At 46.5% G+C, this 57,671-nt stretch carries 46 protein-coding genes, 1 tRNA gene and 1 pseudogene (2 of these 48 cut by a window edge); 38 read left to right on the top strand and 10 right to left on the bottom strand.

Annotation, left to right across the window (positions count from 1 at the left end; genetic code table 11):
- From bamB to A9236_RS03765, 10 genes are all read left to right on the top strand, one after another.
- A protein-coding gene (gene bamB / locus A9236_RS03720) for an outer membrane protein assembly factor BamB (protein WP_071465498.1) crosses the window boundary here: on the top strand, positions 1-272 show its final stretch. The gene continues 886 nt to the left of window position 1, outside the view; the window shows 272 of its 1,158 coding nt (coding positions 887-1,158); its start codon lies beyond the left edge, outside the window; it ends in the stop codon at positions 270-272.
- Positions 269-1,633, top strand: a complete 1,365-nt coding sequence (gene der, locus A9236_RS03725) for a ribosome biogenesis GTPase Der (RefSeq protein WP_071465499.1) — start codon at positions 269-271, stop codon at positions 1,631-1,633. The genes bamB and der overlap by 4 nt, the downstream gene beginning before the upstream one ends.
- Positions 1,634-1,783: 150 nt before the next feature.
- Positions 1,784-2,035: an RNA chaperone Hfq gene (gene hfq / locus A9236_RS03730; protein ID WP_071465500.1), complete on the top strand. Its 252-nt coding sequence runs from the start codon at positions 1,784-1,786 to the stop codon at positions 2,033-2,035.
- Positions 2,036-2,063: 28 nt separating this feature from the next.
- Positions 2,064-3,269, top strand: coding sequence for a GTPase HflX (gene hflX / locus A9236_RS03735; RefSeq protein WP_083393487.1), 1,206 nt, complete (start codon positions 2,064-2,066; stop codon positions 3,267-3,269).
- Positions 3,259-4,746: an FtsH protease activity modulator HflK gene (gene hflK, locus A9236_RS03740; RefSeq protein ID WP_071465501.1), complete on the top strand. Its 1,488-nt coding sequence runs from the start codon at positions 3,259-3,261 to the stop codon at positions 4,744-4,746. Before hflX ends, hflK begins: the two co-directional genes overlap by 11 nt.
- Complete coding sequence (hflC, locus tag A9236_RS03745; RefSeq protein ID WP_071465502.1) at positions 4,746-5,615, top strand: protease modulator HflC; 870 nt, start codon at positions 4,746-4,748, stop codon at positions 5,613-5,615. The genes hflK and hflC overlap by 1 nt, the downstream gene beginning before the upstream one ends.
- Before the next feature lie 20 nt (positions 5,616-5,635).
- Positions 5,636-6,796, top strand: a complete 1,161-nt coding sequence (locus tag A9236_RS03750; RefSeq protein ID WP_071465503.1) for an ATP phosphoribosyltransferase regulatory subunit — start codon at positions 5,636-5,638, stop codon at positions 6,794-6,796.
- A 53-nt stretch (positions 6,797-6,849) separates the two neighbouring features.
- A complete protein-coding gene (locus A9236_RS03755) occupies positions 6,850-8,190 on the top strand; it encodes an adenylosuccinate synthase (protein WP_071465504.1) in 1,341 nt (446 codons plus the stop codon).
- 75 nt (positions 8,191-8,265) lie between these two features.
- Positions 8,266-10,482 carry a malate synthase G gene (locus tag A9236_RS03760; protein ID WP_071465505.1) on the top strand — a complete coding sequence of 739 codons (2,217 nt, stop codon included), beginning with the start codon at positions 8,266-8,268 and terminating at the stop codon, positions 10,480-10,482.
- A gap of 80 nt (positions 10,483-10,562) precedes the next feature.
- A complete protein-coding gene (locus A9236_RS03765) occupies positions 10,563-11,078 on the top strand; it encodes a hypothetical protein (RefSeq protein ID WP_071465506.1) in 516 nt (171 codons plus the stop codon).
- On the opposite strand, the gene A9236_RS03770 is transcribed toward A9236_RS03765, so the two are convergent.
- Positions 11,044-11,568 carry a hypothetical protein gene (locus A9236_RS03770; RefSeq protein ID WP_071465507.1) on the bottom strand — a complete coding sequence of 175 codons (525 nt, stop codon included), beginning with the start codon at positions 11,566-11,568 and terminating at the stop codon, positions 11,044-11,046. The two genes, A9236_RS03765 and A9236_RS03770, sit on opposite strands and share 35 nt — an antisense overlap.
- 70 nt (positions 11,569-11,638) lie before the next feature.
- On the opposite strand from A9236_RS03770, the gene A9236_RS03775 reads away from it, so the two are divergent.
- The 8 genes from A9236_RS03775 to A9236_RS03810 all read left to right on the top strand — a co-directional run bounded on the left by A9236_RS03775 (position 11,639) and on the right by A9236_RS03810 (position 18,768).
- A complete protein-coding gene (locus tag A9236_RS03775; RefSeq protein ID WP_071465930.1) occupies positions 11,639-12,910 on the top strand; it encodes an MFS transporter in 1,272 nt (423 codons plus the stop codon).
- Positions 12,888-13,574 (top strand): dienelactone hydrolase family protein, encoded by a 687-nt coding sequence (locus A9236_RS03780; protein ID WP_071465508.1) that lies wholly within the window; start codon positions 12,888-12,890, stop codon positions 13,572-13,574. The genes A9236_RS03775 and A9236_RS03780 overlap by 23 nt, the downstream gene beginning before the upstream one ends.
- A 24-nt stretch (positions 13,575-13,598) precedes the next feature.
- The gene (locus tag A9236_RS03785; protein WP_071465509.1) at positions 13,599-14,384 is read left to right on the top strand and encodes a DUF4239 domain-containing protein; all 786 of its coding nucleotides are present in this window, start codon (positions 13,599-13,601) and stop codon (positions 14,382-14,384) included.
- Positions 14,385-14,413: 29 nt separating this feature from the next.
- A complete protein-coding gene (locus tag A9236_RS03790) occupies positions 14,414-14,911 on the top strand; it encodes a hypothetical protein (protein WP_071465510.1) in 498 nt (165 codons plus the stop codon).
- Between the two features lie 8 nt (positions 14,912-14,919).
- Positions 14,920-15,645: an AzlC family ABC transporter permease gene (locus tag A9236_RS03795; RefSeq protein WP_071465511.1), complete on the top strand. Its 726-nt coding sequence runs from the start codon at positions 14,920-14,922 to the stop codon at positions 15,643-15,645.
- Positions 15,645-15,983, top strand: a complete 339-nt coding sequence (locus A9236_RS03800; protein ID WP_071465512.1) for an AzlD domain-containing protein — start codon at positions 15,645-15,647, stop codon at positions 15,981-15,983. The genes A9236_RS03795 and A9236_RS03800 overlap by 1 nt, the downstream gene beginning before the upstream one ends.
- A gap of 92 nt (positions 15,984-16,075) precedes the next feature.
- The gene (locus A9236_RS03805) at positions 16,076-16,537 is read left to right on the top strand and encodes a (2Fe-2S)-binding protein (RefSeq protein ID WP_071465513.1); all 462 of its coding nucleotides are present in this window, start codon (positions 16,076-16,078) and stop codon (positions 16,535-16,537) included.
- Positions 16,534-18,768, top strand: coding sequence for a molybdopterin cofactor-binding domain-containing protein (locus A9236_RS03810; RefSeq protein ID WP_071465514.1), 2,235 nt, complete (start codon positions 16,534-16,536; stop codon positions 18,766-18,768). Before A9236_RS03805 ends, A9236_RS03810 begins: the two co-directional genes overlap by 4 nt.
- Before the next feature lie 9 nt (positions 18,769-18,777).
- Here A9236_RS03810 and A9236_RS03815 read toward each other — a convergent pair whose 3' ends face one another.
- Complete coding sequence (locus A9236_RS03815; RefSeq protein ID WP_071465515.1) at positions 18,778-20,085, bottom strand: APC family permease; 1,308 nt, start codon at positions 20,083-20,085, stop codon at positions 18,778-18,780.
- A 69-nt stretch (positions 20,086-20,154) separates the two neighbouring features.
- Positions 20,155-20,241, bottom strand: a tRNA-Leu gene (locus tag A9236_RS03820).
- Between the two features lie 157 nt (positions 20,242-20,398).
- Here A9236_RS03820 and rnr point away from each other — a divergent pair.
- From rnr to A9236_RS03850, 6 genes and pseudogenes are all read left to right on the top strand, one after another.
- Positions 20,399-22,784, top strand: a pseudogene (gene rnr / locus A9236_RS03825) (ribonuclease R).
- 37 nt (positions 22,785-22,821) lie between these two features.
- Entirely contained in the window at positions 22,822-23,577 is a 756-nt protein-coding gene (rlmB, locus tag A9236_RS03830) for a 23S rRNA (guanosine(2251)-2'-O)-methyltransferase RlmB (protein ID WP_071465517.1), read from the top strand.
- Between the two features lie 10 nt (positions 23,578-23,587).
- Entirely contained in the window at positions 23,588-23,773 is a 186-nt protein-coding gene (locus A9236_RS03835) for a DUF2892 domain-containing protein (protein ID WP_071465518.1), read from the top strand.
- A gap of 219 nt (positions 23,774-23,992) precedes the next feature.
- A complete protein-coding gene (locus A9236_RS03840; protein ID WP_161485604.1) occupies positions 23,993-25,471 on the top strand; it encodes an efflux transporter outer membrane subunit in 1,479 nt (492 codons plus the stop codon).
- Positions 25,468-26,721: an efflux RND transporter periplasmic adaptor subunit gene (locus tag A9236_RS03845; protein ID WP_071465520.1), complete on the top strand. Its 1,254-nt coding sequence runs from the start codon at positions 25,468-25,470 to the stop codon at positions 26,719-26,721. Before A9236_RS03840 ends, A9236_RS03845 begins: the two co-directional genes overlap by 4 nt.
- Positions 26,722-26,723: 2 nt before the next feature.
- On the top strand, positions 26,724-29,867 hold the full coding sequence (locus tag A9236_RS03850) for an efflux RND transporter permease subunit (RefSeq protein ID WP_071465521.1): 3,144 nt from the start codon (positions 26,724-26,726) through the stop codon (positions 29,865-29,867).
- A gap of 94 nt (positions 29,868-29,961) precedes the next feature.
- Here A9236_RS03850 and tal read toward each other — a convergent pair whose 3' ends face one another.
- Complete coding sequence (gene tal, locus A9236_RS03855) at positions 29,962-30,939, bottom strand: transaldolase (protein ID WP_071465522.1); 978 nt, start codon at positions 30,937-30,939, stop codon at positions 29,962-29,964.
- Between the two features lie 95 nt (positions 30,940-31,034).
- On the opposite strand from tal, the gene rpiA reads away from it, so the two are divergent.
- A complete protein-coding gene (rpiA, locus tag A9236_RS03860) occupies positions 31,035-31,745 on the top strand; it encodes a ribose-5-phosphate isomerase RpiA (protein ID WP_071465931.1) in 711 nt (236 codons plus the stop codon).
- A gap of 237 nt (positions 31,746-31,982) precedes the next feature.
- Here the strand turns inward: rpiA and A9236_RS03865 are convergent, their stop codons facing one another.
- Both A9236_RS03865 and argA read right to left on the bottom strand, forming a co-directional pair.
- Positions 31,983-32,255: an oxidative damage protection protein gene (locus A9236_RS03865; RefSeq protein WP_062308940.1), complete on the bottom strand. Its 273-nt coding sequence runs from the start codon at positions 32,253-32,255 to the stop codon at positions 31,983-31,985.
- Between the two features lie 34 nt (positions 32,256-32,289).
- Positions 32,290-33,654, bottom strand: a complete 1,365-nt coding sequence (argA, locus tag A9236_RS03870) for an amino-acid N-acetyltransferase (RefSeq protein WP_071465523.1) — start codon at positions 33,652-33,654, stop codon at positions 32,290-32,292.
- Positions 33,655-33,719: 65 nt separating this feature from the next.
- Between argA and hrpA the strand changes: the two genes are divergently transcribed.
- From hrpA to A9236_RS03925, 11 genes are all read left to right on the top strand, one after another.
- Positions 33,720-37,709 (top strand): ATP-dependent RNA helicase HrpA, encoded by a 3,990-nt coding sequence (hrpA, locus tag A9236_RS03875; RefSeq protein WP_083398923.1) that lies wholly within the window; start codon positions 33,720-33,722, stop codon positions 37,707-37,709.
- A gap of 58 nt (positions 37,710-37,767) precedes the next feature.
- Positions 37,768-38,826: a cytochrome D1 domain-containing protein gene (locus tag A9236_RS03880; protein WP_083393490.1), complete on the top strand. Its 1,059-nt coding sequence runs from the start codon at positions 37,768-37,770 to the stop codon at positions 38,824-38,826.
- Between the two features lie 4 nt (positions 38,827-38,830).
- Positions 38,831-39,637 (top strand): polysaccharide deacetylase family protein, encoded by an 807-nt coding sequence (locus A9236_RS03885; RefSeq protein WP_071465525.1) that lies wholly within the window; start codon positions 38,831-38,833, stop codon positions 39,635-39,637.
- Positions 39,638-39,640: 3 nt separating this feature from the next.
- Positions 39,641-40,612 carry a sterol desaturase family protein gene (locus A9236_RS03890; protein ID WP_071465526.1) on the top strand — a complete coding sequence of 324 codons (972 nt, stop codon included), beginning with the start codon at positions 39,641-39,643 and terminating at the stop codon, positions 40,610-40,612.
- Between the two features lie 30 nt (positions 40,613-40,642).
- Positions 40,643-41,407: an EI24 domain-containing protein gene (locus tag A9236_RS03895; RefSeq protein ID WP_236638687.1), complete on the top strand. Its 765-nt coding sequence runs from the start codon at positions 40,643-40,645 to the stop codon at positions 41,405-41,407.
- Positions 41,408-41,505: 98 nt separating this feature from the next.
- Positions 41,506-42,366 (top strand): molybdopterin-binding protein, encoded by an 861-nt coding sequence (locus tag A9236_RS03900; protein ID WP_255400121.1) that lies wholly within the window; start codon positions 41,506-41,508, stop codon positions 42,364-42,366.
- Positions 42,367-42,572: 206 nt separating this feature from the next.
- Positions 42,573-43,988, top strand: coding sequence for a type I glutamate--ammonia ligase (gene glnA / locus A9236_RS03905; protein ID WP_071465528.1), 1,416 nt, complete (start codon positions 42,573-42,575; stop codon positions 43,986-43,988).
- Positions 43,989-44,014: 26 nt separating this feature from the next.
- On the top strand, positions 44,015-45,136 hold the full coding sequence (gene glnL / locus A9236_RS03910) for a nitrogen regulation protein NR(II) (protein WP_369821181.1): 1,122 nt from the start codon (positions 44,015-44,017) through the stop codon (positions 45,134-45,136).
- A complete protein-coding gene (ntrC, locus tag A9236_RS03915; protein ID WP_071465530.1) occupies positions 45,133-46,584 on the top strand; it encodes a nitrogen regulation protein NR(I) in 1,452 nt (483 codons plus the stop codon). Before glnL ends, ntrC begins: the two co-directional genes overlap by 4 nt.
- Positions 46,577-47,425 carry an exodeoxyribonuclease III gene (xth, locus tag A9236_RS03920; protein ID WP_201721716.1) on the top strand — a complete coding sequence of 283 codons (849 nt, stop codon included), beginning with the start codon at positions 46,577-46,579 and terminating at the stop codon, positions 47,423-47,425. The genes ntrC and xth overlap by 8 nt, the downstream gene beginning before the upstream one ends.
- A gap of 28 nt (positions 47,426-47,453) precedes the next feature.
- On the top strand, positions 47,454-48,059 hold the full coding sequence (locus tag A9236_RS03925; RefSeq protein WP_255400130.1) for a glutathione S-transferase: 606 nt from the start codon (positions 47,454-47,456) through the stop codon (positions 48,057-48,059).
- Between the two features lie 18 nt (positions 48,060-48,077).
- On the opposite strand, the gene A9236_RS03930 is transcribed toward A9236_RS03925, so the two are convergent.
- Genes A9236_RS03930 through A9236_RS03945 form a run of 4 tightly spaced genes read right to left on the bottom strand, consistent with a single transcriptional unit; the run spans position 48,078 to position 54,305 of the window.
- Positions 48,078-50,204 (bottom strand): M3 family metallopeptidase, encoded by a 2,127-nt coding sequence (locus tag A9236_RS03930; RefSeq protein ID WP_071467796.1) that lies wholly within the window; start codon positions 50,202-50,204, stop codon positions 48,078-48,080.
- An 18-nt stretch (positions 50,205-50,222) separates the two neighbouring features.
- Complete coding sequence (folD, locus tag A9236_RS03935) at positions 50,223-51,077, bottom strand: bifunctional methylenetetrahydrofolate dehydrogenase/methenyltetrahydrofolate cyclohydrolase FolD (RefSeq protein WP_071467797.1); 855 nt, start codon at positions 51,075-51,077, stop codon at positions 50,223-50,225.
- 24 nt (positions 51,078-51,101) lie between these two features.
- A complete protein-coding gene (locus A9236_RS03940; RefSeq protein ID WP_071467798.1) occupies positions 51,102-51,749 on the bottom strand; it encodes a response regulator transcription factor in 648 nt (215 codons plus the stop codon).
- A 36-nt stretch (positions 51,750-51,785) separates the two neighbouring features.
- Positions 51,786-54,305 carry a PAS domain-containing sensor histidine kinase gene (locus A9236_RS03945; protein ID WP_071467799.1) on the bottom strand — a complete coding sequence of 840 codons (2,520 nt, stop codon included), beginning with the start codon at positions 54,303-54,305 and terminating at the stop codon, positions 51,786-51,788.
- A gap of 213 nt (positions 54,306-54,518) precedes the next feature.
- Here A9236_RS03945 and aceE point away from each other — a divergent pair, with 213 nt between their 5' ends.
- Together aceE and aceF are read left to right on the top strand one after the other, a co-directional pair.
- Entirely contained in the window at positions 54,519-57,215 is a 2,697-nt protein-coding gene (gene aceE, locus A9236_RS03950) for a pyruvate dehydrogenase (acetyl-transferring), homodimeric type (protein ID WP_071465536.1), read from the top strand.
- A gap of 14 nt (positions 57,216-57,229) precedes the next feature.
- Positions 57,230-57,671, top strand: the start of a protein-coding gene (gene aceF / locus A9236_RS03955; protein WP_071465537.1) for a dihydrolipoyllysine-residue acetyltransferase. Its footprint extends 1,163 nt past the window's final position; only the first 442 of its 1,605 coding nucleotides appear in the window; its start codon is at positions 57,230-57,232; its stop codon lies off the right edge, out of view.

Raw genomic sequence — 57,671 nt, forward strand, 5'->3', positions numbered from 1 at the left:
ATGTCACTGCATTTGCTACCAAAGACGGCAATCAAGTTTGGGAAAATACGCAACTGACTTTCCGGGACGTAGGTGAGCCATTGGCTGTTGGCAGAGTGTTGCTCATGGGTGATGCACAAGGGTATGTTCATGCATTTTCACAGGCGAATGGCGAGATGCTCGCGCGTATTCGTCACGACAGTAGTCCAATCTCAGCCGCCCCTATTGCAGTGGGCGGCCTCATCTTGATTCAATCTCAAGGTGGAAAAATCGCGGCGTACAGTCCAAAATGAATCCAGTCATTACTATCGTCGGCCGCCCCAATGTTGGGAAGTCGACACTCTTTAATCGCTTAACGCGTTCACGCGATGCGTTGGTGGCAGACTTTTCTGGCCTAACTAGAGATCGTCACTATGGCAAAGGCCGGATTGGTGAGCGCGCTTTCATTTGCGTGGATACCGGTGGTTTTGAGCCTGTTGCTAAGACCGGCATCGTTGCTGAGATGGCCAAGCAAACTAAACAAGCGGTTGCAGAATCTGACATCGTGATTTTCTTGGTTGATGGTCGCTTGGGTATGGCGCCACAAGATCGAGTGATTGCTGATTTCCTGCGCAAGACAGGTAGACCCATCATCTTGGCTGTCAATAAAACAGAAGGTATGCAAGCGGGTGTTGTTACTGCGGACTTTCATGAGCTCGGATTAGGCGAGCCATTTCCTATTTCTTCCGCCCATGGTGATGGTGTCCGTGGTCTGATCGATGATGCATTGGATTCTTTAGGCATTGCAGAGCCTGAGGAAGATGAATTAGCCAACGATCCTAATCGCCCTATGAAGATTGCGGTTGTGGGGCGTCCAAACGTAGGCAAATCTACCTTGATCAATAAGTTGATCGGTGAAGAGCGTGTGATTGCCTTTGATATGCCAGGCACAACACGCGATGCGATTGAAGTTCCGTTTGAGCGCAATGGTAAGCCATACATACTGGTTGACACTGCAGGCTTACGTCGTCGCGGTAAAGTATTTGAAGCGATTGAGAAGTTCTCGGTTGTGAAAACTTTGCAAGCCATTGCAGATTGCAATGTCGTTATTCTGATGCTTGACGCACAGCAAGATATTTCTGAGCAAGACGCGCACATTGCCGGCTTTATTGTGGAAGCAGGGCGAGCCCTTGTTGTTGCTGTTAATAAATGGGATGGCCTTGACGCTTATGTAAAAGAGCGGGCACGTTTAGAGATTGCACAAAAGTTGCGTTTCCTTGATTTTGCAAACGTACATCCGATTTCTGCAAAAAAAGGTACAGGCCTTAAAGAGTTGTTTAAAGATGTGGATGCTGCTTATGCGGCCGCTATGGCGAAATTGCCAACCCCACGTTTAACCCGAATCTTGCAAGAGGCAATTGAGCATCAACAGCCAAAACGCGTTGGTATGGGGCGTCCTAAGTTGCGCTATGCACACCAAGGGGGCATGAACCCGCCAATCGTGGTTATTCATGGAACATCATTGAGTGGTGTTACTGATAGTTACAAGCGCTATCTGGAAGGTCGCTTTAGGGATGTCTTTAAGTTGCGCGGGACGCCTTTGCGAATTCAGATGAATACCGCCAAAAACCCCTATGTTGATGAAGATAAGGGCAAAAAGGGCAAAAAACGCTAGATTTCAGATAAGCTTTTGCACTCAGATGTTTTAGGGCTTGATTTTTATAAAATTGAGCCCAATATAGATAGTTCAGTAATTCTGATTTAATTAAATAAAAAGCAAGACTCCCAAAAAAAGTAAGCAAGCAAAAAATAAATAAGGAGCAGTATGAGTAATAACAGCCTTAACAAAATTCAATTACTACAGGATCCATTTCTTAATGCGCTACGCAAAGAGCACATTCCTGTTTCTATCTATCTTGTAAATGGTATTAAATTGCAAGGCAATATTGAGTCATTCGATCAATATGTTGTGCTCCTGCGTAATACCGTAACGCAGATGGTCTACAAACATGCAATCTCCACGATCGTTCCGGCTCGTGCGATTGACTTCCGTATAGAAGAAGGTAGCTCTGTATAAAACTGGAGTAGATGCAGCTCGTGCCGTCTTGGTTGGGGTTGATACAGGACGCGAAGATTTTGCAGATAGCATGGCCGAACTTAGCCTTTTGGCTGATAGCGCTGGCTCTATACCTGCAGCTAGTGTCATAGCCCGCAAAGGCAGAACTGATCCCGCTTTATTCATTGGTTCTGGAAAAGCAAATGAGGTAAAGCGCTTGATGGAAGAGCATGATGCAGAGCTCGCCATCTTCAATCATCCCTTATCGCCAACGCAGCAACGTAACTTAGAGCGTCATCTCGGTCGCCATGTCATGGATCGCACGGGATTGATTTTGGATATTTTTAGTCAACGGGCGCAAAGTCATATCGGTAAGACCCAGGTTGAATTGGCGCAAGTGCGTTATCGCATGTCACGTTTGGTCAGAGCTTGGAGTCACTTAGAGCGCCAACGAGGCGGTATTGGTGTGCGTGGCGGTCCTGGTGAAACACAGATGGAACTAGATCGCCGCATGTTGGCGACCAAAGCGAAGCGCCTAGAAAATGAATTAGAAAAACTTCAGCGCCAGCAAAGAACCCAGAGAAGGGCGCGCAATCGCAAGGATGTATTTTCTGTTTCCTTGGTTGGATACACCAATGCGGGTAAATCCACCCTTTTTAATGCGCTAACCAAGGCGGGCACTTATGCCGCTGACCAGCTTTTCGCCACCCTCGATACCACCTCTAGAAAAGTCCATTTGGAGGGGGTGGGGTCGATTGTGGTCTCGGATACCGTGGGGTTTATTCGTGATTTGCCTCACCAACTGGTAGAGGCCTTTAGGGCGACCCTGGATGAAACCATTCATGCGGACCTGATTTTGCATGTGGTTGATGCCTGCAGCCCTGTTGCCAGAGAGCAAAAGGCCGAAGTAGAGGCCGTTTTAGAGGAAATTGGGGCCGATAACATCCCTCGGATTGAGGTAATGAATAAGATTGATCTGATGCCCCAAACCTTTACCCGTGGGGCAGTTTTGGAGCGCGATGCCCAAGGCTTCCCCAGCCAGGTTTTCCTATCCGCCCAGACGGGCTTGGGCCTTGATTTACTGAGGTCAGCCCTGGCGGAATGCTCCCAAATGACTGATAAAATGAGGAGTGAACACAACCGTGCCAAGAAGCAGATGGCTCCGGACGAGTTTTTAGCCCCTTTACCAGAACGACCAGAATCATCCGAATTTAATCCGATTCCCAAACGAAGCTATTTTTCTAATGACGCGTAAATTTTCAGACCTGTTTTCGGTCAATGACCCAGGTTGGGGCAACAGCTCTAACAATGGTTCTAAAGATGCCAAAGATGGGCAGGGAAATGAACAAGCTCCAAAAGTAGACCCAGAACAGAATCAGCCAAATAAGCAACCCACCAAACCCGATGGTCCGCCAGACTTGGATGAGTTGTGGCGCGATTTCAATGACAGAATTGCAGGCATTTTTGGCGGTAAGAAAAAGCCCGGTGTAAATCCAGGCCCAACTGCTAACAAACCTAACAACACAGATATTCCTCCGCCATCGCAACGTGGCGGTAACGGTAATGGCGGTGGCTCCACTGGACCCAACTTCAATTTCCCCAACCCATTCGCTTCTAAGGGTGGCCCATTTGCAATAGCCTGTGTCGCATTCTTTATTTGGGTATGTAGCGGCTTTTTCATTATTCAAGAGGGTCAAGCTGGAGTTGTGCTGACCTTTGGCAAGTACGACTACACCGCTAAGCCTGGTATCAACTGGCACTTGCCATGGCCGATCCAGTCTGCCGAAACAGTCAATCTTTCTGGCGTTCGCTCAGTAGAGGTAGGGCGTCCAGTGCTGATCAAGGCTACCAATCAAAAAGATTCTTCAATGTTGACTGAAGATGAAAACATTATTGATGTGCGCTTTGCTGTTCAGTATCGCCTTAAAGATCCAACTGATTATTTATTTAATAATCGTGATCCTGATGCTGCAGTCGTTCAGGCAGCAGAAACTGCTGTCCGTGAAATTGTTGCGCGTAGCAAGATGGATACCGTTCTGTACGAAGGGCGCGAGAAGATCGGTGTTGACCTAGCGGCCTCCATTCAGAAAATCTTGGATAGTTACAAGACTGGCATTTACGTCACCAGCGTCACAGTGCAAAACGTACAACCACCAGAGCAAGTCCAAGCTGCCTTTGATGATGCTGTAAAAGCGGGTCAAGATCAGGAGCGCTTAAAAAGTGAAGGTCAGGCTTATGCCAATGACATTATTCCTCGCGCAAAAGGAACGGCAGCACGCTTAATTCAGGAGGCTGAGGGCTATAAGGCTCGTGTTGTGGCTACTGCCGAAGGTGATGCTGGCCGCTTTAAGCAAATCTTGGTGGAGTATTCCAAAGCGCCACAGGTAACGCGTGATCGCATGTACATCGACACAATGCGCGAAATGTATAACAACGTCACTAAGATTTTGGTTGACACCACCAAGAGCAATAATCTTTTGTATCTGCCCCTCGATAAGATCATCGCGCAAGTAAACGCCGAAAGCACTCAAGCTGCAACTGGACAGACATCACAGACAAATCAAGGTAATACGGCTACACCAACGGGTTCAGTAACGGTTGGTGGTGCTACCGGAGTCAATACTCCTGCACCAACAAGTGCCAATGCCACATCTGCACCGGCTGCAAGCGCTGGGGATAAAGCGCTTGATAAGCGTGATGGTTTGCGCAGCCGCGATCGGGATTCACGCTAATGAATGCTAATCGCTTAATTGCTGGGGCTATTGCCTTTATTGCACTGATCTATGTGCTCTCTTCGAGTATCTTTATTGTTGATCAGCGTAAGTTCGCAGTCGTTTTTTCTTTTGGCCAGATCGTACGCGTCATTGAAAAACCCGGCCTACAGATAAAGTACCCAGCTCCATTTGAAAGCGTACGCTTCTTTGATCGCCGCATTCTGACCATTGATAATCCAGAAGCCGAGCGTTTCATTACTGCCGAGAAAAAGAATCTCCTCGTTGATTCTTATGTGAAATGGCGCATTGTTGATCCTCGTAAATTCTTTATAAGCTTCAAGGGCGATGAACGTCTGGCCGAAGATCGCTTAACCCAATTAGTTCGCTCTGCATTGAATGAGGAATTTACTAAACGTACTGTACGTGAGTTAATTTCAGATCAGCGTGAACAGGTCATGCAGGGTATTCGAACCAAGGTTGCTGATGATGCATCTGATATTGGTGTGGAGATTGTGGATGTTCGTCTGAAGCGTGTTGACTTGCTAGCTGAAATCAGCGATTCGGTTTATCGTCGTATGGAAGCAGAGCGTAAGCGAGTCGCAAATGAGTTGCGCTCAATGGGTGCAGCAGAATCAGACAAAATTCGTGCGAATGCTGAGCGTCAGCGCGATACGATTTTGGCTGAAGCATATCGTGATGCACAAAAGATCAAGGGAGCGGGCGATGCTAAGGCAACTGCTCTCTACGCAGAAGCTTTTGGACGTGATCCTGCGTTTGCACAGTTCTATCAGAGCCTGGAGGCTTACCGGAACTCCTTCAAGGACAAGAAGGACGTGATGGTGGTGGAGCCTAATGGCGAGTTCTTCAAGTTTCTGCACAAAAAATAAGAAAGCGAATAATCCAAATCATGAATCGTTGGTTACTTCCTGAAGATATTGCAGATGTTTTGCCGGCTGAGGCTCGCAAGGTAGAGACTTTGCGTCGCGCCATCTTGGATTTGTATCAGTCTTATGGCTACGAGCTTGTAGCCCCTCCAATTCTGGAGTTTTTGGATTCCTTATTGACTGGTACTGGTTCTGATCTCAATCTTCAAACTTTCAAATTAGTGGATCAGTTATCTGGCCGTACTTTAGGTCTGCGTGCTGATATCACTCCGCAGGTGGCGCGTATCGATGCACACTTGTTAAATCGCGCGGGTGTTACCCGCCTTTGCTATGCAGGTTCTGTTGCGCATGCCCGTACACCAGTAGGCAGTTCCTCGCGTGAGCAATTGCAATTGGGCGCAGAGATTTATGGAAGCGCTAATTGGGAAGCGGACTTTGAGGCCATCACCTTATTGCTGAAAACGCTCGAGCTTGCTGGTCTGAAGAAGGTTTACCTTGATTTGTCACACGCTGGCATTTTGACTGGCATCGTAGCTGACCAGAAGTTGGATAAAGAAACCATAGAATCCTTATATGGACTTTTACAAAGCAAGGATCGTCCACGCCTAAAGCAGTGGGCTACTTGTCTGCCCGTAACAGTAGCTGATGCGCTCATTGCATTAACAGAGCTCAATGGGCCATGTGCAGAAGTATTGACGCAGGCTAAAAAAGTGTTACCTAAGCATGCCGCTATTGATCAAGCCTTGGCGGATTTAGAGCGTATTGTGTCTGCAGCAAATACCAATGGTGGTTTAGAGCTCAGTATTGATTTAGCAGATTTGCGTGGCTACCAGTATCACAGCGGTGTGATGTTTGCCGCCTACGTAGATGGTCTGCCACAGCCAATCGCTAGAGGCGGTCGCTATGATCAGGTTGGTCAAGCATTCGGACGCTCGCGTCCCGCTACTGGATTTTCATTAGACCTACTGACACTAGCCAGCCTGTCACCTTTAAATGTTCGTAAGCTCGCCATTCTTGCTCCTTGGGTTCAGGACGCTGCTTTAGAAAAGGCTATTGCTGAACTACGTAGTCGTGGCGAAGTTGTTATTCAGGTGCTTGCTGGTGAATCCGTCGAAGCTGCCGAATATGAATGTGATCGAGAGCTAGTAAAGCAGGGTAGTTCTTGGGAAGTAAAGAAGAAGTAAAGAAGTAAGCTGAACTATCAACCTATTTTGTAATTATCTTTTTGGATTTCAATATGTCTTCAAAGCAGCAAGCACCAGGTCGTAACGTAGTTGTCATTGGCACCCAATGGGGTGATGAAGGCAAAGGTAAAGTGGTTGATTGGTTGACCGATCATGCTCAAGCAGTGGTTCGCTTTCAGGGTGGACACAATGCCGGCCATACTTTGATCATTGGCGATAAGAAAACGATTTTGCGTTTGATCCCCTCTGGAATCATGCACAAAGAGGTGATCTGCTATATCGGTAATGGAGTCGTACTCTCACCAGAAGCTCTCTTTAAAGAAATCGGCGAGCTCGAAGCAGCCGGTTTAGACGTGCAATCTCGCTTGAAGATCTCAGAGGCAACCACTTTGATTCTGCCGTATCACGTAGCAATTGATCATGCGCGTGAGAAAAAACGTGGAGAAGCAAAGATTGGTACAACCGGTCGTGGTATCGGCCCAGCCTACGAAGATAAAGTAGCTCGTCGTGCGCTACGAGTACAAGATTTATTCTACCCAGAGAAGTTTGCAGCGCAATTGCGTGAGAACTTGGAATACCACAACTTCATGCTCACTCATTATTACGGTGCTGAGCCAGTGAATTATGAAAAGACACTTGCTGAGGCAATGTCTTATGCGGAACGATTGAAGCCTATGGTAGTAGATGTTTCTAGTGCTTTATATGCTGCTGAACAAGCTGGACAAAATCTCTTGTTTGAAGGTGCACAAGGAACATTGCTCGATATCGATCATGGTACCTATCCTTATGTAACATCTAGCAACTGTGTGGCGGGTAATGCTGCTGCAGGCTCCGGCGTCGGACCTGATTCATTGCAATACATCTTGGGTATTACTAAGGCCTATTGCACTCGCGTTGGTGCAGGCCCATTCCCAAGCGAGTTGTATGACCATGACAACCCAGCAAGACAGGATCCTATTGGTGTACGTCTTGCTGAAGTTGGCAAAGAGTTTGGCTCAGTAACAGGGCGTCCGCGTCGAACTGGTTGGTTGGATGCTGCTGCATTGAAGCGCTCAATCCAAATCAATGGATTGTCAGGTCTTTGCATTACCAAATTGGATGTGCTCGACGGCCTAGAAACTATTCGTTTATGTGTTGGCTATAACTTAGATGGCAAAAAATTAGACGTATTGCCGCGCGGTGCAGAGTCGGTAGCCCGTTGTGAGCCAATTTATGAAGATTTTCCAGGTTGGAAGGGCACCACTTTCGGAATTCGCGAATGGGCCAAATTGCCTGTAGAAGCCCAGAATTTCCTGCGTCGCATCGAAGAGGTGGCTGGTAAGCCGATCGCCATGGTCTCTACGGGCCCAGAGCGTGACGAGACTATTCTCCTTCAGCACCCTTTCCAGGATTGATGGAAAATATTTGAATCAGTAACACAGTAAGCAACCCATTTATTAACTTTTGTATCAGACACTAAGGTTTTCAACATGACTGCACGTACTACCTGCAATAGCCTTCAAGTAGCAACTCCTCTATATCGCTTCATCGAAGACAAAGTGCTTCCAGGAACTGGTATCAAGAGCGCTGACTTTTGGAAGGGCTTCGATGAAATCGTTAAAGACTTAACCCCTAAAAATGAAGCATTGCTTGCTAAACGCGATCGCATTCAGGTTGATCTAGATAAATGGCATCAAGCTAATCCAGGCCCAATCAAAGATATGCCAGCCTATCGTAAGTTTCTTAAGGAAATTGATTATCTTGATGATGTTCCAGGTAAGGTGGCGGGCACTACTAAGAATGTTGATGATGAATTAGCATTACAAGCAGGTCCTCAGTTAGTTGTTCCGGTTCTCAATGCTCGTTACGCGCTCAATGCTGCAAATGCACGTTGGGGCTCTTTGTATGACGCTCTCTATGGAACGGACGTTTTATCTGAAGAAGATGGCGCTACGAAAGCGGGTGCATATAACCCAATTCGCGGTGCAAAAGTCGTTGCGTTTGCGCGTAATTTCTTGGATCAAGCCGCGCCTTTGGCTAAGGGTTCACATAAAGATTCAGTAGCGTATTTGGTGGATGGCAATACATTGTCCGTGAAGCTCAAAGACGGTAGCGTCACTGGCTTGGCTGACGAAAAGCAATTTGTTGGATACCAAGGTGATGCAGCAGCGCCTAGCTCTGTGCTCTTGCGCAACAACGGTGTGCATATTGATATCGAAATTAATAAGAGTAAAACGATTGGTGCTAGCGATCCTGCAGGCATTAACGATGTAGTACTCGAAGCAGCGCTTTCTACGATTTTGGATCTAGAAGATTCTATCGCTGCAGTTGATGGTGACGACAAGGTTCTCGCTTATGAGAACTGGCTTGGTATTTTGAAGGGCACCTTGGTTGAGGAAGTAGAAAAGGGTGGCAAAACCTTTACTCGCGCGCTGAATCCAGATCGTAAATACAAGACCGGTATTGGCGCAGTAGATGCAAAAGATGGCGTAGTGACTTTGCATGGCCGTTCACTCTTGTTCCTCCGTAACGTCGGTCACTTAATGACCAACCCAGCCATTATTACCGGCGATGGCAAAGAGATTTACGAAGGTATCTTGGATGCCGTAGTAACTGTGTTGATTGCCTTGTACGACATCAATCGTCCCGCAACCCAGGCTATCGGTAACACTCGCAAAGGTTCTGTCTATATCGTGAAGCCAAAAATGCACAGCCCAGAAGAAGTGGCTTTTGCAGGCGAGCTGTTTGGTCGTGTTGAGAAATTGCTTGGTTTGCCAGCGGATACTGTAAAGCTGGGCATCATGGATGAAGAGCGTCGTATGAGCGCTAACATTAAAGCAGCGATTGCAGCAGCAGGTGCACGTGTTGCCTTTATTAATACCGGCTTCTTGGATCGTACTGGTGATGAAATGCACACCTCTATGTACGCAGGTCCAATGATCCGTAAAGGGGATATGAAAACCAGCAAATGGTTATCTGCCTATGAGCGTCGTAATGTCTTTGCAGGTTTGGATTGTGGCTTGCGTGGTCGTGCTCAAATCGGTAAGGGTATGTGGGCAATGCCAGATTTGATGAAGGCCATGCTTGAGCAAAAGATTGTTCATCCAAAAGCAGGTGCCAATACTGCTTGGGTACCGTCACCAACAGCGGCAACCTTGCATGCACTTCACTATCATCAGGTAAACGTAGCTGAGATCCAAAAGGAAATGGAAAAGCTCGATACCGCTGCTGAAGCCGAAGCCTTGATCAATGATTTACTAACGATCCCAGTGGCTGAGAAGCCAAATTGGTCCAAAGAAGAGATTCAGCAAGAGTTGGACAACAACTGCCAAGGTATCTTAGGTTATGTAGTTCGCTGGATTGACCAAGGTGTTGGTTGCTCTAAGGTGCCTGATATTCATAACGTGGGCCTGATGGAAGACCGCGCAACATTGCGTATTTCTAGTCAGCATATTGCTAATTGGTTATTGCATGGCGTGGTAACTGCAGACCAGGTAAATGAAACTTTGCTGCGTATGGCTAAGGTAGTAGACGGTCAGAATGCTGGAGATGCTTTGTATAAGCCAATGATGCCAAACTACCAAGACTCATTTGCTTATAAAGCGGCCAGTGATTTGATCTTCAAGGGTCTCGAACAGCCAAATGGCTACACAGAGCCTTTGTTGCATGCATGGCGTTTAGAGGTGAAGAAGGCTCAGGCTAAATAATTTACGTCTATCTGTAAAAAATGAAATGGATTTGTCGCAAGGCAAGTCCATTTTTAATTTACAGCCAATAGTTAATCAAATTGTTTAACATCTTTAAACTCTTTTCTCAGGCACATCAGGCCTTTCCATTTGAATTTCATGATGGCGGTAGAGATGCGGCTGGGTTTAAGGGCGGGGCAGGCGATTGTGTTGTGAGATCCATTGCAATTGCTGCCAACTTGCCTTACATGCAGGTCTATGAAGATCTACGCGAGGCTAATGAGCGTTATGCGCAGGAGCGGGATAACAGGCTTTCCCGTCATCTCACCCGCACAGGCTCATCACCTCGTAATGGCAATCACCGGAACGTCTTTCATGATTACATTCTGAAACAGGGCTTTGAGTGGGTACCAACGATGAAGGTGGGTGCTGGCTGCCAAGTCCATCTCAGACCCAATGAATTACCTAATGGCATATTGATTGTGAAGGTTTCCAAGCACCTGACTGCGGTGATTGATGGAGTCATGTATGACACCCATGATCCCTCGCGGGGAGGAAGTCGTTGTGTTTACGGTTACTACCTCAAGAATCGCCAAGATCCCTGCGGCCATATTTGAGATTCCAGGCTGCTTTATAAGCATCCGTCATGCCAATCATGACGGATGTTGTCCAAGCTAAAGAAAATAAACCTGTAAACGCTATAAAGAAGGCAAGACTTTTCCAGCCAGTAGGCAGTACGTCAGACACAAAGCCCACGGTGGTATAGCAGCTGCCCGCAAACAGCAAGGCTTGCAAACCATCATCCATTAAACCGAGTCCAAGCAGAAAGAAGCACCATAAGATGATTTCACAAATATGGACTAAAGCGATAAAGAAGAATGAGGCATAGAAGTGCATGAAGACGCGGTTGTATTGACCTAAGCCAAGATTTTTCTGGGTCTTCAGTTCAAAGCGCATGATGATGTGATTAATCAGGCTGCCATGAAAAATCAGAATAGCAATCAGACCCAACATCCCAAAGAAAATATCGGTTACCAGTGGGATAAATTGAAGCCCTAGAACAGAGGGTTGGGCTATTGAAGCTGGCAGAGTCGGAAGAATGGGCATGAGGGCTGGTCTGCAAAAATAGGTATCAAGGAGGATAATGTCATATCGACCATTTCCTGTAAAGCAGACCTTGAGCCAGCCCCAAAACCTCTTTCAATCTCCTAAACAAGAGCGCTTCTTTCTGTTTGCGCTTGCTGGTATTCAGTTCACACACATATTGGATTTTATGATCATGATGCCCTTAGGGCCTCAGTTCATTAAAGCGCTTTCGATCAACACACATCAATTTGGCTTACTACTCTCTTCCTACACTTTCGCTGCGGCAATTGCGGGAATATTTGCCACTTATTATGTAGATCGCTTTGAGAGACGACAGCTACTTCTGCGTTTATATATTTGCTTCATTATTGCAACTGTCGCTTGTGGTTTTGCACCAAACTATCACACACTATTTATCGCACGCGCATGTGCTGGTGCTTTTGGTGGAATATTAGGTTCATTAGTCCAAACCATTGTGGCGGATTCCATTCCGTTTGAGCGTCGCGGTAAAGCCTTGGGAACGGTGATGGCTGCATTCTCCGTCTCTACTGTAGCGGGCGTTCCATTGAGTCTGTTTTTGGCCAACCATATTGAGTCTTTGGGATGGCGTGCGCCGTTTATGTTTATCGGATTGATCTCGACATTGATTCTCTGGGTTGCTTATCGCAATATTCCAAAGATTTCAGGACACTTGCACCATATTCAAGAGGGCAGCCGCTTTAAGCAAATCTATGAGGTTTTGATTGCCCATCGGCATTTGCGCGCTTTCTTATTTATTGGCTTAGTAATGATCACGGGCTTCTCCGTGATTCCTTATATTGCCTTGTATCTCACTGCAAACGTGGGGGTCGCCAATTCCTATATCTCTCTCATCTATCTTTGCGGCGGTATCGCTACCTTAATGAGCTCTAGATATATTGGGCATCTAGCAGATAAGTATGGCAAGGTTAAAGTCTTCCGGGTATTGGCTATCGTGAGTTTGTTTCCCATCCTTATTACTACCAATTTAATGCCAGTTCCCTTGTGGATTGTTTTGCTTAACCAGACCGCTTTCTTTATTTTGATCTCTGGCCGCATGATTCCAACAATGGCTATTGTTAGTCAAATGGTTGAGCCAAAAATTAGAGGGACATTCATGAGTTTGGTTGGTTCGGTGCAGATGCTTGCATCTGGTATTGCCTCCGTGGTCGCTGGATTAGTTGTCACCATTGCAGCCGATGGCAAGATGGAGCATTACAACCTCGTCGGCTATGGAGCAGCAGTCTGTGGATTGCTCACATTCTGGCTGGTAGGATTTATTCATTCAGATAAAAAAGATAATGCAATTAAAAGGAGTAAAAATGATTCAGTTCAAGCGGCCTGATGGTCAGTTGGTTGATGGATATTTAGCTGAGCCAACAGATAAAGCAAATGCTCCCGGGGTAGTAGTCATCCAAGAGTGGTGGGGTCTAGATGATGAAGTGAAGTCTGTGGCGGAGCGTTTAGCAAAAGCTGGTTATCGCGCCTTAGTGCCCGATCTCTATCGCGGCAAATTGGCTTTAGAGGCTAAGGAGGCCGAGCACCTCATGGGCGACCTCAACTTTGCTGATGCTGCTAGTCAAGATATTCGCGGTGCTGTTCAGTACCTTAAGGCTACTGGAAGTAATAAAGTGGCAGTGACTGGCTTTTGTATGGGTGGTGCATTGACAGTTCTGTCGGCCTGCAATGTTCCAGAATTAGATGGCACGGTAGTTTGGTATGGCTACCCTCCATTGGAGTATGTGGATGCCAAAGCAATCACTAAGCCGATGATGGCTCATTGGGCTACGCATGATGATTTCTTCGCTGTGTCTGGAGTTGACCAATTGGATTCCAGGTTAACAGAAGCAGGGGCCCAGCACGAGTTTTATCGCTATGACGCGAAGCATGCTTTTGCTAATCCTAAATCAGACTCTCGCGGTCTGCCGCCATTGCAATATAACGAAGCTGCAGCAAAACTTGCTTGGGATAGAACAATGGAGTTCTTGAAAAACAATCTCAGTAGCTAAATCTCTCATAAATACAGGCTAACCATGTTTTTTAATTGGGTCTATAAGCGAAGCAATATTCAGATTTTGATTCTGTTGATTGCATTCTTTGTATTGTTGTTAGATGTGTTGCCTAGAATTTTGCAGTCCATCCCTATGCTATCTCCTACAGCAGATAGCACTCGATTGGGCTTGAGTTTATTTGGCTCAATCATTACTTTAAGCGGTCTTTTGATCGGCTTCTTATTAAATCAAGCCCAATCCAATTTTCGCGAAGTCCAATCTCTAGTATCGCAAGAGGCCGGTCGAATTAATAACCTTGATCGTTTATTGACGCGTTACGGTGATCCAGCAATTACGGTTATTCGGAAAGAGCTTTTTGAGTATATGAATTCTATTGTGATCGACGAGTGGCCTAAATTAGAAATGGGTGAGGGTAGTAGTAAGACCCATATGTTGTGGCGCGGAATTTCACGCAAGATCATGTCTTTAGAGCCGGCGACCAATCGTCAAACAGCAATGTATACCGATATCATTAAAAAATCTGAGGAAGTTGCTGAGAGTAGGGAGGCACGCATTGAAAAAGCAGGTATTCGTCTTCCTGGTTTATTTTGGGTGGTAATTTTGATTTGTATGTTTGCTTTGATGGGAGTGAATACTTTATTCGAGCATTCCAACTCCTTTTTCCTGGGCTTGAAAATTTTGCCAATTACGCTAGGAGCGCTGATTTCTCTTTTGGTGATTACTGATCAGCCATTCAAGGGACAAAACTCCGCACAGCCTGATGCTTTTTTTAAGATTATTGAATCCATTAAGACACGTACTGAATAATTTAACGCTAACCACTATTTTGATTTGTTATGCACCTTTTCTCCGAAAACCTTGCTGTAGAAATTTCTACCTACTACCGTAACCTCGTCTTGGGTCATGGCGCCACCCCTAAGGTATTTACTTTGGTGAATGCCGATGGTGATCAATACCTCTTTTTTGTCGATGATTTACAGATGGAGAGGGCAGATGAAGATCAATTTCTAGCCTATATCGTTCAGCAGCATGATGCAGTCACATATGCTCGGGGCACTTTAGTGATCGTAGATAAAGCGCAACAGTTCATTGAGTTTGCCGTGGTCGATAAAGATGATGAGCAGGCTATTGTCTGCTCTGCAGAGCTTACGCGTGATCTGGAAGATAAGCCGATTGGTTTAACGGAGTTCGAAAAGACTTTGGTTAGAAGAGAGTCGATTGTCTTTGGCCATCTTTACGACCGAATTCAACTTTCAGAAGAAAAAACAGAAGACTTTGCAAGTCTATGGGAAGAGATGAAGCCCAAGATCTTGCATCGAAATATGGGTCTTTAATCCCCCGCATGAATTCCCGTCAGCAAAAGTACTTTGTAGATGGTTTTAAAGAGATGTCGCGCTCCGGCGTGACAATCTTCACTTGGGGTTTTGTCACTGGCATTGCGATGGCCAAGTCGAGCTTAACCCTGCATCAAGCCTTAGCCATGAGCCTCTTAGTTTTTGCGGGCTCATCACAGCTAGCAGCACTTCCTTTGATTGCCGCAGGTCTGCCGATTTGGATGATATTGATTACCTCATTTATGGTGAACTTGCGGTTTGTTATCTTTAGTCTTGGACTGCAAGCCCATTTTTCCTATTTATCTACTTGGCGTAGAGTCTTATTGGGTTATTTCACGGCTGACTTTAGTTATCTTTTTTATATCAGGCGCTACCCTAAGCCGGAGTCTATTGAAGAGCGACATTCTGATAAAGAGCAACTACGCTTGTATTGGTTGATGGGTATGCAGTTTTCGAACTGGGCCCTCTGGCAAGTGGGTTCGATTGCAGGCATCTTACTGGCTAGTCAAATTCCCAATAGTTGGGGTCTAGAGTTTGCCGGTGCAATTGCATTGCTGGTCATTATTGTGCCCATGCTGGACCGTGCTGCCGCACGCTGGGCTGCAGTAACTGCGGCTGTAGCAGCAGTGGCGACCTATGGACTTCCATTTAGACTCAATATTGTCTTTGCCATCGTGGCAGCCTTAGTCGTGGGCATGATGACGGATAAATCTCCCAAAGGAAATACACCTTAATGCAGATTGACTGGAATATTTCTCTATTGCTAATTGGTATGGCATTCGTAACGGCCTGGTCACGTAGTTTCTTTCTGATCCTTGGGGAGCGTGTAAAGGTTTCAGACTGGGTATTGGAGGCAATTCGCTTTGCTCCATTGGCAGCGATGGTCGCTATTTTGGCGCCTGAAATCTTTCTACCAGCAAATGCTACGAGCGTGACTCAATTCGATCTCAAATTGCCGAATATTTGGGGTGGATTGGCCGCTATTATTTCTTTCTATCTCACCCGAAAAATGATTGTCACTTTAGTGGTGGGTATGGCTGTGTTTACCGCAGCCAGATTCTGGTTTCTTTAGGATTAAGGTGCGCAACCTCATCTATAAAACAAAGATTTCTAAAAGCGATTAAGCTAGCAATAATAAAATAGATTCATTAATTGGAGATAGATATGGCTTTGAAGCTATCTGTGAATGGTCAAGTAATCAGCGTAGATGCGGACCCTGAAACCCCTTTGTTATATGTGTTACGCAATGATGCCGCCATTAATTCGGCAAAGTATGGCTGTGGTTTGGGGCAATGCGGAGCTTGTGCAGTTCTCTTGGATGGCGAAGTTGTTCTATCCTGCTCCTATCCTGTTGGTAGTGTGAAAGGTAATATCTCCACACTTGAGTCTTACGAAAGCGATGTCACCCTAAATGCTTTGAACAAAGCCTTTATTGCAGAGCAGGCTGTTCAGTGCGGTTACTGTATCTCTGGAATGATGATCCGTGCAAAGCAAATTCTAGAAAAGAATCGGCATCCCAGTGTGACGCAAATAAAAGAGGGGCTACAGGGGCATTTATGTCGGTGCGGCACCCATACCAGAATTATTAAAGCAATTCAGCGTGCGGGCAAGGAGATGTCAGCATGATTAATACTTCTGATATAGCACGTAGACACTTCCTCAAGAGCGGTCTGGGTCTGGCCATTGGCTTTGCGTGGGCGCCAGAACTCTTTTCTCAATCTGCAGTAGATGCCCTACCCGGTAGTTTGAATACTAATCGAATGCTAGATAGTTGGCTCCATATTCAGCCTGACGGGAAGGTGATTGTGTTTGCCGGTAAGGTTGAGTTTGGGCAGGGCATTACCACGGCTTTGATGCAGATAGTGGCTGATGAACTTGAAATAGAGATGTCGAGAATCGTGATGATCCCGACAACAACCGGCATTTCTCCTAACGAAGGGGTTACATCTGGCAGTCAGTCTATCGAGTATGGTGGGCTTGCCTTGCGCTATGCTGCTGCTGATGCCAGAGAAATCCTGCTTGAACGAGCTGCATTACAAATGGGTATCGCTGCTGCTGATCTGCGGATCAATAACGGTGAAATTACTGCACCCACAGGGCGGACTACTAGCTATTGGGCTTTAGCCAATAGAGAGCTTTTTCAAAAGCAAGTCTCTACTAAGACTGCTTTCAAAAAATCACACACCACAATAGGCCAACCAATACGTCGAGTAGATATTCCAGCCAAGGTTTCTGGGGGTACCGCATACGTTCAGGATATAAAAATGCCTGGCATGCTACATGCAAGAGTCATCAGGCCGCCCGCACCCCGCGCGGCCATTTTAAAGTTAGATGCTGGTCAAGTAGAAAAAATGCCTGGGGTAGTTGCTGTGATTCAAAACGGTAGCTTTGTAGCAGTTGTAGCGCAGCGTGAAGAGCAGGCAATACAGGCTAGAGAGGTATTAAAGAAAAATATTTCTTGGAAACTGGCAGAGGATCTACCGCCATCTCTTTCATCTTGGTTTAGGGGGATGAAGCAAAAATCCAGTACCGATACAGTAATCGGGGTGAAGCAGGGCTCCTCAAGGGCAAGATCTAAAGTATTGAGTGCTCAATTTACAAAACCCTTTATTGCTCATGCATCGATTGGCCCTTCTTGCGCAGTTGCCCTAATGAAAGATGATGCGCTTACAGTCTGGACTCATAGTCAGGGGATGTATCCATTGCGTACTGATCTAGTTAAAACACTTGGCCTTCCTCCTGAAAAGATTATTTGTATTCATAAAGAGGGTTCCGGCATGTATGGCCAAAGTGGTGCTGATGATGTTGCCTTGGATGCAATGTTGATTGCAAAAGCGCTTCCTAACCAGCCAATTCGGGTTCAATGGATGAGGGATGACGAGTTTAAGTGGGAACCCTATGGTTCAGCAATGATCGTCAATATAGATGCTGCGCTAGATCGCGATGGCAATATCGTCGACTGGAAGCATGAATTATGGAGTAATACCCATAGTACGCGACCTGGCGAGCCAACCGGCGATAATCTTCTTGCTAGCTGGTATTTGGAGACACCTTTTAGGCCAAGTCCTGTGAAAAATATTCCACAGCCTGCCGGTGGATCTGATCGAAATGCGATTCCACTATATGTGTTCCCAAATCAAAAGGTAGTTAATCACCTTTTAGAGGAAATGCCTGTGCGAGTTTCAGCATTACGCACCTTAGGTGCATATGCGAATGTATTTGCGATTGAATCTATGATGGATGATCTTGCGAAGTCTGCAAATCAGGATCCCGCCCAATTTAGAATCAAGCATCTTCAGGACTCACGTGCTGTTGATGTGATTACCCAAGTTTCAAAGATGGCGGCTTGGGATAAAACTCCAATGAGTTACAAGAAGGGCGGTAAGCTATATGGTCGAGGCTTGGCCTTCGCAAAATATAAAAATCTTTCTGTCTATGTCGCTTGTATTGCAGACGTTATGGTAGATCCCAAAACTGGAAAAATTTCTGTAACAGATTTATACGCTTCGGCAGATGGAGGATTGGCTATTAATCCCGATGGCTTTAAGAATCAAATTGAGGGTGGGTTAGTCCAAACTACTAGCTGGACTTTGTATGAGTCAGTCCCATTTAATCAAGCCGGCATCGAGGTTAGCAGTTGGTCGGAGTATCCAGTTTTGCGCTTTGCGGATGTGCCCAATGTTTATGTGGAAATCATTCATCGAGAGAATGAGAAGTCATTGGGTGTTGGAGAAGGCTCGCAAGGACCTGGTTGTGCTGCTATTGCAAATGCCGTTGCCAATGCGCTTGGCCAAAGAATTTTTGATCTGCCGCTAACGCCTGAGAGGGTGAAGGCGGCATTAGCATCGAAAACTTAGTTAATCACCCTAATGGTTTTCGTGTCTAGTATTGTGTCTTCTGGATAGTGCCTCAAGAGCAAATGATCCAATGAGAGCGGAAGCTAGCGCAATTGCGCTTTTGGGCGCAGTCTCAATAACGTTGATAAACAGCGTGGTAAATAAGCCCAGATTGACAATGATTGCCGTCCACAAAGGCCACAGTTTTGCACCAGTTTGCTTGCGAACTTTAATATGTCCATAGGTAATGGCGGCATATACAAGTAAGAATGCCAGACTTGCCATTTTTCCAACAATATCCAATGGAAATGCTAATACCAAGGCAATCACCATAACCGCAGAAACTGACAGCGATCGAGATTGTGTTTTTAAGACGGTGGCACCCAAGGCTTTTGAAATAGAGCTGGTGGTAGCCATATCCGCTGCGATATTAGAGGCGGCAAAAATAGTAGCATTGAGTGCTGCTGCGCAAGCCAGCAATGCAGAGCTAGCTATGGAGACAAAGCCAATCTTTCCGGCTACTACTTGCGCCGCTTCCGCCAGTACATGGCCGCTAAATTCTTGAATTTTGTCTGGCGTCAGCAAAAGAATAACGGCAGTACTCACGAGAACATACGCAATCGTTACAAGCACCAGAGCAGAGAACATCGCTAGAGGAAGTTCTTTCTGGGGCTCGTGCATTGCATTTGAAGAATTTGTTACAACTCCGAAACCTTGGTAGTTGATATACAGGATGCCTGCAGCTATGGCGATGCCATTGAGAGAGCCACCGGACATTTCAAAGTTGTGAACTTGGGCTATGTGGATACCTCCTGCAGAAAATAAGAGAAGGGCAATGGTTACAAAGCCAATCGCTAGAGTTTCTGCACGCCCAACAATTTGCGTGCCGAGCAAATTGACTCCAGCACATATGACTACGATCAGGGCGCCAATTATCTTGACCTCTAGCGGGGAAAGATTTCCACCTAGCATCGTATTGGCATATTCAGAAAATCCTGCAGCATAAAGAGCGGCAGCAATTAGATAGGCAATATATTGAAAGACGTTAAGGCCGCCAGAAATCACTCCAGGCCCAAAACTCATGACGGTGAAGGTAGCCGCTCCCCCACTGCTCGGAAAAGTGGCGCCTAATTTGGCATAGGAGTAGACCGAGAAGGAGGCGGCGATGGCACCTATTAAGAAAGCTAAGGGGATATGGGTTCCAGCATGAGCGCTAGCAGTTCCCAGTAAAGAAAAGAGACCGGCACCCATCATGCCGCCAATACCAAGGGCTGTAGCGGAAAAAAGGCTAATTTCTTTGCCGTTATCGCCTGTTTTCTTTAGTAGCCCTGATTTCACTTGGTTTTCTAACTATTGAAGGGTTGTATTGGCTTCATTTGACCCCATATAAGGTCTATTGAGAGTGTTTGGTGCCCAGGAAGGGACTCGAACCCCCACAACCTTACGATCGCCAGCACCTGAAGCTGGTGCGTCTACCAATTTCGCCACCTGGGCATGCCTCTATTATAGGGGGATGGGCGTTTTTAGGCTTTTTGAACCCCATTTTGGCTTTTCCCCCTCAGACTTGGTGGTTTGATACAGTAGCCTTATTCATAACAAAAATAGATATCACTAGATATATAGATAGGGCATGTATTGCCGAAGGAATTAAATGCGTAAAGCAAAAGACTTGATGCCCCGCGAGGCTGATCGTTTAGGAACGATTCAAGGGCATCGAGATGGATTTGGATTTGTTATTCCCGATGATGGTGGCGAAGATATTTTTCTCTCTGAGAGAGAAATGTCGCGCGTCATGCACGGCGATCGAGTGAATGTCAGAGTATTAGGAACAGATCGACGCGGTCGTCCAGAGGGACAAATTGTTGATGTCGTTCTGCATGCTAATAAAGTTGTGATCGGTCGCCTCTTAAATGAGAATGGCGTTTTAATTGTGGCGCCAGAAGATAAACGCATTGGCCATGACATCTTGATTCCACCTAAGGGACAAGGTCAAGCAAAATTAGGTCAAGTGGTCAGCGTTGAAATTATTGATTACCCAGATAGCTATCGCCAAGCAGTTGGGCGTGTAGTGGAAGTCTTGGGTGAGATTGATGATCCGGGTATGGAGATTGAAATCGCCGTCCGTAAGTACGGCGTTCCTCATGAGTTCTCTGCCGCTGCCATGAAAGAGGCGGCAGCCTTGCCAGATACCGTGCAGCAAGAGGATCTAGAAGGTCGCGTCGACCTCCGTGATGTGCCTTTGGTCACAATAGATGGTGCGGATGCAAGAGACTTCGATGATGCAGTCTATTGCGAGCCTGTGATGTACGGCAAGACCAAGGCTTGGCGCCTGATTGTGGCTATTGCCGACGTATCACATTACGTTAAACCTGGGCATCCATTGGATGATGAGGGTTTATTGCGTGCAACTTCTGTGTATTTCCCAAGACGGGTGATTCCAATGTTGCCGGAGAAGATCTCGAATGGGCTCTGCTCACTTAATCCCAATGTAGATCGCCTCTGTATGGTGTGCGATTCTGTTGTGGACAATAACGGGGTAGTCTTAGCGTATCAGTTCTATCCAGCGGTGATGCATTCTGCACAGCGCTTTACATACGATACCGTCTGGGAAATTCTTTCCAATAGTAAAGGTCCCGAAGCTGCGCGTTTTGCACAGTTCCGTCCGCTTTTAACTAACCTCTATTCTCTATTCAAGATTCTGTTGTCAGCCCGTGAGAAGCGGGGCGCCATCGAGTTTGAAACTACTGAAACTCAAATCATTAGCAATGAACTCGGTAAGATCCTGCGCATTGAGCCACGGCTTCGCAATGATGCTCATCGCCTAATTGAAGAGTGCATGCTAACAGCGAACGTTTGTGCTGCAGACTTCATTGATAAAAAATAAGCATCTCAGTTTGTACCGTGTACATGGAGAGCCTTCTGAAGAAAAGCTTGTCACTCTACGTCAGGTACTCAGAACTTCTGGTCTTTCATTGGGTGGTGGGGAGAAACCAAAGCCCCGTGACTTTGCAAAACTGATGCGCGAGATTAAAGAGCGGCCTGATGCCAATATGCTGCAATCCGTGGTTCTGCGTTCAATGCAGCAAGCCATGTATCAACCAGATAATGAGGGTCACTTTGGCTTAGCTTACCCAGCGTATTCTCATTTCACAAGCCCGATTCGCCGCTACCCTGATTTGTTGACTCACCGTGTCATCAAATCCATTCTGCAGAAAAAGCCGTACACGCCTGTTCTGCCTCCCAAGGTGCCTCTTAATCTCACATTGCCTCGTAAAGGCAAGGGGAGAGAGAATGCAGTCAATGCCAAGAAATCTCAAAGCGATGCTAAAGCAGGTCCTGCCAAAGGTGCGAGAGTGCTAAAAGGCGCTAATGCTGCTTTGCCTATTTGGGGTCAATTGGGTGTGCACTGTTCTTCCAATGAGCGTCGTGCCGACGAGGCGTCACGTGATGTAGAGGCATGGCTCAAGTGCTACTACATGCGCGATCATCTTGGTCAAGAGTATGCAGGCACCGTAACTGGGGTTGCTAACTTTGGTTTATTCATTCAACTTGAGAATCTCTTTGTTGAGGGAATGGTTCATGTTACCGAATTGGGTGGGGATTATTTCCAATACGATGAGGCTCGTCAAGAATTGCGTGGCGAGCGTACCGGCATTCGTTACCGCCTAGGTGATCGTCTGCATGTACTAGTGAGTCGTGTTGATTTGGATGCTCGCAAGATTGAATTTAGTCTTGTAAAGAGCTCTGGTGCTGAGGGCGGCGGATCATCCAATCGTCGTCAATTATTGTTAGCCGCGGATACCGGTAGGCCAAACAAGAAGGCGGCTCCAAACAAGAGTAGGCCTGCTCATAAAGCCCCTCAAAAGCCCAGCGGCATCAATGTGAATGCAGCTAAATCTGCCGGCACCTTGGGCGCCACCCAATCCAAGAGTAAAGCGAGCCGCAAAAGCGGTAAGACAAGCAAGCCGGGTAGATCTGTTGGTAAGCCGGCTGGGACAAAGCCGCCGGTACGCAACACTAAGGCCAGAAGAAAATAAAAAGTAAGTAAAGAGTAAGAAAAGAATAAGTAAAAAGATGAAACAAATATTGGTGGGATTTCATGCAGTTCAAGCGCGTTTGCGGGTTGATCCCGATAGTCTGAAGTCGGTTTACTTTGATCCTAGCCGTCGTGATCGACGTATGGGTGATTTTCTAAAACAGGCTGAGGAAATTTTAGGTGAGCGTTTGCATGCAGCCGATGCAGAGCGTCTGCAAAAGTTAACCGGCCATGATCGTCACCAAGGTGTTGTTGCTTTGGCTGAAAAAATGACCATTGCGCGCACGATTACTGAAGTGATTGAGGATGTAGAGGGCGCTCAAGAAAAGCCAATGTTTTTAGTTTTAGATGGTGTAACAGATCCCCATAACTTTGGTGCCTGCCTGCGTGTAGCTGATGGGGCAGGAGTTGATGCGGTGGTGATTCCTAAGGATCGCTCAGCCTCAATTAACGCTACTGTAAGTAAGGTATCTAGTGGCGCTTCTGAGGTGATGCCGGTGATTACAGTGACAAACCTCGTTCGCAGCATGAAAGAGATGCAAGAAGCAGGCGTTTGGCTGATTGGTACAGACGATGAAGCCACCAAATCTATCTACGATATTGATCTCACTGGCTCGATTGGTATTGTGATGGGGGCAGAGGGCGAGGGGATGCGCCGTCTGACAAAAGAAACCTGTGATGAGTTGGTCCGCATTCCAATGCAGGGCGTGGTGTCCAGCCTGAACGTCTCTGTTGCAAGTGGCGTATGCTTGTACGAAGCATTAAGACAACGTCTTGCAAAAACCCCCAAATAAAGGGACTCAAATGAAATGCAATATCGGACACACTGATCGCGTTCTTCGTATGACGGTTGGCCTCACATTAATGGGTTTAGCGGGTTTTGGAATCACCGGCCCCTGGGCTTGGATTGGAATCCTTCCCTTGTTAACTGGGATGATTGGAAATTGTCCGGCATATAGCTTGCTCGGCATCAATACGGCGAAGAAATAAACAGCTATCCTATTTGCAATGGTGTTTGTAGACTCTCAGTGGCATCTCTTCAATAGTTACCTATGTTGATGACAAAAAAATCAACCATCTATCTATTTACCTTTGGCTGCGCTTTGGTGTTGTCGGGATGTTTTATGGTTGGTCCAGATTATTCAAGACCTCCAGTCAAGACTGCGGGGGGAATATAAGCCTACAACTCAAACCGAATTTACAGAATCCTTGGGTGAAAATTCCAATAAGATTATTGATCCAGTTGAGTGGTGGGAAAGTTTTAATGACCCTACGCTCAATGCCTTATTAAAAGAGGCGGCCCAACAAAATCTGAGTCTGCAGCAAACTGCTTTGCGTATTTATCAACTGCAAGCGCAACTTGGGATTAGTGATGCTGCTTTGTTGCCGACAGCCGCACTCAATGCTTCTTATTCTAATAATCGGAATAGCGGTCTACAAGAGATCGTGAATGACTCCAATAATCTGGTCGTGAGAAACGCCATGGTGCAGATGAGCTGGGAACTGGATTTTTGGGGCAAATCCCGCCGTGGCATTCAGAGCTCCTTGAATTCCTATCTATCAGGTGTCGCCGCCTTTTATTCGGCTGATGTTTCTTTAACCGCAGACGTTGCCAACACCTATATCAATATTCGTAATAACGAAGCTTTGATTGCAGTTGCTAAAACGAATCTAGAGTTACAAAAGGAAAGTTTACGCATTGCTAATGCCCGTTTCAAGTACGGCGCAACATCAATGCTAGATTTAAGTCAGGCTCAGGCTCAATATGAGCAAACTAAAGCTCGCATTCCGGAGTTGATTGCCTCATTGAAGAAGACCCAACATGCAATGAGCATCCTATTGGGTGAGCCACCTGATTACTACGAAAAGAAATATGGAAATACTAAAGGCTCATTAAGGCCGCCTACTGAGTTAGGCGTCGGAATGCCGATCGATTTGCTGCGCCGCCGCCCTGATGTATTACAGGCTGAGCTCAATGCTGCTTCACAATCCGCCTTAATTGGCGTAAATAAAGCGCAGCTATTCCCGACCTTTACCTTGGGCGGCACATTTGGTTATGCTAATTCAAACTACGGCAATCTCACCTCGGCCAATCTATTTAGCTGGGGCAATAATTCCTCCGGTGTGAGTGCTGGTGTCTACCTACCGCTGTTCTATCGTGGCGCCATAGTGGATCAAGTGCGGGTTCAGGATGCCATCTTCCAGCAAAGTCTCTTGGCCTATCAAAATCAAGTCTTGAACGCGCAAAAAGAAGTAGAGGACTCCTTAATCACAATCTCAACCACCAAGAGCTCGGTTGAGGACTATACCCGTGGTGTAACTGCTGCTAAGAGTGCTGCAGATCTGGCGCTAGAGCGTTATAAGGCAGGTCAAAACGATTACACAACTGTCATTACCGCACAGCAGTCATTGCTGAACTTAGAAAATTCTCTAGTTCAGACTAAATCCAATGAATTAATAGGATATGTAGGCGCTTTCAAGGCGCTTGGTGGCGGCTGGACCGCGCAAATGACACCGCCTAAGCTCCCTGAGACGATGGTCGCTGAGATGAATGATCGTACCGATTGGGGTAGTGTCATAAATAAAACGGGTGATCCGGTCAATGTAAAGGCTGGAAAGCTGGTAGTTCCGAATCCACCTACACCACCTCAAGATATGAAACCCACCCAGGGAAGTACTGCACCATGAAAGAACTATTAACAAAAGCTCAAGCCATGCTTACAAAGCTGTGGAATTTTCTGTTGCCCCTGTGGAGTTCGTTATTAACTCGCTGGAATGCTTTTCTGGAAAAGTTAAGCACTATCAATGTCCCATTTTTAAATAAGAAGCTTTCGCCAAGGACTATTGGTATCGCTATCCTTGTTTTCTTTGCCATCATTGTGTTGGTATGCCTCAAGTCTTGCGGTAAAAATATTGTGCAAGCGCCTGTGCCAGTTACAACTGCGTTACCACTCTCTCAAGAAATTCGGAGTTTTGCGACTTTTGATGGGGTAGTTGACCCTTATCTCACGGTGAACTTAGATGCTCGCGTGAAGGGTTATCTGACTAAGATTGGATTTGCAGATGGCTCGATGGTCAAGAAGGGTGATCTCTTATTTGTGATTGAGCAAGATACCTATATTCAAGATGTCAAATTGAAGCAGGCGATTTATACAGAGGCCAAGCTTGAGTACAACCGCCAAAAATCACTACTGAAAGAAAATGCGACTTCTCAGGCGGCGGTCGATAAGGCCTTATCGCAATATCAGCAATCAGAGGCAAATTTAACGCTCGCCAAGATTAACTTGGGCTATACCGAAATTAGAGCGCCGTTTGATGGACTCATGGGTAGACATTTATTAGATGTTGGAACTTATTTAGATACAACATCCAAGGGTGTACAACTCTCAACGATTCAGCAAATCTCACCTATATATGTCTATTTTTCGCTTAACGAAAGAGACTTCCTGAAGTTTGAGAAGAATCAGGACCCTAATACGGAGCGTAAATCCGAGGTGAATACTTTACCGATTTATGCAGGCCTACAAAGTGAAACGGGCTTTCCCCACGAGGGAGTTTTGGATTACGCGGCTAATTTGATTTCGACTGATACAGGCTCTTTGCAGTTGCGCGCTATCTTCAAGAATGAAAACTATCAGCTCATACCCGGTTTATATGCACGTGTGATGGCCGAGTACGGCCCAACTCGTCAGGCCTTGCTCGTGCCAATGACAGCCGTCATGACTGACCAGGTGGGGAACTATGTCTTTGTCTTAGATGAGGCCAAGCGTGCGCAACGGGCAGACATTACATTAGGTCAGCGCTTTCAACAAAATGTTGAAGTGGCAAAAGGATTGACTCCCAATAGCCAGGTGGTGATCAATGGCTTTATTAATTTGAGCGTAAACCAACTGGCCAGCCCGACACAAGTCACTCTTGAGGCTATGAAGCTCCGGTAATTATGCTGCCTAAATTCTTTATTGAGCGGCCTGTTCTGGCCAACGTTATCGCTCTGATCATGGTCTTGATTGGAGCAGTATCTATTTTTGGTTTGCCGATTTCCCAATATCCGAATATCGTTCCGCCAACGATTCAAGTAACGACTAGCTATCCTGGCGCCAATGCTAGTCTCGTCCAGCAATTGGTTGCCAGCAATATTGAGACGCAGGTGAATGGTGTTGATGGCATGCTCTATATGGAGTCCTCATCAACCAATGACGGTTATTACACCCTCACGGTCACTTTCAAGGTGGGAACCGATCCTAATTTGGCCCAGGTTAATGTTCAAAACCGGGTTGCAATTGCAATCCCATCTTTACCTCAAGCGGTTCAAAAAATCGGCGTTACAACCAAGACCCAATCAACCGCGATCTTGCAGTTTGTGACCCTAACGTCCGATAACCCAGATCATGACGGCTTATTTTTAAGTAACCTCGCCAATCTCAAGTTGCAACAGCGTTTAGCGCGCATACAGGGTGTTGCTGCGGCTAACGTTTTTGGGGTTGGTAATTACAGTATGCGGATTTGGCTCGATCCAGCGCAGTTAAAGATGCGTAGCCTAACGCCAAATGATGTGATCAATGCCATCAATAAGCAAAACATCTTGCTCTCTGCCGGCCAGATTGGTTCTCCACCAACTCCTTTGGGTCAGGATTTTCAGTTCACGCTCAATGTGACCAGTGCGATGACGACCCCAGAGCAATTTGGGAGAATCGTGGTGAAGACGGGTAGTAAATCCGATATCACCTACCTCCGCGATATTGCCCGCTTGGAAATGGGTAGTCAGAACTATAGCCAGTTCTTCAAGATCGGTGATAAGCCTGCTGGTGGTATCGCTATTTATCAAACGCCAGGTGCCAATGCGATTGCGACTGCTAACGCCGTGCGCGCAGAAATGGAAAGTATTGCTAAGACTCTGCCAAAGGGGGTGAAGTGGTCTATTCCATTTGATACCACGATGTTTGTGCAAGCCTCGATTCATGAGGTCTATAAAACACTCTATGAGGCCGGCATCTTAGTGCTACTGGTCATTATGATTTTCTTGCAAAACTGGCGCGCAACTCTTGTGCCAGCTACCACCGTTCCAGTCACCATTATTGGTGCATTTGCTGCGATGGCTGCAATGGGATTCTCGATCAATTTATCCACTTTGTTTGCCATTGTTTTATGTATCGGTATTGTGGTGGATGATGCGATTGTGGTCGTCGAAGCGGTATCGAAAAAAGTAGAAGAGGGTGAGGATCCAAGAACCGGTGCTATCGATGCCATGAATGAGTTAATGGGGCCCATCATCGGTATTACTTTGGTATTGATGGCTGTATTTATCCCTGCTTCATTTATTGCTGGTATTACCGGACAAATGTACCGACAGTTTGCTCTAGTAATTGCAGCTACTGCGCTAATTAGCGGTATTAACGCGATTACCTTAAAGCCAACCCAATCTGCGCAGTATCTGAGGCCAATTGATCACAATAAGGTCAAAGGAAAGCTCTACCAAAAATTTGATTTTTATTTCAATCGCCTAGCTACTTGGTACGAACATCAAATCGAAGCGCTCATGAATAACCGTGCCAAGGCTTCATTGATCGGCATTGTGATCATCGTTGTCTCTTTGTTTGGGTTGATGCTGGTGCCTTCCGGGTTTATTCCCAATGAAGACCAGGGCTATTTAGTGGTCTCAACCACCTTACCTGATGCTGCATCATTGCAGCGTACCGAAACAGCAATACAAAAATCTGTAGCTGCCCTCAAAACGGTTCCGGGTATACAAGATATCGTGGTGATTGGCGGCATCAATCTTCTGAACAACAGTAGTTCCCAGGCAAATTCTGGTGCCATGTACGTCATCATGAAACCGTGGGATGAGCGTGGCAAGGGCGAAAGTCTTGCGGAAATATACGCTCAGATGAATGAGAAGCTCAGGCAAGTACAAGAAGCTCAGTCATTCGTTCTCTTGCCTCCTGCAATTCCAGGTTTAGGTCTGTCAGGCGGCTTTGAGATGCGCTTAATGTTGACTGATGGTAGTAATAATCTAGCCAAACTAGAAGCTGCTACTAAAAACTTCATTGCCCAAGCGCAAAATGCCCCAGAAATCATGGCAGTTTTTTCGCCATTCCGAAATAACGTACCCCAGATGCAGCTGACATTTAATGTGGCTCGCGCAGAAACTTTTGGAGTTGCAATCGGGGATGCCTATGATGCTTTGCAGTCGTACGTTGGATCAACTTACGTAAATCAATTCTTTAAATATGGTCAAACCTATCAAGTCTATGTCCAGGCGGATGGCACTTACCGCAAGGTAGTAGATCAGATCAATAGTTTGTATGTGAGAAATAAAGACGGCAAGATGGTGCCCCTAGGCTCTTTTATTGATGTGAAAGAGATCACTGGCCCAGCCTTTGTTAACCAGTTTCAGCTTTATCCATCTGCTGCAGTGCTTGGTCAGGCTCATGAAGGCTATAGCTCAGGTCAGGCCATGAAGCGACTCGAGCAGATTGCTCAGACATTGCCCGACGGCGTGAGCTTCCAATGGGCGGGTATGTCATACCAAGAAAACTTAGTCGGCAATACGATCGTATTCATTTTTGGCCTATCGATTTTGCTGGTCTACCTAGTATTGGCTGCCCAGTATGAGACCTGGGTTGCTCCTTTGTCAGTGCTGACGGCAGTGCCTCTTTCACTCTCTGGAATCGTCCTGGCCCTGCACCTTACTGGCTTACCAAATAATATTTATGTCCAGATTGGTATGGTCTTAATGATTGCACTGTCGTGTAAAAACTCAATCTTGATCGTGGAGGTAGCAATCGAGCGTAGAGCAAAAGGTATGAGCTTTGTGGACGCTGCACTAGAGGCATCTAAAGAACGTTTTAGACCAATTTTAATGACCTCTATTGCATTTATTTTGGGTGTTACTCCTTTGTTAATGTCGATGGGGCCGGGCGCTGCAGCTCGCATCTCACTGGGTATTACCGTCTTTAGTGGCATGATTGCTTCAACCTGTTTAGCAGTTGCTTTAGTGCCGGTTTTCTACGTAGAGATTGAAACCTTCTTTGAGAATCGCGATAAGAAGAAAGCAGAAAAAATAGCACAACAAAAAGCAGGGTAAGCGTAAGCATGAAAAGGTAATAGCTTGAAATGAGATATAAGAAAAAGCCACCCTTGGGTGGCTTTTTTATTACCCATCTTGATCTAAATCTAAATCATTTGGCTAGTAGCGCCTCTAGTTTCTCCGTATCAGTACAGAAGTTGCGAATACCTTCAGCAAGCTTTTCAGTAGCCATCGCATCATTATTAAGTTGTAGCCTAAAACTAGATTCATCCAATTTCAGCGGCACAATATTCTCAGCACTCAAGGCTGCTTGCGCGTTATTGCTATCTAACTTCTTGCTAACTGTTGTAGTTCCCAGAGTTAGCTCAGCCAATAACTCTGGACTAATGGTCAGAAGGTCGCAGCCCGCAAGTTCTAAGATTTGGCTGGTGTTGCGAAAGCTGGCTCCCATAATCTCTGTAGCAATGCCAAAGTGCTTGTAATAGTGAAATATCCGTTTAACGGAAGTGACGCCAGGATCATTGGGGCCGCCGTTATTGGTGTCACTCCAATTGGCGCCTAATTTAGCTTTATACCAATCTGTAATGCGACCGACAAAGGGTGAAATCAATTTGGCATTTGCGGCGCCACATGCAGCCGCCTGGATCAGCGAGAAGAGCAGCGTCATATTGCAATGTATGCCTTGGGCTTCTAATTCTTTTGCAGCAGCAATACCTTCCCAAGTTCCAGCTAACTTAATGAGGATGCGTTTACGGTCAATACCATGAGATTCGTAAAGCGAGATAATATGTTTTGCTTTAGCAATCGTTGCTTTGGTATCAAAAGAGAGGCGAGCATCAACTTCAGTTGAGACGCGGCCTGGAACAATTTTCAAAATCTCTAGCCCAAACGCCACCAAGATATAGTCGACTAAATCCGTAGCACTCATGCCGGGATGGGCTGCTTTTACAGAATTTACCAAAGACTGGTAATTACTTTGTTGAGCAGCTTTAAGAATTAATGAGGGGTTGGTAGTGGCATCTTGCGGCTGAAAGGCTTGCATGCGCTCAAAATCACCTGTATCCGCAACTACAGTAGTCAGTTTTTTCAGTTGCTCAAGTTGGTTAGAGGGTGAGAGGATGCTATTCATGGCTAGATATTTCTAAAAAAGTCCCGCTGTGGTCGGTTGCTTGTGAATATCATATGATAGATGCATTAATTCTAGTAAAGGCATTTGGCAGAAATATGAATCAGGATCAACTCAAGCAAATGGTGGGCGAAGCGGCCCGAGATGAGGTCTTAAAGTTGCCAGCTGGCCAGATATTGGGCATTGGTACAGGCTCTACCGCGAATTGCTTTATTGATGCCTTAGCCCCTCATAAAGACCATTTTTCAGGGACGGTTTCCAGTTCAAATGCTACGACTGAGCGCTTGCTAAAGCATGGCTTTCAGGTGCTCGATCCGAATGATGTACTCAGCTTGCCAGCGTATGTGGATGGTGCCGATGAGATTGATCCAGCCGGCCATATGATTAAGGGCGGTGGTGGTGCACTCACACGTGAAAAAATTATTGCCTCTATGGCCAAGCAATTTATTTGCATTTGTGATTCTTCTAAGCAAGTGCCTGTGCTGGGTAACTTTGCGCTTCCTGTAGAAATTATTCCGCTTGCTAAAGGTGTGGTAACTAGAGGGCTTGAGCAGTTGGGTGGCAAAGTCACATTGCGCCTGGCAAAAACGACCCGCGCTGATTTGAATCAAACCCCTAGCGAGCCCTTTGTAACGGATAACGGTGGCTGGATCTTGGATGTTGCTGGCCTTCTAATTGCCGATCCCGTAAAAGTGGAATCTCAGATCAATCAAATCGCGGGTGTAATTACAGTAGGTTTGTTTGCCAAAGAGAAGGCCAATGTTTTACTAGTCAGTAATGCTTTTGGCGTGAGTCGGATTGCACTCTAACTGAAAAAAGGGAATAAAAAACCCGACGGGGTATGCCCATCGGGTTGTTTGCCATGGTTTGCATGGCGCAGGCACTCGGAAGGTATTTAGTTCCTTAGCCTATGAGTACATAGATGTACTCATTCTGAAGTGGCTTTCGCCAATGTGGCGGGGCACTATTACTGCCTCACCACGATTACATCCTATGCCTGTGTTTTGCGGGTGTCAATACCAAAAAATAAATATTTAAATCAATATTTATTCAGCTGGTGGCACATAGCCTTGCGCCATATCTGCGCCGCCTTCAAAGAAGTATTTTTCAACCTGTTTCAATAGGTATTGGCGAGCACGGGGATCAGCCATATTGAGGCGGTTTTCATTAATCAGCATGGTTTGTTGTTTTAACCAAGCGGCCCAAGCTTCTTTAGAAACTTGATTCCAAATCTTTTTGCCCAATTCACCAGGAAGTGGAGCGAAATCCATGCCTTCTGCTTCTTTATTGAGTTTGATGCATTGAACCATCCGTGCCATCTGTAATGCCTTTCTTATTAATCTCTTTTTTTGCTTATAGATCTTTAGTTAAAACCATGGACTTGCGATCCCAGTTGTAAATTTGTTTTCTTTCTTCCGGCAAGTCATCTACTGTTGCGCGTTTAAAGCCACGCTTGAGGAACCAATGTTCTGTTCTGGTAGTCAGCACAAATAATTTTTTGATGCCTTCTTGCTTGGCTCTCATTTCGATGCGCTTAAGTAGACGCTCACCATCACCTGATCCCTGAACATCAGGATCAACTGCAAGGCAGGCTAATTCACCAACACCATTTGGAAAAGGGAAGAGGGCAGCACAACCAAAGAGGACTCGGTCATGCTCAATGACGGAGAAGCGTTGAATATCACGCTCAATCACATCTTGTCCGCGGGCGGCCAAGATGCCTTCATCTTCTAAAGGCATGGTAAGTTGCAAAATGCCACCTACATCATCTTGGTTGGCTTCACGCAGGTTCTCAATATCGGAAGAAGCTAGCATCATGCCAATACCATCGTGGGTAAAGAGCTCTTCCAATAGCGCTCCATCCTGATTGCAAGGAAGGAAGTGAACACGGCTTACACCGGCACGAATGGCTCTACCAGCAATGGTGAGCAAGCCTTTCATGCCTAAGTCGATATCTTTATTCTGACCAATATATTCTTGCAGCTGAGGCATCGACAGTTCAGTAATAAAGTCACCCTCGCTATCCTTTAGACCATCGTAAGGGCTCAAGAAGATTAACTTATCTGCTTTGAGGGCGGCAGCAGTAGATGCAGCAACATCCTCATAGGCCAGATTAAATGCCTGACCTGTTGGTGAGAAGCCTAAGGGCGAAAGCAAAACAATTTTGTTGCTATCTAAAGACAGTCTAATAGAGCCGGAGTCCACTTTGCGCACTAGACCAGTATGAATGTAATCGGTGCCTTCAACAACGCCCACTGGCATTGCCGTAATAAAGTTACCGGAGATCACAGAAATACGAGAGCCTGCCATTGGGGTGTTTGGTAAACCACGGCTAAATGCCGCTTCAATATCAAGGCGTAATTCACCAGCAGCTTCTTTGACGCACTCTAAGGCGGCGGCATCGGTAATACGGTAGCTGTGCAATGCACTCTTACCAAACTTGCTCTTAATCTTTCGGAGCATGAGCTGTTCTTCAATTTGCGGGCGAATACCATGAACCAATACAATCCGCATGCCCATGGCATGCAACATTGCAATATCCTCAATGAGGTTCTCAAGACCGGTCTCTTGAACAAGCTCGCCAGCAAAGGCAATAACAAAGGTCTTTTCGCGAAAGCTGTGAATGTAGGGCGCAACATCGCGCAACCACCCTACGAAGGGGAAGTTGGAGGTGGATTCTTCGGCGCTTGAGGCCTGGTTCGGTGCATTTGTCGGCATAGTGAGAAAATTATAGGGTGCAAGAGCCTATAAACCAACAAAAACCCAAATCAATCACGAAGCCTGTGCCTGCTTCCAACACCGGGCGTAGGCTGGAGATCCGCTTTCCGGAAGAATTGCCGGTCTCCGGTCAACGCCAACTCATCAAGGATGCCTTGCAGAGCCATCAGGTTGTCATTGTGTGTGGTGAGACAGGCTCAGGTAAGACAACCCAGTTACCAAAGATTTGCTTAGATCTTGGTCGCGGGACTATTAATGGCGGCAAGTTGATTGGACATACTCAGCCAAGACGGATCGCAGCCACAGCTACGGCCAAGAGAATTGCTCAAGAGTTGGGATCACCCATTGGTCAGGATGTCGGCTATCAGGTGCGCTTTGCAGATAAGACTAGTCATACCGCATCCATTAAGTTGATGACCGACGGTATTTTGTTGGCGGAAACACAGCGTGATCCTCAGCTGAAGGCTTATGACACGCTCATCATTGACGAAGCCCATGAGCGTAGTTTGAATATTGATTTCTTGTTGGGCTACCTCAGGCAGCTGCTCCCTAAGCGACCCGACCTAAAGCTGATTATTACTTCTGCAACCATCGATGCCCAGCGCTTTGCTGAGCACTTTGCAATGAATGGCAAGGTAGCTCCAGTGATTGAAGTCAGTGGTAGGTTATTTCCGGTTGAGCAGCGTTATTCACCACTTGAGCCCGATGCCAAGCCTGATGGCAAAAAAGAATCCAAAACTGCTAAGGAAATCCCCGATGCAGTTACTGAAGAGATCACCAAAGTCTGGCGAGAGGGTGCCACTGGCGCCGGAGATGTATTGGTTTTTCTGCCGGGTGAGCGCGAGATCCGAGACTGCGCAGAAGCATTGCGTAAAGACCATATATTGCAACAACGTTATCACCCGGAGGTGCTGAGCTTATTTGCGCGTCAGTCTGTGGCTGAACAAGAGAGGGTCTTTTCCCCTGGAAACGGCCGCCGCATTATTTTGACAACTAACGTTGCTGAGACATCGTTAACGGTTCCCAATATTCGCTATGTGATTGATAGCGGATTGGCTAGAGTCAAACGCTACTCTTATCGTAATAAGGTAGAGCAGTTACAGATAGAGCCAATTTCACAAGCGGCTGCAAATCAAAGAGCAGGCCGTTGCGGCCGTGTATCAGATGGTATTTGCGTACGTTTATATAGCGAACAAGACTATCTGGGGCGTCCAAAATTTACCGATCCCGAAATTCTTCGTAGCTCACTTGCGGCAGTATTGCTCAGGATGAGCTCGCTACGCTTATCTAAAATTCAGCACTTTCCCTTCATTGATAAACCATTAGGTAGAGCGATTGCCGATGGTGTGCAGCTTCTAGATGAATTAGGAGCTATTGAGTTTGATGATGCCCAGACCGAAGATGCTAAGGACAGCAATCACAGTTTCAAATTAACCCATATTGGCAAGCAACTAGCTGACTTACCACTCGATCCACGCATTGGTAGGATGCTGCTTGCTGCTAAGGAGCATAACGCCTTAAGGGAGGTGACGATCATTGCCTCTGCTTTGGCTACGCAAGATCCGCGTGAGCGACCGATGGACCAAGGTGCTGCTGCAGACCAAGCCCATCTTCAATTTGCCGATGAGCGTTCTGAATTTTTAAGTTTTGTGAAGCTGTGGGATTGGTATCAAGATGCGCTTCAACACAAGCATAGCAATCGTCAATTAGAAAACCTATGCCGTAGTAAATTTTTATCACCGCGGCGTTTGCGTGAGTGGCGTGATGTACATGGACAACTTCACACGATGTTGGGTGAGAAGGGGTGGAAAGAAAATGCGCTTTCAGCAACGTACGAACAAGTACACCTCTCTTTGTTGACGGGTTTACTAGGTTACGTTGCCAAAAAAGAAGAGGATGAGAAGTCTCAGGATCGCAATAGCAAAACAGGTGGCTACGTCGGAGCACGTGGTATACGTCCATTCATCTGGCCGGGCTCGACTATCGGCAAGAAGGCGGGCGCCTGGATTCTGGCCGGTGAGCTGCAAGAAACGAGTCGCATGTACGCCCGTACGATTGCCAAGATCGAGCCGCAGTGGGTGGAAAAGGTTGCTGCTCATCGCCTCATTAAATCCCTCAGTGAACCCTTCTGGGATAGCCGTCAGGGAGAGGTGCTGGCCTTTGAGCGTGGCACTTTATATGGATTACCGATTTATCACGGACGCCGAGTGCGTTATGAGCCCCATAATCCCGAGGATGCGCGCGAACTATTTATTGGCCAAGCCTTAGTCCAAGAAGAAATATTTGGGCGCATGGATACGCCAGCACTGCAGCGCGAGACTGAAGCGGATGCCAAGAAAAAATATCCTGGGACATTTGGGTTCTTTTGGCATAACCGCCGTCTCATCAAGGAAATCGAAGCGCTTGAGCACCGCTCACGTCGCCCAGATGTGTTGGTGGACGATGATTTACTCTTTGCCTTTTATGAGTCACGCATTCCTAAGGGAATCTGTAATCGGGAGGATCTCAGTGCGTATCTGAAGAAGACTCCTGATTTAGATTCGCAACTGCGTTTAGAAAAAGCGGATCTCATGCGCCATGAGGCCGCAGGTATCACGGTAGATCGCTATCCTAAGGTCATGAAGGTGGGTGGAGCAGAGCTTAATCTGACCTATCACTTCGAGCCTGGCAGCCCAAAGGACGGTGTGACACTGGTGGTGCCGCTAGCACAACTCAATCAAGTTGATGGGCGCCGTTGTGAATGGTTGGTACCAGGCATGTGTGAAGAGAAAATCCTTCTTTTACTAAAAACCTTGCCACAAAAACTCAGGCGCCACTGCGTGCCTTTACCAGATTACGCTAAATCGTATTTAGAGAGAAAGCTCGAGGCTAGCCAATTTGGTGTGGGCGATTTTCTGGATAGCTTGATTGAAGACATACGTAAAGAGCGTGGGTTGGAAATTAAACGAACCGACTTTAGACCGGAAGCTCTCCCACTTCATTCATCAATGAACTTTCGTTTAATTGATGAGCATGGACGTCAGCTGGAGGTAGAGCGCAATTTAGCGCGTTTACGCTCTGAGTACGGGCAGACTGCTCGTGATGCATTTCAGGCGGTCGCTCAAGAGGTGGCTCAGGCTGAGTTGGGTATAGAGCCCAGTACTAAAGTCAGCACTCAGACCGGCAAACCAGCTCAGGCAACGCAAGTAGCCCAGGGAGGCTATCGCACTTGGGAGTTTGGGGAGTTGCCAGAGACGCTGGAGATTCAGAAGGGCAGCAAGACTTTATTTGGCTACCCTGCATTAATAGATCGTGGAGACTTTTGTGATCTTGAGGTATTTGATGATCTACTCGAGGCTCGCAAGCAGCATGCCCAGGGATTGCGTCGCCTCTTTGCGCTGGGTAATAAAGACACGCTCAAGGCCTTGCAAAAACAATTGCCGGGTGTGCGTGAGCTTGGACTTTTGTTTATTAATATCGGTTCAGTTGAGAGCTTAATTGATCAGATTCTCAATCTCTCGATTGAGCGTGCATTTATGTCCGAGCCATTACCCAATAACGCAGAACAATTTTCTGACAGAATGTATGCAGGCAAACCCAGGCTTGCCCTGATTGCACAAGAGGTATCCCGTCATGCATTAGCTGCCCTACAGGCCTATGCTGATTTGCAGAAGAAGATGGCGCAAGCTAAAGCTGCTTCACCGAGTGCTTACGCGGATATTCAGACTCAAGTCCAAGACCTCATCTTCCCGAAGTTTGTTGCGGGGATTCCTTATGCGCAATTGGTCCACTTGCCGCGCTACCTCAAGGCCATCGCCATGCGAATCGATAAGATGCGATCGAATCCGCCCAGAGACGCACAATGCCAGAAAGACTGGGAGTCTGTAGCGAGACCCTGGCAAAAACTCATGCAAGGCAATAAGGGTTCAGCGTATGTCATGACAGAAGACCAGGCTCTGCAGGATTTCAGGTGGCAATTAGAGGAGTTAAGGGTGGCTCTTTACGCGCAGGAGCTTAAAACGCCAACTCCAATGTCTCTAAAGCGTCTGGAAAAAGTTTTGGCGAGCTTGCGCTAGGTCAAATCCACCAATAATTAGGGGGTTTTTAAGCCCCTGCATTGCTTACAATAGGGGTATGTATAAATTCACCCTCTTTAGAAGCATTCGCATTATTGCGGCATCGGCTTTATTAACCTCTTTTCCAAGTTCTTTCCTGCTTGCCCAAACCGCCCCAAATACTAGCGCTCCTCTGGGGGTGTCTCAGCCGCCTGGCGTAACAAACACACAACCCAAATTGGCCGTGATTTTGAATTCAGGCTCTGCATCAGTAAGTCTGATTGACATGACCACTCGTCAAGTGGTGAAAACTTTTCCAGTAGGAAAAGAGCCGCATCATCTAATGATGACCCCAGATCAGAAAACCTTATTGGTAGCCAATGCTGCTGGTAATGATGTTGTATTGATGAATCCCATCACCGGTGAAATAACAGGGCGCTTGCCGAGCATCATTGACCCTTACCAGATTGGATATTCACCGAATCGCAAATGGTTTGTAGTGAATGGCAATCGCTTAAACCGAGTCGATATTTATGCTGCGAATGGTACGGATCTAAAATTGGCTAAGACTATTAAATTAGCTAAAACACCAAGTCACATTGCATTTACTGCAGATAGCAAAATCGCTTTCATTACTTTGCAAGATTCTAGTCAGCTCGCTGCAATTGATTTAGAAACCCAAACAGTGCTTTGGACCATGCCCACTGGCAAAGTTCCTGCGGGCTTATGGATGACTCCTGGCGATCAATATCTTTTGGTAGGTATTACTGGTGAAGATAATGTGCAGGTCATCGACTGGAAAAATCGCAAAGAAGTAAAACGTATTCCTACGGGTAAGGGCGCTCATAATTTCCGCCCCTTGGGTGATAAGCGTCATGTCTTTGTGAGCAATCGCATCGCCCCCTCTATCAGCTTGATTGATATGCAAACCTTAGAGAAGACAGGCGATATCACGGGTCTGCCCTCTGGTCCGGATGATATGGAGATTACCCCTGATGGCAAAACAATGTGGGTCACTTTCCGCTTTGCTAAGAAGGTGGGCATCATCGACATTCCCTCAATGAAATTGCTAGATGTCATTCCGGTGGGCAAGTCTCCACATGGCGTCTTCTTCTATCCAAGGGCCTCTTGGGAGTAAGAGGATGAAGCGCTATCAAATCGCTCTATCAGCAGCCGCGCTTATGTTCGGCTGTTTTTCATTTGACAGTATTGCTCAAACAGCCAGTTGTAATAAGACAGTCTATTTGACATTTGATACTGGCAATATGTCTGTTGCTCAGAAGGTTGCGGAAATTTTGAAGCGCCAGGATGTTAAGGCCACATTCTTTTTGGCAAATGAAAAAACCTTCCGCGGTGATTACGCTTTAGATGAGTCTTGGAAACCGTTTTGGCAGGAGCTCGCTAAAGAAGGGCATCATTTTGGTAGCCATACCTATGATCACGACTACTTTGTCAAAGATGGGCCTAAGGGTCAGGTCTTTGAAAAGCCTCAATTTGGTCCAAAGGCTGGAGAGACTGTTCTGTATAACGAGGCGACGATGTGCAAACAGATTCGCCGCGTTGATCAACGCTTCCAAGAAATGACTCAGCAGCCATTGCAAAAAATCTGGCGTGCTCCTGGTGGGAAAACCTCACCGACACTCGTTCGGATGGGGGATATGTGTGGCTATCAACATATTGGTTGGGCAAATGCTGGGTTCCTAGGGGATGAGCTGAATTCTGATAAACATCCCAACAGTGTGTTGCTAGAGAGGGCAAGTCGAGACATCAGGGATGGCGACATCACCATGGCTCATTTGGGTATTTGGTCCAGAAAGGACCCATGGGCGCCAGCAGTGCTGGAGCAGTTAATTGTGAACTTAAAGCAGCGTGGATTTTGTTTTGGCTTGATACCCATAGAACTCAAAGAATCGATGCCGCCCAAAAAATCGGTAGATCAGTCAAAATAAAGCATGAATTTCGCTGCCATCCCCTCTGAAGTTTCAAATGCCTATGGCGTAATCCAGGAATGGGTCTTCTCCAATATCGTGGCACCCATTTTGTATCAGTTGGACTTGATGTCTTGGGCAGAGGATGTGTTTGATGGGGTGGATTGGTTTTTATTTGGCTGTATTCAAATACTGTTGATCGTAGTAGTGCTCAGAACTTGGGAGCGCTTGGCCCCAGCAGAGGTGCAAGAGCGCTTTGCGTCATCAACTAAGGCAGACCTCTTCTATACCTTGTTTCATCGTTTGGGGGTTTTTCACGGTTTGATATTTATTGCTTTATCAGGCTCCTTCTTTGAACTAGATTCTGTCTTGCATGATTTTCGATTTGATCGTCTCAATGTTGAAAATTGGTGGCCAGGAATCACATCAATTCCAGTAGTGAGTTTCTTGCTCTACCTTGTATTGCTTGATTTTGTGGATTACTGTTATCACCGTGCATCACATGCCTTTCATTGGTGGTGGCAGTTGCATGCCTTACATCACAGCCAAACGGTGATGACTGCATGGTCTGATAATCGCAATCATTTTTTAGATGACATCATGCGTGCAGTAGTGATGGCATTCTTTGCGCTTCTATTCGGCGTTTCTCCAGGTCAATTTATTGCGCTAGTTGCCTTGAGTCAATTTATTCAAAGTTGGCAGCACGCCAATATCAAAGTCCATCTGGGTGCAGCACGCTATTTCTTGATATCGCCGATGTATCACCGTATGCATCATGCTGTAGGTTATGGGCACGAGGCTATTGGAAAGTCTGGGGTATTGGGCGGATGTAATTTTGGTATTTTATTTCCATGGTGGGATATGGCATTGAAGACTGCTATCTTCCCAAAGGTGGCTTATCCCACAGGGGTGAGAAACTTAACCGTTTCTCAAAATGTGGTCACGCAGCAGTGGCAAGGCCTGGTTCACGCCTTTAAAGAATTATTGCCAAAGTAAACATGCCAATGTGCATGTCATAGGGGTTATATGGTCGGAGTACAGCAAGTATTTAAATCGTTTGGGCTTGCACTCGTGGGAACGATGCATCCTCGAATACTGTGGTTAAGCTTGCGCCCTTTTTTGATTGTCTCTGTCTTGTGGGGCTGCCTCATTTGGCTAACCTGGACACCAGCTCTAGAGGCGTTAAGTGTTTTCCTGACAACTTCGATGTTTACTAGCTGGATTCAAGAGGGCCTAATTTGGGCTGGCTTTGAAAATGCACGAGCATGGATTGCACCGCTATTTTTTGTGATGCTCATCATTCCTTTAATCACAATTAGCCTTTTGGTATTTATTGCTTTCTCAACGGTGCCTGCCGTTGTGAATATCGTGGTCAAGCAAGCTAGTTATCGCGATTTGGAATGTAAGCGGGGTGGTGGCTTCTTTGGTAGCCTGGTATACACGCTGTGGTCTGCATTGATTTGCTTGGTATTGGTGATGTTGACTCTGCCTGTGTGGTGGGTGCCTCCACTTGTGGCAGTGTTGCCCCCTTTGCTTTGGGGTTGGCTCACAATGCGCTTGATGTCTTATGACGTATTAGCTAAACACGCGAGTACAGACGAGCGTGACCTCTTATTGGATAAATACCGTTGGGCATTGCTCACTATGGGTATTGTCTCGGGCATGATCGGCGCAGTTCCAACCTTCTTCTGGGCCACTTCGGCACTTGCATTAGTGTTATTTCCTATCGTGAGTTTTATTGCCCTTTGGGTTTACTCCCTCATCTTTGTTTTTTGCCGCTCTCTGGTTTAGCCATTTTTTATTGGATGCTTTACAGACACTGAGGCAAGAAGAATTAGAAAAATCATTAACAGTTGAATCACGCATAGTAGATCCGGAGCTTCCCTATCATGGTTGATGTAATCAAAAAAGTAGCAGTAGATGTGCCAGCAAAAGATTCGGTGACAAGGCGATTTGGTTTGATTGTGATTGGTGATGAGATTCTGTCTGGTCGCCGTCAAGATAAACACATGAGCAAGCTCATTGAGCTCTTGAATGAGCGTGGTTTGAGTCTTGCATGGGCTAAATATGTTGCTGATGATCCTGAGCAAATTACTGCCACCTTAAAAGATAGCTTTGCTAGCGGCGATATCGTATTTAGTACTGGCGGGATTGGCGCAACTCCTGACGATCACACGCGTCAATGTGCTGCGCTTGCATTAGGTACTAAAACAGAACTTCATCCGACCGCACAAGAGCTGATTGCCGGACGCATTCAGTCGATGGCCGAGGGTGATCCGATGAAAGCGGATTTGAATACTCCAGAAAATCAGCATCGCTTCAAGATGGGTGAGTTTCCGCTTGGCAGTGAAATTATTCCCAATCCATACAACCAAATCCCAGGTTTTCGAATTAAAGAACACCACTTTCTTCCTGGCTTTCCAGTGATGGCAGCACCCATGATGGCTTGGTGCTTAGATACACACTATCAAGATCTCTTCCATCAAGAAAACTGGGCAGAGCAAAGCTTTATCGTGCCAAAGGGTATTGAGTCCACTTTGACCCCCTTAATGGAGCGTATAGAGGCCAATTTTCCTGGGGTGAAGGTCTTTAGTCTCCCATCTGTCGGCGATGCCAGCAGGGGAGGCGTTTATGCTCAGAGGCATATTGAATTAGGTATCAAAGGGAATGCAAACTTGCTAGAAAGTGCTTGGATTGCCCTAAGAGCGGGCACTCAAGAGCTGGGTTACGAGGTCCACGATATCACCTAACTCAAATTTGCACTAAATAAGTGCAAAATACCAATTTTTAGGCGATAAAAGGGGTAATTGAGCACTCAATTAGTGCAATAATGACTATTCCCCGTTGTTTGCTTCAGTAAATTACATACATCCATTAGGCAGTTTTGATGCCTGGAATGAACAAGGGTGTATGCCTTGATATTGAATTCCGAGTTTAGTTAATAGAGGAGATTTGCATGACGAAGACCGTCGCTGATGTAATGAAGTTAGTTAAAGAGAAAGAATGTACTTTCGTTGATTTCCGCTTTGTAGATACAAAGGGCAAAGAGCAGCACGTTTCTGTTCCTATCTCTGCGTTCGATGAAAGCAAGTTTGAAGATGGTCATGCATTTGACGGTTCATCTATTGCGGGCTGGAAAGGTATTGAAGCATCTGACATGTTGCTCAAACCAGATCCAACAGCGGCTTACATCGATCCATTCTATGAAGAGCCAACTTTGGTTCTCACATGTGATGTTATCGAGCCAGCAGACGGAAAAGGTTACGACCGTGATCCACGTTCTATTGCAAAACGCGCTGAAGCGTATTTGAAGAGCACTGGTTTGGGTGACGCCGCTTACTTTGGTCCAGAGCCAGAATTCTTCATTTTTGATGGCGTTCGTTGGGGTGCCGACATGCAGGGTTGCTTTGTGAAGATTGATTCCGAAGAGGCTCCATGGTCATCTGGCGCAGAAATCGAAGGTGGTAACACTGGCCATCGTCCAGGCAAGAAGGGCGGTTACTTCCCAGTTGCTCCAGTAGATGCATTCCAAGATATGCGTTCTGAAATGTGTTTGATTCTTGAGTCATTGGGTATTCCAGTGGAAGTTCATCACCATGAAGTTGCTGGTCAAGGTCAAAATGAGTTGGGCACCAAGTTCAGCACATTGGTACAGCGTGCTGACTGGACTATCTGGCAAAAATATGTTGTTCAAAACGTTGCCCATGCTTATGGCAAGACTGCAACCTTTATGCCTAAGCCAGTAGTTGGCGATAACGGCTCTGGTATGCACGTTCACCAATCCGTTTGGAAGAACGGTGAGAACTTGTTTGCTGGTAACGGCTACGCAGGTTTGTCTGAGTTTGCGCTCTACTACATCGGCGGCATCATTAAGCACGCTAAAGCATTGAACGCGATTACTAATCCAGGTACAAACTCATACAAGCGTTTGGTTCCAGGCTTTGAGGCTCCAGTGAAGTTGGCTTACTCTGCACGTAACCGTTCCGCCTCTATTCGTATTCCACACGTAGCGAGCCCTAAGGGTCGTCGTATCGAAACACGTTTCCCAGATCCATTGGCTAACCCATACTTGGCATTCTCTGCCTTGTTGATGGCAGGCTTGGATGGTGTGCAGAACAAGATTCACCCTGGCGATGCTGCTGACAAGAACCTCTATGACTTGCCACCAGAAGAAGATGCAAAGATCCCAACTGTTTGCGCAAGCTTGGAAGAGGCGTTGGACGCATTGCAGAAGGATCACGAGTTCTTGACTCGCGGTGGAGTATTCACTGAGTCCATGCTTGATGCATATATCAATTTGAAGATGGATGATGTCACACGCTTCCGTATGACCACACATCCGATCGAATTTGATATGTACTACTCCCTGTAAGCGAAGGAGAGAACTTGAGCGCAGGTTTGTTGCGCAATTCGTTCAAGGGAGCAGCTTCGGCTGCTCCTTTTTTTCCGACATTGCTCGATCAGATGCCTAATGCCATTGTGGTTTTTGAGGCGGAAAGTCAACAATTGGTTTATGTGAATGCTGCTGCTGAGTCAGCGCTTGATCTCTCACGTAAATCACTTGAGGGCCAATCTGTGTATGATTTATTCGGTGACAATGAGGCCTTAAACAGCATGATTGCTGAAGTAAAGCTCGGTCACATTATGGCGAACCGCCAAGAAATGATCCTTCATTCTTTGCCGGGCAGTATTCACCAAGATAGCATTCCGGCTCATGTGGTGGTAGCTGCATTAGAGGATCCCGCATTAATCATGATGGAATGGTTTCCAATTGATCAGCAGTTGCGTAGTGAGCGTGATGAGCGTGTAACGCAACAAGTGGAAGCAAATAAGCAATTGATGCGCAATCTAGCGCATGAGATTAAAAACCCATTGGGTGGTATTCGAGGGGCAGCTCAGTTGCTGGAGTTTGAGTTGCCTGAAAAAGGCTTGCGTGAATATACACAAGTCATTATTAAAGAATCCGATCGCTTACAGACCTTAGTGGATCGCCTATTGGCACCCCATCGCAAGGCTCATGTGATTGAATCCTTCAATGTACATGAGGCACTAGAGCGCGTTCGTAGTTTGGTGTTGGCGGAGTTTCCCAAGGGCCTACGCATCATTCGGAACTATGACACTAGCTTGCCAGATGTCTTGGGTGATCGTGAGCAACTGATTCAAGCAGTACTTAATATTGTGCATAACGCTGCACAGGCTCTTTCCGAGGAGATGAGTCAGGGTGTTGCGCAAATTGAATTAAAGACGAGGGTGGCGCGTTCTGTCACGATTGCAAAACATCGCTATAAGTTGGCAATGGATTTGCATGTCATTGATAACGGCCCTGGAATTCCTAAAGAAATTATTGAGCGCATTTTCTTTCCGCTAGTTTCTGGACGAGAAGGGGGTAGCGGCTTAGGCCTTACTTTGGCACAAACCTTTGTTCAACAACATCAGGGCTTTATTGCTTGTGATAGTCGCCCTGGACGTACCGATTTCCACATTCAAATTCCATACCGCAGGCAGGAGAAAGCATCATGAAACCAATTTGGATCGTCGACGATGACCAATCTATTCGTTGGGTTTTAGAAAAAGCCTTGGCCCGAGAGAATATTCCCCATAAGAGTTTCTCCAATCCAAATGATGTGCTAAACGCGCTGGAAAAAGATACTCCACAGGTTTTAATTTCAGATATCCGTATGCCGCGTGGCAATGGATTAGATCTCTTGCAGCATGTCAAAGCAAGTCATCCTAATTTGCCCGTCATCATCATGACAGCATATTCAGATTTGGATTCTGCAGTGTCATCGTTCCAAGGCGGTGCTTTTGAATATCTTACAAAACCATTTGATGTAGAAAAAGCAGTGGAGTTAATTCATCGTGCGGCAGAGCAGGGTATCCGAAGCGAATCAGGCGCTAAAGAATTTTCTGGTTTGAGACAGGACTCCGCTGATATTATTGGTCAAGCTCCTGCTATGCAAGAGATTTTCCGAGCCATTGGTCGTCTGGCTCAATCTCATGCAACCGTGCTCATTACTGGTGAGTCTGGTGCGGGTAAAGAGTTGGTGGCGCATGCACTGCATAAGCATAGTCCTCGAGCTAAGGGGCCATTCATCTCGCTGAGTACCTCCGCAGCACCTAAAGATTTACTGGAATCAGAGCTCTTTGGTCATGAGCGTGGCGCTTTCCCTGGGGCTCAGACATTGCGTCGTGGACGTTTTGAGCAAGCGGATGGGGGCACGCTCTTCCTGGGTGAGATTGGTGATTTACCATTTGATTTACAAACCAGACTCTTGCGCGTACTAACAGACGGACACTTCTACCGCATTGGTGGGCAGGATCCAATCAAGGCTAATGTTCGCATCATTGCCTCTACTCATCAAAATCTAGAGCAACGTGTTGTCGCAGGCTTGTTCCGCGAAGACTTAATGCATCGCCTTAATGTGATTCGTTTGCGCATGCCTGCTTTGCGCGAGCGTAGTGAAGATATTCCAATCTTGGCAAAGCATTTCATGCTTACTTGTGCCAAGTCTTTAAATGTAGAACCCAAAAAACTCTCCGATGAAGTACTCAAGGAGATGAGTAACATGCCTTTCCCAGGTAATGTTCGTCAGCTTGAGAACCTCTGTCATTGGTTAACCGTTATGACTCCTGCCAATGTAATCGGTGTGAGTGATCTGCTGGCCGATATTGTGTCAGAGGCTACGGACCAGTTAGTGGTTTTACAGGGTGAGTCTTCACCAAGCAATCCAGTGGCTACAAAATCTGTTTCAGGTGATTGGGAAAGTGGTCTTGGTCGTTTAGCAGTCAAAATGCTGCAAGACGGTGACAAAGAAGTCTACGATGCGCTATGCTCACGTTTTGAGAAGGCTGTATTGCAAGCTGCGTTGGAGGTTACACGTGGTCGCCGAGTTGAGGCTGCTCAGCGTCTGGGTATTGGCCGCAATACGATTACAAGAAAACTGCAGGAACTGGGGATAGATGACTGATTCAATTCGAATTGCGGCGTGGAATGTGAATTCCTTAAAAGTTCGCCTTCCACACGTACTTCGTTGGTTGCAAGATCAGGAAAAAAAGAAAGAGCCGATTGATGGGCTTTGCTTGCAAGAGCTTAAGCTTACGGATGATAAGTACCCCCATTCAGAATTAGAGGCAGCTGGCTACCTTAGTCTTGCTGCAGGGCAAAAGACCTATAACGGTGTCGCCATCATTGTGCGTAAGGCTGCATTAGCCTCGATTGCCTCAGATGCTGCTACTACTTTCTTAAAACCCATCAGAAACATACCGAACTACCAAGATGAGCAGCAGCGCATTCTGGCTGCAACGATTCCTTTCGCTGGTATGCAGCCAGTACGACTGGTATCAGCCTACTTCCCTAACGGGCAGTCACCTGATAGCGATAAGTTTGCTTACAAGCTCAATTGGCTCCACTCACTACAAACTTGGCTAGCAAGTGAACTGGAGCAAAACCAACGCCTGGCCCTATTGGGTGATTTCAATATCGCTCCTGAAGATCAAGATGTCCACGATCCTAAGGCATGGGAAGGGCAGAATTTAGTCTCCCCACCAGAGCGCAATGCCTTTCAGGAACTCATCAACCTTGGCTTCTCTGATTCCTTCAGAATGTTTGAGCAAGCACCCAAAACCTATAGCTGGTGGGACTATCGCATGATGGGCTTCAGAAGAAATGCAGGCATGCGTATTGATCACATCTTGCTTAGTGAAGCCCTCAAAGAAAAATGTAGCGCTAGCGGAGTGGATAAAGAGCCAAGAGCCTGGGAGCAGCCGTCTGACCATGCTCCAGTAATTGCCACCATCAAAAAAGCTTAGGCTAACTACATCCATTCGTGCATCTATGATGCCCATTTTGTACTCCTACAGAAGATGCCCTTATGCCATGAGGGCTCGCATGGCATTGAAATATGCTGGCATTGAGTATGAGCACCGCGAGATTGCTTTAAGAGATAAGCCAAAATCGATGCTCGAAGCCTCACCTAAGGGTACTGTTCCTGTTCTGTGCACAAACGAAAAGATTATTGATCAAAGCCTAGACATCATGCATTGGGCTCTGGAAAAGTTTGATCCGGATGGCTGGAAGAGTGTTGATGTGGGGTTGGCAAAAGAATGGATTGATAAGAATGACGGCCCATTTAAAAAACTCTTGGACCAATACAAATATCCTAATCGACATCCCGAGTTCAATCCTGAAGCCATACTAAGTAGTGCAATTGCATTAATGCTCAAACCCCTTGAAGAGGCACTCAATGCAAATCAATACTTGTTGAGCAAGCAAATGACATGGGTAGATGTCGCTATCTTTCCGTTCATCAGGCAGTTCTCGATGGTAAATCCACACGAATTTGATCGCTTGCCATTTCCAAAAACTAAAAAATGGCTAGAGCATCACCTCAAGTCTGAGTTATTCAACTCAGTGATGGAAAAACATCCCACTTGGGTGGATTAAGCGAGATGTATTTTCTAATTAAGCCAATCCACCGTGCCGGAGTAACGCATCAATACTGGGCTCTCTACCGCGGAATGCCTTAAAGGATTCAGCAGCAGGGCGGCTACCACCAACCTCCAGAATTTCTTCTCTGTAGCGAGTTCCTGTTTGAGGATCAAGTACTGAGCCAGTGAGTTTGGAGGCCTCTTCAAAGGCTGAATAGGCATCAGCTGATAAAACCTCAGCCCACTTATAACTGTAGTAACCCGCTGCATAACCACCAGCAAAGATATGGCTAAAAGTATTAATCCAGCGTGAAATCTCGGGCTGAGGAATGACATTAAAGTCAGCAGCTATTTTTCTGGATAGTTCGAGCACAGCTTGCCCTTGTGCATCTTTTGCATCAAAGTGTGAGTGCAATCTCCAATCGGTTAATGACATCACAATTTGACGCAAGGTCATCAAACCATTCTGGAAATTCTTAGCAGCCAGGATCTTTTCAAATAACTCACGTGGAAGGGATTCGCCTGTTTCCACATGTGCCGTCATTTTTTCAAGCACCTCCCATTCCCAGCAGAAGTTTTCCATAAATTGACTTGGCAACTCCACGGCATCCCATTCAACGCCGTTAATCCCTGAGACGCCTAAGGCACCAACTTGAGTAAGCAGATGGTGTAGTCCATGACCACTTTCATGAAAGAGGGTAATGACATCATCATGGGTGATGGTGGGCTGACGTAAGATGCCATCAACCTTAACGGGTGGTGCAAAGTTACATACCAAATACGCTACTGGCACCTGAATCTCGCCATTAGGTAGCTCTCTGCGGCCGCGAGCATCATCCATCCAGGCACCGCCACGTTTGCCGGGGCGGGCATAGGGGTCTAAATAAAAATAAGCCCTTATTTTTCCTGTTTGATCTTTTACGGCAAAGGATTGCACATCAGCATGCCAAGTGGGCAGGTCAGCAGATTCAATTTTGACGCCAAACAATGTCTGGATAACGTCAAATAAACCATCCAATACTTTTGGAAGCGGGAAATATTGCTTGAGCTCATTCTCTGAGAATGCATAACGCGCTTGCTTTAAGCGCTCGGCTGCAAAAGCAGTATCCCAAGGTTGCAACCCATCATTTAAGCCCAATTCAGTCTTGGCAAATTCACAAAGTTCTTTCCAGTCCCTTTGAGCGAATGGTTTCGACTTGCTAGCAAAGTTCGTGAGGAAGAGGTCAACCTCATCTACGGTATTGGCCATTTTCGGCGCCAAGCTGAGCGCTGCAAAATTAGCATAGCCAAGCATGCGTGCTTCTTCATCACGTAAGCGCAATTGATCGAGCATGTTCTGTGTGTTATCCCAATCCAGCTTGCCTTTGGCATATTCAGGCGCAAGCTCAGACGAGCGGGTCACATAGGCCTCGTACATCAGGCGACGCAGCGCTCGATTCTCCGAGTATTGCATTACTGGGTAGTAGGACGGGAAGTGCAGGGTGAACGCCCAGCCTTGCAGGTTCTTTTGCTCTGCGGTGTCGGCCGCCGCTGCTTTGACATCTTCCGGGAGGCCGATCAGATCGGCTTCATTGCTAATGAGGTGCACAAATCCATCGGTGGCATCTAAGACATGATCTGAAAATGCCTTGCCTAGAATGGCTTGTTCATCCTGAATCTGTGAGAAGCGTGGCTTATCAGCATCACTGAGTTCTGCACCTCCAAGCCGGAAGTCTCGCATAGAGTTTTCAATCACTTTTTTCTGCGCACGATTGAGTTTGGCGAACTCAGGACTCTTGCTCAGTTCTTTGAACTTTTGATAGAGCGCTAAGTTTTGTCCAAGACTAGAAAAGAATGCGGTGACCTCGGGAAGCATCACGCCATATGCGACTCTTAGCTCAGGGGTATCAGCAACGCTATTGAGATGAGAGATCACACTCCAAGATCTACCTAGAGCTTCCGTTGCATCTTCCAAAGGCTCCGCTAATTGATCCCAGGTCGATGGCGTCTTTGAGTCGGTCGCGAGGTCAACTGCATCCTGAGCATGCTTGAGCAAATACTCAATTGCTGGAGTGATGTGTTCGGGCTTAACTTCAGAGTAAGCGGCAATCCCACGACCAAAGGTCAACAGGGGATTATTTTGTAGAGCAGGGGGGAGGGTATTTTTGAGGGATGTAGTCATCCCTCTAGCTTAATGGATCTATGGCTTGGCTGCTTTTTCAGCAGCCTCCAAAGTATTCATGAGGAGCATGGTGATAGTCATAGGGCCGACACCACCGGGAACGGGGGTAATCCAACCAGCGACATACTTGGCAGTATCGAAATCGACGTCACCACAAAGCTTACCGTCGGGTAGGCGATTAATACCCACATCAATAACTACAGCACCATTTTTAACCATATCACCGGAGATCATCTTGGGTTTGCCAGTGGCAACCACCAGGATGTCCGCATCTTTGGTGTGGTGGGCTAGATCACGGGTCTTACTGTTGCAAATCGTGACTGTTGCTCCAGCTTGCAGGAGCAACATAGCCATAGGTTTGCCCACAATATTGGATGCGCCAATAATGACTGCACGAGCACCACGGATTGGGTAATCAATACTTTCGAGAATCTTCATGCATCCATAAGGAGTACAGGGCTTGAATTCTGGTTGGCCAACCATGAGGGCACCAGCATTAGCAACATGGAAACCATCAACATCCTTTTCTGGAGCGATCGCTTCGAGTACGCGCTCAGCAGCAATATGTTCGGGTAGCGGTAACTGCACCAAAATCCCATGAATTGCAGGATCGGCATTTAAGGTGGCGATACGGGCAAGCAACTCTTCTTCCCCCAATTCAGCAGAGTAGCGTTCGAGAATAGAGTGAAAGCCCACCTCTTCACAGGCTTTGACTTTGTTACGAACGTACACTTGGCTGGCGGGATTTTCACCAACAACGATTACTGCTAGACCTGGGCGAACTCCTTTAGCAGTAACAATGGCGCCACGCGCAGCAATCTCTGCGCGCAGTTTCTTAGAGAGGACGTTTCCGTCGAGTAATTGAGCAGGCATTGCGGTTAGTGATTGAGACAAAGATTAATTCGGTTGTGGATCAGATAGAGCAAGGCGCAGGAGGTCAGCTACTGTATTGACATTTAGCTTTTCCATAATGTTGGCGCGGTGTGCCTCAACCGTTTTAATGGAGATGCCAAGGTCATCAGCAATTTGCTTATTCAGGCGACCAGCAACAATGCGCTCCAAAACTTGACGCTCACGACCTGTGAGTTTGCTAAGCAAGCTTTGGGTAATCTTGCGTTGGCTAGCTTGTGAGTAATCAACCCGTGCTTTAGCAAGCATGCGATCAACCAACCCACACAGGTCATTTTCTTTAAAAGGTTTTTCGATGAAATCGACGGCACCACGTTTCATAGTAGAAACTGCCATCGAGACATCACCGTGACCAGTAATGAAGGCCACAGGCATTGGTAAATTTTCGCTAATCAAGCGCTCTTGTAATTCAAGACCAGACATTCCGGGCATACGTACATCCAGAATGGCGCAAGAGATCGTAGACTTATCCGTACTTTGCAAAGACTGCAAGAAACGTTCGGCGCTTGCATGGCAGCGGACTACATAACCATTGCTTTCAAGAAGCCAAGTAAGTGAGTCACGTACTGCTTCGTCATCATCAACGACGTAGACAACTTCTGCCTGATTTGGTTTGGTGCTAGCGCTTAAGTTCATTTTGGGTCTCGCAAGATAATTCGATTGGTAAGGCCATTAAACATTACCCGTAGTTTCAGGGGATTCCAAGGGTATCTGTATTGTAAAGGTGCAGCCGGCCAGCTTAGTGTGTTCCGCATCCATGGTGTTGGTGGCCCAAAGTCGACCATGATGGGATTCAATAATAGAGCGGCAAATATTGAGCCCCATACCCATTCCATCCGATTTGGTGCTGAAAAAGGGCTCAAACATGCGCTGTGAGACCGATTCTGCAATCCCAGCCCCGCCATCGCTGACTTGGATGCGGAGCATGGCTGGAAAAATGCTGGTGTCTAGATCAGCACTAATTTTGACGGGAGGGGCCGACCAGCGAGAGGAGAGGGGGTAGGCCTCTCTCGTGCTGTCCAAGCCATTTTTCAGTAGATTAACCAAAACCTGCAGGATTAATACAGGATCAATATCCACTTCAGGCAGATTTTCCGCCAACTCAGACGCAATAGTGAGGCGATGACGGTGCGCTTCAATTTCAACCAAGCCAACGGCATCATTGATGATGTCGCTAATGGCGGTCAATTTGCGTTGAGGCTCGCTGCGTTTTACAAAACCACGAATGCGTTGAATGATGGTTCCTGCGCGATGCGCTTGGGCGGATGCTTTCTCGAGCGCCGGCAAAATATCTTTAGTTAGTGCTGGATCGATGTTTCCTTCTAGTCGCTTGGCAACGCCCATGCAATAGTTTGAAATCGCTGAGAGGGGTTGATTTAGCTCATGCGCTAAGGAGGAGGCCATTTCACCCATGGTGGTTAAACGGCTAGTAAATTGCATGCGCTCTTCTTGTTGCCGAGCAATATCGTCGGCTTCTTTGCGGATGGTGATATCAGTAGCAATTAATAGCTGTGCAAGATGTCCGTCAACCCAAGGAATAAAGCGGCGTCGCACCTCATACCATTTGTTGCTGCCATCACTTAATTGCACCTCTTCAGATTCGGACTCTTGATACAGAAATGATGCTGGTATTCCGGGAGGAGAGTCCTGGAGATCCTCTGCAATATTGTGCAAAGTTTTGATATTGTTTTCTTGGTGGGCAAGTTGAAAGTGCCCTTTAGAGTCATTGCCAAAATTCTCGCGATAGAAACGATTTGCAAATAACAGTTCATCTGTCTCTAGTGACACCACAGAAACGGCTGCATCAAGACCTTCAAGCACAGTCGTGAAGCGCTCTTGCGCAGCAGCTAATTCTTCGCGGATCTTCTTAGGCTCAGAGATGTCGATTAATGAGGTGACCCAGCCAGTTTGTTTGCCCTTTTCATCAATAAGAGGGGCAATGAACGTACGCGTCTGAATTAATGAGCCGTCCCGCCTGAGAATAGCGCCTTCAATTCCCTTATTCGCATTGGCGCTGACACTTAACTGAAGAGCGCGATTCATTTTTTCCAGCAATTCATCCCGTCGTCCATCTGGCCAAAAAGGGAAGGGTGGCTTAAGGCCAATGAGCTCTTGAGCGCTCCAGCCGCTCATTTCACAAAATGCGCGATTCACATAGGTGATGCGCTTATCCATATCGTGCGCACGAATACCCACTGGGGTGGAATCTTCCATAGCATTACGAAAGTTCGTTTCAGTACGTAAATTGGCTTCCGCTTCTTGTCGCACTTGCATTTGTTTTAGAACCGACCACAAGCTCCAAATCACAAATGCGGATAATCCCAATACAACGCCAATCAACATGCGGAAAGTCAGATTGGTTGGAGGCGGGTAGGTGTCAATGCGTAAAGTCATATTTGGACTTAATACGCCAATATCTAAACTGGTTTGATTGCTAAAGGCGCGTTTGGGGACATCTCGGTCAGAGGAGATTCCAAGAACTCGGTCCTTATCGGTTAATAAGGTAAAGCGATAGTGAGCCTTTAGCTCACCAGGGATCACATCGAGTACGCCTTGGGCGGTGTAGAGAACTGCCAAAAAGCCAATGACTTCACCGCCAGCAATATTGGGGACGACTTGCCAAAAGACGGTCCTTCTCTCTTTGGCTAGCGGTTCTTCGCTGGGCAGGTTTAATGTGATGAATGGACTAAATGCAGCTCTACTGGTAACTCTGCTTAATTCAATTGCACTGATAAGGCCCTCGTTGGCAGCCTGATCATTTTGTGTTTTGCTAAACCAGTCTGTTTTGTTATTCGGTGGAATAGTCCAGATGCGCTGATTTTTTTCACTCAGCCAAATCACTTTAACTACTTCATGATTGTTAATTGCTAGATCATCTGCTTGATCTTGAACTAGCTGTTTAAGTTTTGCATCATCAGCACTGGCTGCAATTTCACGATTAATGGCGGTGAGTGACTCAAGATTATTCGCAAATCGCATCTGAATTCGTTGCTTGGCAAAGGAAAGCTCTCTAAATAGAGCTGCTTCTTGTTGATTCTTTTCTTGAAGGTGGAGCGTGCCCAAAATGATGCCCATTACTGAAGTAAAGAGCACGATGGCAAGAAGAGGGGTGTATACGAGATTAAATCCCCGTATTTTGCGGATCCATTGGAGAGGCCTAAAGATTAAGTTGTATAAAGCCGTGGATTTCATAGGAATAGCCCATTTTGCCTTATTAGGGCTAGGAAATGGGTTTCTTGACTATTGCAATAATCTTTATTTGCATCGCAATAAAATTCCATATTATGAGAAATATTATCATTATGTGGAAAATTGCTTGTTTACACCCATATACCTTCCTAGAATGTTGCCTATAAAGTGAATCACTAATGATGACGTAACTGATGTATCTATTGGAGACAAGATATGGCCGCAGTTCCAGACCAATTTTTAGGTAAACAAAATGATCAGGACGCAGATCCTGGAGAGACTCAAGAATGGTTGCAAGCCTTAGATGGCGTTATTCGCAACGAAGGTCCTGAGAGAGCTGCATATCTCATCGATCAACAAATTTCTCATGCACGAGTGAATGGGGTAAATCAACCCTTTCATGCAGAGACACCCTATATCAATACGATCCCTGTAGAAAACCAAGCGCGTTTACCGGGTGATCAAAACGTCGAGCACCGTATTCGTTCTTACACTCGTTGGAATGCAATGGCGATGGTTCTGCGTGCGAATAAAGATACCAACGTTGGTGGACATATTTCTTCATTCCAATCAGCGGCTACTTTGTATGACATTGGCTTTAATCACTTCTGGCATGCACCATCGCCAGAGCATGGTGGTGACCTGATATTTGTTCAAGGCCACTCAGCGCCCGGCGTATATGCACGTGCTTATATGTTGGGTCGCTTAAGTGATGATCAGCTGAATAATTTCCGTCAAGAGGTTGGTGGCAAAGGTATATCTAGCTATCCACATCCTTGGCTAATGCCAGACTTCTGGCAGTTCCCAACAGTATCAATGGGTCTGGGCCCCATCATGGCGATCTACCAAGCTCGCTTCATGAAGTATTTAAGAGACCGTGGATTTATTCAAGAGCAGGGTCGTAAGGTTTGGGCCTTCTTGGGTGATGGTGAAACCGATGAGCCGGAATCCCTGGGCGCGATCGGCATGGCTGGCCGCGAAAAACTCGATAACCTCATCTTTGTCGTCAACTGTAATTTGCAACGCTTAGATGGGCCAGTTCGCGGTAACGGAAAAATTATTCAAGAGCTCGAAAGTGAGTTCCGTGGTGCTGGTTGGAATGTAATTAAGGTGGTGTGGGGCGGTCAATGGGATGCTCTGTTTGCTCGTGATAAGAAGGGCATTTTGATGCAGCGCCTTGGCGAGATCGTTGACGGCCAATACCAAACCATGAAAGCCAAGAACGGTGCCTATGTACGTGAAACGGTTTTCAACACGCCCGAACTCAAAACTTTGGTTTCTGACTGGAGTGATGATGAGATTTGGCAGTTGAATCGTGGCGGTCATGATCCACATAAAGTTTATGCAGCCTTCCATGCAGCGGTAAATCATAAAGATCAGCCGACAGTGATCTTGGCACACACCATCAAGGGTTATGGTATGGGCGGTTCTGGTGAAGCAATGAATATTGCTCACCAGGCGAAGAAGATGAATGACGACGACGTTCGTCGTTTCCGCGATCGCTTTGAGATTCCCGTAAAAGATGATCAACTTGATGAAATGCCTTTAGTGAAGTTTGCTGAAGGCACTCCAGAACTCGAATACATGAAGGCGCGTCGCCAAGACTTGGGCGGCTATTTGCCACAACGTCGTATGAAAGCCGAAAGCTTGCCTGTTCCAGCATTGGATGTATTTGCACCATTGCTCGAGGCAACTTCTGAAGGCCGTGAGATTTCTACTACGATGGCATTTGTGCGCATGCTCAACACTATTGTCCGTGACAAAGTATTGGGTAAACGGGTAGTGCCAATCGTTCCGGATGAGTCCCGTACTTTTGGTATGGAAGGCATGTTCCGCCAACTCGGTATTTGGAATCAATTGGGTCAGCTCTACACACCAGAAGATCACGATCAATTGATGTTCTATAAAGAGGACAAGACTGGCCAGATTCTGCAAGAGGGTATTAATGAAGCGGGCGGTATGTGTGACTGGATCGCCGCTGCAACTTCTTACTCAACGCATGGCGTGCCAATGCTGCCGTTCTATATTTTCTACTCGATGTTTGGTTTCCAACGCATTGGCGACTTAGCTTGGGCAGCGGGTGATATGCGTAGCCGTGGTTTCTTGTTAGGTGGCACGGCAGGTAGAACCACTTTAAACGGTGAAGGCCTACAGCATGAGGATGGTCACAGCCATCTTTGGAGTGGTTCTGTTCCAAACTGCATCAGCTACGACCCAACGTTTTCCTTTGAATTAGCAGTAGTCATTCAAGATGGTATGCGTCGCATGCTTGAAGTGCAGGAAGATGTTTACTACTACGTCACTTTGATGAATGAGAACTACGCTCATCCGGCAATGCCTAAGGGTGCTGAGAAAGACATCATCAAAGGTATGTACAAATTGAAGTCTGTTGGTGATAGCAATGCTAAGTTACGCGTTCAACTCTTGGGCTCAGGTACGATTTTCCGTGAAGTGATTGAGGCAGCAGAAATACTCCAAAAAGATTGGGGTATTGCTTCTGATTTGTGGGGTTGCCCAAGCTTTACAGAGCTAGGGCGTGATTGGAACGCAGTGCACCGCGCTAATCTCTTGAATCCTACCGCGACACCAACACTGTCTCATGTTGAGAAGTGCTTAAAAGATACCTCTGGCTCGATTATTGCTGCAACTGATTATGTGCGCTTGTTTGCTGAGCAGATTCGTCCAGCGATTCAGCACATCGGTCGTCGTTACGAAGTATTGGGTACTGACGGCTTCGGTCGTTCCGATACTCGTGAAAAACTGCGCGACTTCTTTGAGGTTGATCGCCGTTGGGTCGTGATTACTGCCTTGAGATCATTGGTTGATGCAGGTCAGCTTGATCGTCAAAAATTGGCCGAAGCTATTAAGAAATATGGCATCGACATCACTAAACCAAACCCAATGACGGTTTAATACGAGATTAATTCATGAGTCAAATAATTGAAATCAAAGTTCCGGACATTGGTGACTATAAAGATGTACCTGTCATTGAGGTTCTTGTTAAGCCAGGTGATTTAGTCGAGAAAGAGCAATCTATTGTTGTTCTGGAATCTGACAAGGCCACTATGGATGTGCCCTCATCTCACTCGGGCATAGTTAAAGAAGTCAAAGTCAAGATTGGCGATAACCTTTCCGAAGGTTCTGTTGTCATTACTCTGGAAGAGGGTGCGGCAGTGTCAGCGCCAGTGATAGCTAGTGCTCCAGCTGCGGCAGTAAGTACTGCAGCACCCGTAAATTCAGGTGGCGGAGCGATTGAAATCAAAGTCCCAGATATCGGCGACTATAAAGATGTGCCTGTCATTGAAGTTTTAGTAAAAGCTGGTGATCAGGTTGAGAAAGAGCAATCTATTGTTGTTCTGGAATCAGACA

It is taken from the genome of Polynucleobacter sp. QLW-P1DATA-2 (assembly GCF_001870365.1).
In the GTDB taxonomy this organism is placed as follows: domain Bacteria; phylum Pseudomonadota; class Gammaproteobacteria; order Burkholderiales; family Burkholderiaceae; genus Polynucleobacter.

Coding starts and splice junctions, on each gene's coding strand:
- xth (WP_201721716.1), top strand. CDS start 46,577: ATGACTGATTCAATTCGAATTGCGGCGTGGAATGTGAATTCCTTAAAA.
- A9236_RS03835 (WP_071465518.1), top strand. CDS start 23,588: ATGAAATGCAATATCGGACACACTGATCGCGTTCTTCGTATGACGGTT.
- A9236_RS03790 (WP_071465510.1), top strand. CDS start 14,414: ATGCACCTTTTCTCCGAAAACCTTGCTGTAGAAATTTCTACCTACTAC.
- A9236_RS03785 (WP_071465509.1), top strand. CDS start 13,599: ATGTTTTTTAATTGGGTCTATAAGCGAAGCAATATTCAGATTTTGATT.
- A9236_RS03760 (WP_071465505.1), top strand. CDS start 8,266: ATGACTGCACGTACTACCTGCAATAGCCTTCAAGTAGCAACTCCTCTA.
- rpiA (WP_071465931.1), top strand. CDS start 31,035: ATGAATCAGGATCAACTCAAGCAAATGGTGGGCGAAGCGGCCCGAGAT.
- A9236_RS03930 (WP_071467796.1), bottom strand. CDS start 50,204: ATGACTACATCCCTCAAAAATACCCTCCCCCCTGCTCTACAAAATAAT.
- der (WP_071465499.1), top strand. CDS start 269: ATGAATCCAGTCATTACTATCGTCGGCCGCCCCAATGTTGGGAAGTCG.
- ntrC (WP_071465530.1), top strand. CDS start 45,133: ATGAAACCAATTTGGATCGTCGACGATGACCAATCTATTCGTTGGGTT.
- hfq (WP_071465500.1), top strand. CDS start 1,784: ATGAGTAATAACAGCCTTAACAAAATTCAATTACTACAGGATCCATTT.
- A9236_RS03890 (WP_071465526.1), top strand. CDS start 39,641: ATGAATTTCGCTGCCATCCCCTCTGAAGTTTCAAATGCCTATGGCGTA.
- tal (WP_071465522.1), bottom strand. CDS start 30,939: ATGAATAGCATCCTCTCACCCTCTAACCAACTTGAGCAACTGAAAAAA.
- A9236_RS03945 (WP_071467799.1), bottom strand. CDS start 54,305: ATGAAATCCACGGCTTTATACAACTTAATCTTTAGGCCTCTCCAATGG.
- A9236_RS03940 (WP_071467798.1), bottom strand. CDS start 51,749: ATGAACTTAAGCGCTAGCACCAAACCAAATCAGGCAGAAGTTGTCTAC.
- A9236_RS03880 (WP_083393490.1), top strand. CDS start 37,768: ATGTATAAATTCACCCTCTTTAGAAGCATTCGCATTATTGCGGCATCG.
- A9236_RS03885 (WP_071465525.1), top strand. CDS start 38,831: ATGAAGCGCTATCAAATCGCTCTATCAGCAGCCGCGCTTATGTTCGGC.
- A9236_RS03805 (WP_071465513.1), top strand. CDS start 16,076: ATGGCTTTGAAGCTATCTGTGAATGGTCAAGTAATCAGCGTAGATGCG.
- A9236_RS03800 (WP_071465512.1), top strand. CDS start 15,645: ATGCAGATTGACTGGAATATTTCTCTATTGCTAATTGGTATGGCATTC.
- A9236_RS03780 (WP_071465508.1), top strand. CDS start 12,888: ATGATTCAGTTCAAGCGGCCTGATGGTCAGTTGGTTGATGGATATTTA.
- hflK (WP_071465501.1), top strand. CDS start 3,259: ATGACGCGTAAATTTTCAGACCTGTTTTCGGTCAATGACCCAGGTTGG.
- A9236_RS03755 (WP_071465504.1), top strand. CDS start 6,850: ATGTCTTCAAAGCAGCAAGCACCAGGTCGTAACGTAGTTGTCATTGGC.
- argA (WP_071465523.1), bottom strand. CDS start 33,654: ATGCCGACAAATGCACCGAACCAGGCCTCAAGCGCCGAAGAATCCACC.
- A9236_RS03925 (WP_255400130.1), top strand. CDS start 47,454: ATGCCCATTTTGTACTCCTACAGAAGATGCCCTTATGCCATGAGGGCT.
- hflC (WP_071465502.1), top strand. CDS start 4,746: ATGAATGCTAATCGCTTAATTGCTGGGGCTATTGCCTTTATTGCACTG.
- A9236_RS03770 (WP_071465507.1), bottom strand. CDS start 11,568: ATGCCCATTCTTCCGACTCTGCCAGCTTCAATAGCCCAACCCTCTGTT.
- A9236_RS03795 (WP_071465511.1), top strand. CDS start 14,920: ATGAATTCCCGTCAGCAAAAGTACTTTGTAGATGGTTTTAAAGAGATG.
- A9236_RS03865 (WP_062308940.1), bottom strand. CDS start 32,255: ATGGCACGGATGGTTCAATGCATCAAACTCAATAAAGAAGCAGAAGGC.
- A9236_RS03895 (WP_236638687.1), top strand. CDS start 40,643: ATGGTCGGAGTACAGCAAGTATTTAAATCGTTTGGGCTTGCACTCGTG.
- A9236_RS03850 (WP_071465521.1), top strand. CDS start 26,724: ATGCTGCCTAAATTCTTTATTGAGCGGCCTGTTCTGGCCAACGTTATC.
- A9236_RS03845 (WP_071465520.1), top strand. CDS start 25,468: ATGAAAGAACTATTAACAAAAGCTCAAGCCATGCTTACAAAGCTGTGG.
- A9236_RS03810 (WP_071465514.1), top strand. CDS start 16,534: ATGATTAATACTTCTGATATAGCACGTAGACACTTCCTCAAGAGCGGT.
- aceE (WP_071465536.1), top strand. CDS start 54,519: ATGGCCGCAGTTCCAGACCAATTTTTAGGTAAACAAAATGATCAGGAC.
- rlmB (WP_071465517.1), top strand. CDS start 22,822: ATGAAACAAATATTGGTGGGATTTCATGCAGTTCAAGCGCGTTTGCGG.
- A9236_RS03900 (WP_255400121.1), top strand. CDS start 41,506: ATGGTTGATGTAATCAAAAAAGTAGCAGTAGATGTGCCAGCAAAAGAT.
- A9236_RS03750 (WP_071465503.1), top strand. CDS start 5,636: ATGAATCGTTGGTTACTTCCTGAAGATATTGCAGATGTTTTGCCGGCT.
- folD (WP_071467797.1), bottom strand. CDS start 51,077: ATGCCTGCTCAATTACTCGACGGAAACGTCCTCTCTAAGAAACTGCGC.
- glnA (WP_071465528.1), top strand. CDS start 42,573: ATGACGAAGACCGTCGCTGATGTAATGAAGTTAGTTAAAGAGAAAGAA.